35 protein-coding genes, 1 tRNA gene and 1 pseudogene (1 of these 37 cut by a window edge) are annotated in these 57671 nt (G+C 58.7%); 24 read left to right on the top strand and 13 right to left on the bottom strand.

Going from position 1 to position 57671, the window contains the following annotated elements:
- Positions 1-1609, top strand: the end of a protein-coding gene (locus tag Enr13x_RS23265) for a caspase family protein (protein WP_145389244.1). 3479 nt of this gene lie to the left of the window's left edge; the window shows 1609 of its 5088 coding nt (coding positions 3480-5088); the start codon falls outside the window, past its left edge; it ends in the stop codon at positions 1607-1609.
- Here the strand turns inward: Enr13x_RS23265 and Enr13x_RS23260 are convergent.
- Positions 1606-4206, bottom strand: coding sequence for a TonB-dependent receptor (locus Enr13x_RS23260; RefSeq protein ID WP_231743734.1), 2601 nt, complete (start codon positions 4204-4206; stop codon positions 1606-1608). The genes Enr13x_RS23265 and Enr13x_RS23260 overlap by 4 nt on opposite strands.
- A 466-nt stretch (positions 4207-4672) precedes the next feature.
- A complete protein-coding gene (locus Enr13x_RS23255; RefSeq protein WP_145389243.1) occupies positions 4673-9943 on the bottom strand; it encodes a protein kinase domain-containing protein in 5271 nt (1756 codons plus the stop codon).
- A gap of 365 nt (positions 9944-10308) precedes the next feature.
- Here Enr13x_RS23255 and Enr13x_RS23250 point away from each other — a divergent pair, with 365 nt between their 5' ends.
- The gene (locus tag Enr13x_RS23250; protein WP_145389242.1) at positions 10309-16944 is read left to right on the top strand and encodes a dockerin type I domain-containing protein; all 6636 of its coding nucleotides are present in this window, start codon (positions 10309-10311) and stop codon (positions 16942-16944) included.
- 148 nt (positions 16945-17092) lie between these two features.
- Positions 17093-17932 (top strand): hypothetical protein, encoded by an 840-nt coding sequence (locus tag Enr13x_RS23245; protein ID WP_145389241.1) that lies wholly within the window; start codon positions 17093-17095, stop codon positions 17930-17932.
- Positions 17933-17935: 3 nt separating this feature from the next.
- On the opposite strand, the gene Enr13x_RS23240 is transcribed toward Enr13x_RS23245, so the two are convergent.
- The 4 genes from Enr13x_RS23240 to Enr13x_RS23225 all read right to left on the bottom strand — a co-directional run bounded on the left by Enr13x_RS23240 (position 17936) and on the right by Enr13x_RS23225 (position 22879).
- On the bottom strand, positions 17936-19534 hold the full coding sequence (locus Enr13x_RS23240; RefSeq protein WP_231743733.1) for a Ppx/GppA phosphatase family protein: 1599 nt from the start codon (positions 19532-19534) through the stop codon (positions 17936-17938).
- A complete protein-coding gene (locus tag Enr13x_RS23235) occupies positions 19527-20540 on the bottom strand; it encodes an AAA family ATPase (RefSeq protein ID WP_145389239.1) in 1014 nt (337 codons plus the stop codon). The genes Enr13x_RS23240 and Enr13x_RS23235 overlap by 8 nt, the downstream gene beginning before the upstream one ends.
- 44 nt (positions 20541-20584) lie before the next feature.
- Complete coding sequence (locus Enr13x_RS23230) at positions 20585-21496, bottom strand: lipase family protein (RefSeq protein WP_231743732.1); 912 nt, start codon at positions 21494-21496, stop codon at positions 20585-20587.
- Between the two features lie 360 nt (positions 21497-21856).
- Complete coding sequence (locus Enr13x_RS23225) at positions 21857-22879, bottom strand: AAA family ATPase (protein ID WP_145389238.1); 1023 nt, start codon at positions 22877-22879, stop codon at positions 21857-21859.
- Positions 22880-23059: 180 nt separating this feature from the next.
- Between Enr13x_RS23225 and Enr13x_RS23220 the strand changes: the two genes are divergently transcribed.
- A complete protein-coding gene (locus Enr13x_RS23220) occupies positions 23060-24922 on the top strand; it encodes an ABC1 kinase family protein (protein WP_145389237.1) in 1863 nt (620 codons plus the stop codon).
- 583 nt (positions 24923-25505) lie between these two features.
- On the opposite strand, the gene fusA is transcribed toward Enr13x_RS23220, so the two are convergent.
- The 3 genes from fusA to rpsL form a co-directional block, all read right to left on the bottom strand.
- Positions 25506-27602 (bottom strand): elongation factor G, encoded by a 2097-nt coding sequence (gene fusA / locus Enr13x_RS23215; protein WP_145389236.1) that lies wholly within the window; start codon positions 27600-27602, stop codon positions 25506-25508.
- A gap of 266 nt (positions 27603-27868) precedes the next feature.
- Complete coding sequence (gene rpsG / locus Enr13x_RS23210) at positions 27869-28345, bottom strand: 30S ribosomal protein S7 (RefSeq protein ID WP_145389235.1); 477 nt, start codon at positions 28343-28345, stop codon at positions 27869-27871.
- A gap of 70 nt (positions 28346-28415) precedes the next feature.
- Positions 28416-28781, bottom strand: coding sequence for a 30S ribosomal protein S12 (gene rpsL / locus Enr13x_RS23205; RefSeq protein ID WP_095742113.1), 366 nt, complete (start codon positions 28779-28781; stop codon positions 28416-28418).
- Between the two features lie 106 nt (positions 28782-28887).
- On the opposite strand from rpsL, the gene tsaD reads away from it, so the two are divergent.
- Positions 28888-29910, top strand: coding sequence for a tRNA (adenosine(37)-N6)-threonylcarbamoyltransferase complex transferase subunit TsaD (gene tsaD, locus Enr13x_RS23200; protein WP_145389234.1), 1023 nt, complete (start codon positions 28888-28890; stop codon positions 29908-29910).
- A 79-nt stretch (positions 29911-29989) separates the two neighbouring features.
- On the opposite strand, the gene Enr13x_RS23195 is transcribed toward tsaD, so the two are convergent.
- Complete coding sequence (locus tag Enr13x_RS23195; protein WP_145389233.1) at positions 29990-30568, bottom strand: class I SAM-dependent methyltransferase; 579 nt, start codon at positions 30566-30568, stop codon at positions 29990-29992.
- Between the two features lie 572 nt (positions 30569-31140).
- Here Enr13x_RS23195 and Enr13x_RS23190 point away from each other — a divergent pair.
- The 5 genes from Enr13x_RS23190 to Enr13x_RS23170 all read left to right on the top strand — a co-directional run bounded on the left by Enr13x_RS23190 (position 31141) and on the right by Enr13x_RS23170 (position 40576).
- Entirely contained in the window at positions 31141-32586 is a 1446-nt protein-coding gene (locus tag Enr13x_RS23190) for an L-serine ammonia-lyase (protein WP_231743731.1), read from the top strand.
- A 626-nt stretch (positions 32587-33212) separates the two neighbouring features.
- Positions 33213-35768 (top strand): leucine-rich repeat domain-containing protein, encoded by a 2556-nt coding sequence (locus Enr13x_RS23185; RefSeq protein WP_145389232.1) that lies wholly within the window; start codon positions 33213-33215, stop codon positions 35766-35768.
- Positions 35719-37392, top strand: a complete 1674-nt coding sequence (locus Enr13x_RS23180) for a hypothetical protein (RefSeq protein ID WP_145389231.1) — start codon at positions 35719-35721, stop codon at positions 37390-37392. The genes Enr13x_RS23185 and Enr13x_RS23180 overlap by 50 nt, the downstream gene beginning before the upstream one ends.
- 294 nt (positions 37393-37686) lie before the next feature.
- Positions 37687-39882 (top strand): hypothetical protein, encoded by a 2196-nt coding sequence (locus tag Enr13x_RS23175; protein ID WP_145389230.1) that lies wholly within the window; start codon positions 37687-37689, stop codon positions 39880-39882.
- Positions 39883-40198: 316 nt separating this feature from the next.
- Positions 40199-40576: a hypothetical protein gene (locus Enr13x_RS23170; protein ID WP_145389229.1), complete on the top strand. Its 378-nt coding sequence runs from the start codon at positions 40199-40201 to the stop codon at positions 40574-40576.
- A gap of 110 nt (positions 40577-40686) precedes the next feature.
- Here Enr13x_RS23170 and Enr13x_RS23165 read toward each other — a convergent pair whose 3' ends face one another.
- Complete coding sequence (locus Enr13x_RS23165; protein ID WP_145389228.1) at positions 40687-41076, bottom strand: group II truncated hemoglobin; 390 nt, start codon at positions 41074-41076, stop codon at positions 40687-40689.
- Between the two features lie 40 nt (positions 41077-41116).
- On the opposite strand from Enr13x_RS23165, the gene Enr13x_RS23160 reads away from it, so the two are divergent.
- The 14 genes from Enr13x_RS23160 to Enr13x_RS23100 all read left to right on the top strand — a co-directional run bounded on the left by Enr13x_RS23160 (position 41117) and on the right by Enr13x_RS23100 (position 56302).
- On the top strand, positions 41117-41521 hold the full coding sequence (locus tag Enr13x_RS23160) for a M48 family metalloprotease (RefSeq protein WP_145389227.1): 405 nt from the start codon (positions 41117-41119) through the stop codon (positions 41519-41521).
- Between the two features lie 143 nt (positions 41522-41664).
- On the top strand, positions 41665-41892 hold the full coding sequence (locus tag Enr13x_RS23155) for a hypothetical protein (RefSeq protein WP_145389226.1): 228 nt from the start codon (positions 41665-41667) through the stop codon (positions 41890-41892).
- A 706-nt stretch (positions 41893-42598) separates the two neighbouring features.
- A complete protein-coding gene (locus tag Enr13x_RS23150) occupies positions 42599-43450 on the top strand; it encodes a hypothetical protein (RefSeq protein WP_145389225.1) in 852 nt (283 codons plus the stop codon).
- A complete protein-coding gene (locus Enr13x_RS39055; protein ID WP_231743730.1) occupies positions 43407-44381 on the top strand; it encodes a DUF421 domain-containing protein in 975 nt (324 codons plus the stop codon). Before Enr13x_RS23150 ends, Enr13x_RS39055 begins: the two co-directional genes overlap by 44 nt.
- 438 nt (positions 44382-44819) lie before the next feature.
- Positions 44820-45149 (top strand): IS66 family insertion sequence element accessory protein TnpA, encoded by a 330-nt coding sequence (tnpA, locus tag Enr13x_RS23140; protein WP_145389224.1) that lies wholly within the window; start codon positions 44820-44822, stop codon positions 45147-45149.
- Complete coding sequence (gene tnpB, locus Enr13x_RS23135; RefSeq protein WP_145389223.1) at positions 45146-45493, top strand: IS66 family insertion sequence element accessory protein TnpB; 348 nt, start codon at positions 45146-45148, stop codon at positions 45491-45493. Before tnpA ends, tnpB begins: the two co-directional genes overlap by 4 nt.
- Positions 45494-45625: 132 nt before the next feature.
- The gene (gene tnpC / locus Enr13x_RS23130; RefSeq protein WP_145389222.1) at positions 45626-47464 is read left to right on the top strand and encodes an IS66 family transposase; all 1839 of its coding nucleotides are present in this window, start codon (positions 45626-45628) and stop codon (positions 47462-47464) included.
- Between the two features lie 1187 nt (positions 47465-48651).
- Positions 48652-50853, top strand: a complete 2202-nt coding sequence (locus Enr13x_RS23125; protein WP_145389221.1) for a hypothetical protein — start codon at positions 48652-48654, stop codon at positions 50851-50853.
- A 186-nt stretch (positions 50854-51039) separates the two neighbouring features.
- Positions 51040-51264 (top strand): helix-turn-helix transcriptional regulator, encoded by a 225-nt coding sequence (locus tag Enr13x_RS23120; protein ID WP_145389220.1) that lies wholly within the window; start codon positions 51040-51042, stop codon positions 51262-51264.
- A 1-nt stretch (position 51265) separates the two neighbouring features.
- Entirely contained in the window at positions 51266-51553 is a 288-nt protein-coding gene (locus Enr13x_RS38200) for a hypothetical protein (protein ID WP_197455302.1), read from the top strand.
- A complete protein-coding gene (locus Enr13x_RS39860; RefSeq protein ID WP_390620993.1) occupies positions 51474-52619 on the top strand; it encodes a primase-helicase zinc-binding domain-containing protein in 1146 nt (381 codons plus the stop codon). The genes Enr13x_RS38200 and Enr13x_RS39860 overlap by 80 nt, the downstream gene beginning before the upstream one ends.
- Positions 52616-54457, top strand: coding sequence for a YfjI family protein (locus tag Enr13x_RS23110; RefSeq protein WP_145389218.1), 1842 nt, complete (start codon positions 52616-52618; stop codon positions 54455-54457). Before Enr13x_RS39860 ends, Enr13x_RS23110 begins: the two co-directional genes overlap by 4 nt.
- Entirely contained in the window at positions 54454-54849 is a 396-nt protein-coding gene (locus tag Enr13x_RS23105; RefSeq protein ID WP_145389217.1) for a TubC N-terminal docking domain-related protein, read from the top strand. Before Enr13x_RS23110 ends, Enr13x_RS23105 begins: the two co-directional genes overlap by 4 nt.
- A gap of 79 nt (positions 54850-54928) precedes the next feature.
- Complete coding sequence (locus Enr13x_RS23100; RefSeq protein ID WP_231743729.1) at positions 54929-56302, top strand: tyrosine-type recombinase/integrase; 1374 nt, start codon at positions 54929-54931, stop codon at positions 56300-56302.
- On the opposite strand, the gene Enr13x_RS23095 is transcribed toward Enr13x_RS23100, so the two are convergent.
- Positions 56284-56355, bottom strand: a tRNA-Gln gene (locus tag Enr13x_RS23095). The two genes, Enr13x_RS23100 and Enr13x_RS23095, sit on opposite strands and share 19 nt — an antisense overlap.
- Before the next feature lie 361 nt (positions 56356-56716).
- Positions 56717-57671 (bottom strand): annotated as a pseudogene (locus tag Enr13x_RS23090) (efflux RND transporter permease subunit); the annotation flags it as partial.

The raw sequence follows: 57671 nt of genomic DNA, 5'->3' as shown, positions 1-57671 counted from the left end.
GAACGGACTGACGCCGGAGGTGGAAGTCGGACTGATCGTCTTCGGTGATCAATTCGGTTTCAAGGAGACGTTGATCAATCCGTTGACCGGCAAGCGGAGTCGCGACGGCAAACCAAAAATCTGGCCGGTCGAAGTCAACGGGCAGTATAAATTTCGCGTCGAGCAACTCGTCCAGGGACAAGTCATCGACGCCGGCCATGTCGCCGGAAACGAACAGATCGCCAGCAACCCGAACTTTGACGTTCGCGTCGCCGCACCGATCAAGCCGCTCGACGCCCGCCAAGTCCGTGATCTGAGGAGCAAGATCTCAAACCTCGGCGCGATCGGCACCACGCCGACCTATCGAGCGATCGTCGAAGCCTACAAGCAACTCGGACGCCGCCGCGGTCACATCATCGTGCTGACCGATGGGTTGCCCGCGACGGTACACACCGAAGGCACCAACGTCGACGATTTGAGTGACCAGGCACAAGCCCTGTACGCCAAGAATCAGAAGACGATCAAATTGACCTTTGTCCGTTACTTGATCAGCGCCAAGAAACTCGAGGACGAATTCCGCGGGGCAAAGTTTCTCGATGCCGCCGACGGCAAGGCTCTGCTGCGGCACTTGCAAACCATCCGTTCCAAACCGGAAGTCTCTTGGGAGCGGAATCGCGAAACGGCGAGCATCAAGGCCGACTTCGATTCGGTGGTCTCCATTTCGCAGTGGCCGCCCAGCGGTGTCGCGACCCCGAGCGGGCATCCGGTCTTGCCTGCGGAGAATTATTCCATTCGGGCGACGCTGCCCGATGATGGCGACCCGGTCGACGAATCGACGGACGTCCGTGTCGAAGGCGGCGAGCAGTTTGAGTTGATCTTGGCGGACAAGCAGTTGTCGCACCAGCCGTTCAATTTCCGGTTCAGCCCGTTCAGCAAGATCGCGACGGAGTTAACCGATGCCAGCCGTTTCCAAGTGCGCGCCGGTGCGATGAGCAGACGCGTCGACCGCCAGTTGACGATTCAGGTGGCGATCGAAAGCGCCAGCGGTGACCAGGGGAATGGAAAATTTACGCCGCGGCCTTCAGATATCTGGGTCGAACTGACGGGGATCGACAGTCGTGCGGCAAGCGGCGGACGCCAAGAGACGTATTCGTTCAGTCTGCCCGAGTTTCTGGAGCGTCAACCGATTCCGATTCTGCTCTGCCGCATCGATGATTTTGATGCACGGTATGACCAAGTCGCCGTCAAAGCGTGGCTGCGGTTTGGCGATCAACGTCTGGCCGGCACCCCGATTCCGTTGGATCGGCCGGATCTGATCACGCTGGACGACTTGCCCGGCGTCTCGTTTCGAACCCAACGGGAACCCAATTCCGGAGGCGGGATTCGCGTCACGGTCACCGAGCAATACGCCGACGAACGCGAACCGAACAGCATTCGGGTCCTGCCCTCGCCGCTTCCCGACGAGGCCTCGACGGTCGTTTATCGTGACAAGCGGGTCGTCACACGCACCTTTGACTTTGCCGACGCCGAAGCATCGGTGTCGCTCAGTGCGATCGCCGCCAGCGAGATTCAGAAACAGAGCACGCTGGCGGCCAAGGGGGCCGTTCCGATCGACTTTGACAGCCGTTAGTAGTCGACTTCGACACCGAAGTACGGCGTGAACCCGGGCGACAGCACGGCGGTTTGGCCGTACGGTGACTGCGGAGCCGTTTGTGCCGGAAGTCGCAAGTTCAGGTGTTCGTAGTAATTGTTGTCGAACAAGTTCTCAACACCCATCGTGATGTTCACGTTATTGGCCGGGCGGCAATAAGCGCGAAAGTAGCTGGTGGTGAATCCTGGCGTTGCCGACTCCAACGTCACTACACCCGTCGCCGGAGGCACGGTGCGAAGTGTTGCCAGCCGGTCCTGATTGTCGACCATTCGAAGGCCCCATTCGACACCCCATGCGTTTTGCGGCCGCGTGTCGGTCAGTCGCAGACCCAGTCGTCCTTCGAGCGGATTGATGCCAGACAACGGCTGATTGATTTCTCGGTCTCGCCCGTCCAGGTAGGCCAGGCTTCCGAACACTTGCCAGCCGTCGACCAGATCGGCTTCGCAATAGTACTCGAACCCTGTCAGCGTCGCGTATTCGGTATTGATCGCACGCAGCAATTGGGCGCCGGTTGGATCACTGACCTCATTGGCTTGGTAGGTGACGTAGTCCACGATCCAGCTGTGAAATCCGCTCAGCCGGGCACGTAGATAGTCATATTCCATGTTGACGCGTGCATCGACTTGCCAGTTGCGTTCCTTGCTCAGCGTCGGGTCACCGATGATGCGGCTGAACCCGTTCTGGATGATCGCGAGAAACAGTCCGTCGCTGTAGCGTTGTTCCAAGTTCGGCAGGCGTTCGGCATAGCCGAAGCCGAGGCGAGCCTTCCACGCCGGCGCCAGGTCGATGTCGTTGGTGATGAAGAACGAGCTCAACACGTCGGAAACATCCAGGTCAGTGTTGATCGCACCTGTTCCCACGTCGCGGAAATTGGATCGGCCCAGATCCACGTCACGCGGATCGGCTTCGGTGTGTGCGAATGAAACCCGCGCTCCGACGGCGGTTTGCAAAAACGGTTTTGGTTTGAAGGAATACTCGGTGTAGAGTCCGGGTTCAAACACTTCAGCCGCCGGCAGCCCCGTGTTAAAGCCGAGCAGGGGATTACCGAACTGGTCATTGAAGTCGGACAGGTCGAAGGATTCGTCGATCTCTTGCCGAACGTATCGCACGTCAAACCCGGCACCCAGCGTCGAATCACGGTCGATCTCCTGCGTCACGCCCGCTCGCATCCCGGCGCTGATCAGGTCACCGTTGACGGTTCCGAAGAATTCGTCGCCGGGGGCTGCGATCACCGGAGTGGTCGGCGGCCCGGTGTTACCCGGCCGACCGATCGCAGCCAAGGCGTCGTCAACGCGCTGCAAGACCGGGAAATCAATGCGGCGTTTACTGCCGTTGCTCGTGTCACCGTTGAACTCCGTGTAGTTGACCCAGCTGTCAACGCGATAGGCAAACCCGGCGCGCTCGTCCCGGTGAATCAAGCTGTGTGTCAGCCCATCGCTCTTCAAGTCGTCAACGTCGAAGAATTGGCCGGCGTATTCGGTGTTGCCCTGATCAATGTGCGTGTAGCGAAGTTCGCTGCGGGTCTGGTCGTCGATGTCGTAGCCGATCCCGCTGAACAGGTTGAAGGCGTCGTAGCTGGACGGAACCAGCAGCCCGTCGCCGGCTTCGTAATCGCTACCCTTGCGATAGCCGACATTGGCAAAGTAGCCCAAGCTTTCGCCACCGCCGAACAAGGTCATCGTGTTGTAGGTCTGGCCGCCATTGGTGCGGACGTTGGTGCCCAAGCGGATGTGGTTTTCCCAACCGCACTGATAACGCGGTGCGGGAATCGTATCGACATTCAAGAACGAGAATCCGCTGCCGTAACGCACCGTGTACGGGCCGCTGTAGACCTGAACATTGCCGATCAGCGATTGATCGATCTTGGAAAACACGCCGTCCAAATCGCTGCGAACGGGAAACTGATAGGATCCGTCATGCGTGGTGTAGATCTGGCCGTTGTAGAAGCCACGGATCCGCGGATCAAAACCCACTTGGCTACGCTGTCGGGCGCGAACCGTTTGGGTCGTCGGGTTGTTGACCAGGGTTTCACCCATGTCGGGTGTGGCGGTCAAGTTAAAGGTTTGGGCGGTCACAATGTCGACGGCGGGCGCCTCGTTCAAGCCGACCTCGCTGGTCCCCTGAACCTGTTCCAGGTCGTCGATAAAGCTGGCCGAATCAACCAGGGACGACGTGTCGGTGCTGAGTGCCGGCCGGCTGATCAGACTCCAGTCGCCGAAACCGAAGTCTTCCGAAATTTCGCCGGTGTCGAACGATTCCAGTCCGCCCGAAGGCCCTGCGTCGATCGGCTGAATCCCCTGTTGTCCGACGGCCGCGTTGGGGCTACCGAACAGGTCCTCCTCCTCAAATTGAGCCGGCATCACGCCTGTGGCCACCATCTGCTCCAGATTCTCGGCGATGCGAAGCAGTCGGAATTCGGGCTCAACGGAGGTAGGCTCACTCGCTGCAGCGGCACTCGCTGCAGGCTCACTCGCTGCAGGGGCACTGAGCTCCGGATCCTCGGCCATCACCACGGGCATAGAGATCAACGCCACGATCGCCAGCGGTAGCAGGCTTCCTTGCCTTGTTCGAAACATTGCTTTCCCTGTCAACTATCAGTTTTGGTGGGAGACCGATCGCCCCTGACGCCTCATCCGTGAACCGTCCGCACTACCCGATATGATGGGTAGATCGACGGACACCCCCGAATGCCTAAAGCAAATGTTGGGCAAAGATGCGAAACTGCCCAAATTGCCTAAGCTTTCGTTTGTTCGGTTGTTCCCCAGTTTGGGAGGAGCGTGTCACTCTCGATGCCACTTTCCCTGGCGAGGTCGTGCAGTTTCAAAGTCACCCTCCTGGCAGGAGGGTCGAGCGAAGCGAGGGGAGGTCGATCGGTTATGCCGGAGTGATTTCGAGCCACAACGAACCCTCCCCGGCCGCTCGTACCCCGCGTCCGACCCTCCCAAGGGGAGGGTGACCTTGAACACTTCTCGACCTCGGAGGGACGCTTCAAATCCGCATGGCCTCCACCGGTGAGTGTTACACCGCAACACCGTGACGGGGTCAATTGGGCGGCGTCTTCAGTTCGTTGACCATTTTGATGGCATCGTCGACGACCGATTCCAACCGGCGATTGCCGGCGTTTTGGAAACTGATTTTCAGGAAGTCGAGGCACCGGATGACTTCCGCGTGTTTCCCGCCGGCCAATGCTTGACTGGCGCTGAGTTGGGTTTGTTGTTTCGCCAGGGGATCTTGTTTGGCGATTTCGGCGACCCAATAGTTGAGGGAATAGAGCACCATCAGACACAGGTTGTTGGTGATGTACGTTTGGTCGTCGACATATTCCGGCGGTTGGGGGATCGCGTCGCTGACCGCGGCGAGGTCGCACGCGAAGCGGAAGATGGCATCGGGATCTTTATTGCGTGCCGCGGCGTCGCCCTCCAGAAAGACTTTGGAAAGTTCCAAGTAGTCGCCGCCTCGATTGCGGTCGAGTTGCGACTCGAGTTCTTTGGGGCCGATCGATAGATCTTCGGGCTCGCTGGCGGTGATGCTTTGCACGGTGGAAATCAGATTGGCGAGTTGTTCGCGGACACAGCGCGTCGCGATTTTGGCCAATTCATAGGTCGCGTCATCATCCTCAGCGAGCTTCTGCAATTTCTCGGTTCGCTGCAGAATCCTAAGCGGAACGGTAAACAGCGTCTTGTCGGGGCAATTGCGGAAAAACGCGATATCCGACAGCAGCCCCATTCGCATGATCACGTCGAGGGTGTCGCCACGTCCATCCAAGATCCGCAAGCACTCGATCGCTTCGGACAATCGACCGCTCTTGGCCATCACCCAGGCACATTTGCGTGCCAGATCGCTTCGAATCGTCAGGTGCACCAGTTCGTCGGCGACCAATTGGACGGCGGTGATGGAAGCCTGCAGTGCGTCGTTTTGATTACCGCGTTCCCATTCGACGCTGATCTTCCAAACGTACCATTCGGCCGCCTTGTTCGCTTCCACTTCGTCCAGATTGGCGACGTCCGCGGGACGCGCGCCGAGCGATTTGGCTGCATCGGCCAGCGCGTTGTCTTTGGCACTGCCTTGCAACGTCAGCGCCCAACGGTATTCACAACGCCCGAGCGAGAAACGTGTCTTCAGATCTTGGTCGTTCTTGTTCTTGGCCTGGGCGAAGGCTTCGATTGCGAGCCGGAAATGGTCTTCGCGTCGTTGGACCGTTGCCTGGTCGTCAGCGATCGAGCAATAGTGGGCGATGTCTTCGCAAACATTTCCTTTGGTGATGTAGGCAGCCACGAGCGGACAGTGGACGTCTTCTTCCCATTGTTCGTCATACACGTCCAACGCCCGATCGGCCCGCGTCAACGAGGGCTGCAGCAGACGCAATTTGTCCGGGATCGCCTTTTGCAGGAACGCCAAGCGGACGCCCAGGTCGGCGCTTTTGGCCGAGACTTCATAAAGCAGTCGTCGCTGGTCCGGTCGGTTGACGTCGCCTTGCGAGGGAATCCCGCTGAGGACGGATTCGGCGGCATCGTAGGCTTGGCGGAGAAAGCCCCCAAGCTCGGCACGTGTCACGCTGGCGTTTGCCAACCGCTCATAGCCTTCGCTGCGGAGGAACTGGATCACATCCTGGGCCTTTCCCGTTCGGGACAAATTGTCGGCCAGCGTCTGCAACTGGTTGCTGTCGCAGTTGCGGAGATCCACCGCAGCCATGGCAACTTCGAACAGGTAGGGACGGGCTTCGACGTCGGACAGCGTTGCGTCTTGGGCTGCGATGGCGGAAATCGCGATCTGTTGACGACGATACAAATCGGCATCTTGAAACTCCGACCGCGTCATCGGATCGGTGTACGCGACCGCGGCGACTTGACAGAGTTTGCTGACCTCGTCGATCGGCCACTGAAATTCAGGTTGAAAACCGGACGGCAGCAACTGGTCTTTGTTGAATCGCAGCGCTTCGTCGACCACATCGGTGACCGTCGGCAGCAGCACCATACGAATCAACACACCCTTCGGATTCGATGCCAGGGTTCGCGGGCCGAATCGATCACGACCGAATCGTTCCAGCAGCGTTCGTGTGGGGCGAAGCAGCAGACGCAGCGCAACCTCGCTTTTGGCTTTGGCCTCCCGCGTCTGTTCCCATTGTTCCAGGCCGATCCGATGCACGGCCTTGAGCAATTGGGTGGACAGTTCCGCCGTCGTTGCGGGGCTGTCCAAACGGTCGTCGATCAGTCGTGGGATGACGATGGCGGTCGCGCCCGCACCGCCGCTAGCCACCGACTGAAGAAACAATTCGTTTTCCAGCACCGTCGGCAACCCTTGATCGGTCGATCGCACCAGGGTCTCGGCCAGCCCCAAGTACGAACGGGCACGACGGATGTCGGCGGCGTTTGCCGATCCATTGGAATAACGCAGTGAGGTGATTTCGTCATCGGCAATGCCCGAGGACGCGACGGATTGGCGGACAATCATCTCGGTGCCCTTGTACAGTCGCGTCGGCCCCAGGGCTGCAATCGATTCCCGCGCCGTGGTGGCCAACTGCTCGCCGAGTGGACCGAGGTCTTGGTTCTGCAAACAGGCGGCACAGGCTAACAAATAGTTGGCGTATCCGTTTGAGATTTGCTCCAAGTATCCGGGGGCCGACGACTTGAGAATTTGGCTCGCCGCTGCAACGACCGTCTGGTCGGCCGACGGGGCCGCGATTTGTTGTTCCATTCGGATCGCCGCCGCCAACACCGCCGACTGCGGCCGGTCATCGAGCAGACCCAACCATCCGTCCAGATCCAATTCGGATCGTCCCGCCGGATCGAAGATCAATTGGGGACTTTCACGAAGCAGGGAAATCGCCGCGGCCGACAAGAACTCTTCCGGCACCGGCGTGTCAAGTTCACGCTCAATCCAGCGGGCAGCACTGACTTGCGTATAAAAGCGTGTTGCCGATCGATCGGGATTGTCGAGGATGCGTTGGCCGATCGCACGCATGAAGCTGGCCAGCAAGGGTTCTGCGCGCATCTCACGCAACTGGATCGGGGAGATGTCGGCAGCGTTGATCGATGCCAACGTTTTCTCAGCTGCATGGTCGTCGGAGCGATGTTCCGCCATGGCACCGATGACGGCCAAAACCGCTTTCTGTTCGGCGTTGATCGAACTCGCCAGACGCAATTCCCCGAGCAAACGATCCACCTCGCTCCAGCCGGATTGTTGGACCGCGGTTCTCAGTTCGGCGAATCGCTTTTCGGTTTTTAAGTCTGGAAATCCGTCCAACACGCGTTGCTTGGTTGGCTGGCTGATCGTCGCATCGGTTGCGACGGTTTCGGTGACCGCGGGCTCGACCGCCAACGTGAACGTCTCGCGAATCTCCGACCAACGTTGCGAGTACAACGGGTGGGGGCCGAACTGGCGAACCACCGACTCGGCGCGGATCAGATCGTTTAAACGCGTCTCTTCCAGCCATTGCTCCGCCGTCCACGTCTTGATCTCTTGTGCCGGCATGGTCGCCAGCACCGGCAGCAGCGATGCCAGCGTCAAGTCGATCGACTGCTGCGAGAAATCACCGGGACGCTGATCGAGCGACTGACGCAGCGATTGCAGGTGCTGCGGCAACGCTTGGCGAAGTGCTTGCAATCGATCGGGCAACGGCCGGGCGCCGAGCAACAGGTCGAACCGAACGGCGGCGGCGTGATAGAGCGAAAGGTATTCGGCGCAGGCGTTGTTGAGAGACTCATTGCCGGACGTTTGCCAATGTTGTAACCCCTGCCAGATCACCGAGTCGGGCTTGTCGGGTTCCAGTTCCAGTTGGTCCAAACAGCTCGCCATGGAATTGACTTCCTTTTGCGCGATCGCAGAACCGGGCCGGTCTTCATACTGTTTTAATGCGGCGTGAATCTTGTTGATCAGCCGGGCCGCCGCATCCGCGAAAAGCGCATCGGCCTTTTCTTTCAATTCCCCTTCGGATTGCGCGCCGATTTCCGCCGACCGGCTCATCACCTCGGTCAACGTGACGTGCGATTCCTCAAACTGCAACGGGTCGGTGCGCTCATAGCTGGCTTTGACTTTTTGCAGATCTTTCGCGACTTCGATTTCGCTGCGACGGAAGATGGAATTGAAACTTTCCGGATGGACGACGCTCCAGACACCGATTCCTAATCCCGCGGTCACCAGCAACACGGCGACGGCGGTGATGATTCGACCGATCGTGATGCCGCCACTTTTCTCGACACCCGATGCGACGGCGATCGCGTTGATGAATTCGGTGCACGATCCGTATCGCTCGCTGGGCACCCGGCGCAGGGCTTTTTGCAACACCTTGCGCTCCGCCGGGGAAAGCGCGTCGAGATTGAGCTTGCCCGTCGACTTGGCCACCAGCATGCTGGCGTGCGTGGTGATGTCAAAGGGCAGCAGACCGGTTCGCAGCTCGTAATACGTCACCGCCAGCGAGTATTGATCGACTTGCCGACTGTACCCCTCGTTGTGCAGCACCTCCGGCGGTGCATATGCCGGTGTCGCAAAGGCTTGTTGCGTCTGACGCATGTCGCCTTCCATCTGCTTGGCCAGCCCGAAGTCACACACCTGGGCTTCACCACCGACCAGCAAGATATTCTGGGGTTTGATGTCACAGTGATAAATCTGGTGCTCTTGATTGAGCAGATCGATCGCGCTGGCCGACGCGCGGAGATAACGAATCGTTTCGGCGGCGTCCAATCCATAGGGTGTGTCGTGGGCATCGGGGGGCAGCCCGGCTTCCTGACGTACGAATTTCAGCCGATCGTAGAGGGTGCAATCACCGAGCCCCATGACGACGATCAACTGCTCGGCGGTGACCTTCGGTTTCGACGGCTGTTGCTGGGGACCGCGATTCTCCCCTTCCGGTCCGTCAGTGCCTGGCCCTGCAGTGGGGTCGGGGAAATGCATCCCGGTGCCGATCGCCATCGTGCCGCCCACTTCGCCGACCCGGCCGCTGTCGGCCGCCGAGGCTGGAGAGCCGGAGGCGGGGGGCGGAGGCATGCCGACTCCGGCGGCACTGACCGAATCAAAGGTCAGATCCTCCGTTTCACCATCGGCCAAGATTCGACCATCGGCGTCTTTCGTCCAAAACCCAAACAGGGGGCACAGATTCGGATGGTGCACATCGCGAATGGTCTTGAGTGCCTTGAGCTCCTTGCGACCGCCGAGGTCCTTCAAATTACGGACGACCTTCAGCGCCACCTTGATGCCACCGGCGGCCTGAGCCTGCCAAACATCCCCCGCCATCCCGCTTCCTAGGGGGCTGATCAGGGTGTAGCCCGGAACAACTTCCATACCGGGATGGAATTCGACGGGAGGGGCGTTACTCATTAGAGGGGGGTGTGTCCGGCGGGAAGATCGAATCGGGGGCCAACCCTGTCATACCAGCTTAGCGTGTGCTTTCAAGCGTTGTTTTGAGCCACCAAACGTGACAATTGATTTTAGGCGTTTGGATGGATGGAACCGCCGTGAAAGAGCGGAAACCAGGCAAGTTGGTCCTTTTGTGACTGTTGGCTTGTTTTTCGCAGCTGGGTGACTTTACTCGGGGGTGAGAGCATCGGTGATCCTAGGGGCTGGTTTTGCAGCAAACCCACCGAACTCTCGGTCAAAATCTGTCGACGAAAGTGAAAGTCAACCCGCTTCCGAGTGATCGACATTAATTCACCTACACGCCATCAGGGTATCCAGGTTCTGTTATGCCGCGAAACTGGCCACACCGTCTGCTCGGCTCGATCTCCAAACGCCAGCCCCGAAAGAACGCTCGAAAGCGGACCCAGCGGCGCCGCATTTTGGTCGAATCGCTCGAGAACCGCCGTCTTCTCGCCGTCATCACGTCGTCCGACACCGCGACGGTCGATGAAAACCAAGTGTTCGCGATCGATGTCCAGTCCACCGACGATCTCGATTCCGAAGGCAGCGGATTGACGTATTCGTTTGGGGGAGGCGCCGATCAGAGTCTGTTCAACATCGATCCCAACACGGGCGTATTGCAATTCAATTCCGCCCCTGATTTTGAACAGCCCGCCGACGACGGCCTCGACAATGTCTATGACGTCACCGTGGTGGTCACCGACAGCGACTCGAACTCCGACTCACAACCAATTCAAATCACCGTCGCCAACGTGAACGAAGCCCCGGTGGCGGATGCGGGTGGTCCCTATGCGATCGATGCCGGACTGACGATCACGGTCGACGCCAGCGGGACCACCGATGTCGATGCCGGCGACACGCTGACCTTCAACTGGGACCTGGACCAAGACAGCGTCCCCGATTTCATCACCAACGACGCCGTCGCCACGATTCCGTGGATGACCGTGATCGATCACATCGGCGTCGGCTCGCACACGATCGATTTGGTCGTCAGCGATGCCGATGGGCTGACCTCCAGCGCCCAGGCAAGCGTCGACATCAGTGATCTGTTTATCTTCCCCGCGGTTTCGGATAACGTCGCCGACCAATACACGATCGAAATCGCCGGCGCCGATCTCCAGGTCAATGACAGCAACAACGGCACGCTGCTGAGCCGTGTCCCGATCGGGACGATCACCAACATCGCGGTTCAAGGAAGCTCGGACCAGGATACCCTGACGATCGACTACTCCGGCGGAGTGATCGTGACGCCGATCTCCTTCGACGGCAACGATCCGTTGAATGACCCCAACAATCCCGGGATCCCCGGCGACGCGCTGCGGTTGGTCAACGGTAACGCGCTGGTGGTCGAGCATCAGTTTGCCCCGCCGGTCAATGATCAGATGGGCGGTACGATTTCGATCCAGTTCAACGCCCTCGATTCCGGGACGATTCAGTACACCGGTCTCGAACCGATCGTTGACAATTTAAGTGCCACGGACCGCGTGTTTACCTTCACCGGTGGCAGCGAAACGATCACGCTTTCGGACGATCCGGTCGGCGGTGATGACGTCAATCGAATCGATTCGACCCTGGGCGAACTGGTCGACTTCCTGAATCCCACGACTTCGCTGACCATCAACGCCGGAACGGGCGACGACCAAATTGATGTTCTCGATTTGGACTCCCTGACATCGTTCCCCACCCTGACGGTCAACGGTGACGACGCCAACGACACGATCAACATCGCCAGGGTTCCGGCGATGCGGACGGCTAATTTGAACGGCGGCGTCGGCAACGACACTTTCAACGTCGGTTTAACCTCGTTGGACGGAATTCTCGGTGCCGTCGTCGTCGGCGGTGACGCGCACGATGCTGCACCGACGACCAGCGACAGCGTCACGGCAAAGACCACCACGGTTGACCTGACCCTCCCGATCGGCGACCAACTCAATGTTTCCGACAGTTCCAGCGTGACGGCGGAAACCTACACGTTGACCGACTCCACCTTGGCCTCCACCGGATTGGCCGGCAGCCTGACTTACGCCGGTGTCGAATCGGTGTCGCTAGAAACGGGCAGCGACAACGACATCGTCGCCATCACCAGTACCCTCGCCGCAGGCTCCACGTCGGTGGATTCCGGCGACGGTGACGATACCGTGACGATCACCAGCACGGGCGCCGGAGGCATCGTTTCGATCAACACGCTCGGCGGTGCCGATTCCGTTTCCATCACCAACACGGGTGCCGGCAGCGTCACGCGAGTCGCCAGCGGCGATCAGGACGATGATCTGGTCGTTACGTCGACCGGTGCCGCAAGCGGTTTGGCGATCGATGCGGGCAGCGGCGACGACGTCGTCACGCTGATCAACACCGGTGCCGACTCGGCAACCGTCATCGACACCGACACGGGCTCCGACGTCATCAACGTACGCGGCACCGCGACGGGCAGCGCCACCGACATCTTTGCCGGTGCAGACGTCGACACGATCAACGTTTCCTCCGACGCCGCTGGCACACGCAGCGCCGATCGCGCCGTGATGCGGGGTAATCCGGCGGGCGTGCTGGACGGCATTTTGGGCGCGATTTGCGTCTACGGTGAAGACCCCGCCGTGGTCAGCCCCGGAGTCACCGAAACGGTGACTGCCAAAACGATCACGGTCGAGCAGAGTTACGATCTGGGTGACGAGCTGAACATCAGCAGCGAAGGCAGCGCCGCGGCCAACACCTACACCCTCGACGCAACGACGTTGACGTCGACTGCATTGGCCGCCCCGCTGATTTACGACACGATCGAAACGCTGAACCTGGAAACCGGTTCTGCGGCCGACGACGTCACGATCACCACGACCGGTGACCGGACTCGGACGACGGTCAACACCTACAGCGGCATCGACACGATTGACGTCACGACGACCGGCCTTGAGAGCGTGCTACTGATCGATTCGGGAATCGACAACGATAGCGTGACGATCGAAAACACGGGGACGACGGGAACACCGGGTGTCGTCGACGCCAGCGTCACACAGGTGACCACGGGGGACGGCGACGACGATGTGACGGTCACCACGACCGGTGCCGAAAGCGGATTGGCGATCGAAGCGGGCAGCGGCGACGACGTCGTCACGCTGATCAACACCGGTGCCGACTCGGCAACCGTCATCGACACCGACACGGGCTCTGACGTCATCAACGTACGTGCCACCGCGACGGGCAGCGCCACCGACATCTTCGCCGGTGCAGACGTCGACACGATCAACATTTCCTCCGACGCCGCGGGCACACGCAGCGCCGATCGCGCCGTGATGCGGGGCAATCCGGCGGGCGTGCTGGACGGGATTCTGGGGGACATTTGCGTCTACGGTGAAGATCCCGCCGCGGTCAGCCCCGGAGTCACTGAAACGGTGACTGCCAAAACGATCACGGTCGAGCAGAGTTACGACCTGGGTGACGAGCTGAACATCAGCAACGAAGGCAGCGCGGCGGCCAACACATACACCCTCGACGCAACGACGTTGACGTCGACTGCTTTCACCGCCCCGCTGATTTACGACACGATCGAAACGCTGAACCTGGAAACCGGTTCTGCAGCCGACGACGTCACAATCACCACGACCGGTGACCGAACGCGGACGACGGTCAACACCGACGGCGGCATCGACACGATTGACGTCATGACGACGGGCCTTGAAAGTGTGCTTTCTATCGATTCGGGAATCGACAACGATAGCGTGACGATCCAGAACACGGGAACGACGGGAACACCGGGTGTCGTCGACGCCAGTGTCACACGGGTGACCACGGGGGACGGCGACGACGACGTGACGGTCACCACCACCGGTGCCGAAAGCGGATTGGCGATCGATGCGGGCAGCGGTGCCGACGTGGTCACGTTGATCAACACCGGTGCCGACTCGGCAACCTTGATTGACACTGACACGGGCTCCGACGTCATCAACGTACGCGGCACCGCGACGGGCAGCGCCACCGACATCTTCGCCGGTGCAGACGTCGACACGATCAATATTTCCTCCGACGCCGCGGGCACACGCAGCGCCGATCGCGCCGTGATGCGGGGCAATCCGACGGGCGTGCTGGACGGGATCTTCGGGGACATTTGCGTCTACGGTGAAGATCCCGCCGCGGTCAGCCCCGGAGTCACTGAAACGGTGACTGCCAAAACGATCACGGTCGAGCAGAGTTACGACCTGGGTGACGAGCTGAACATCAGCAACGAAGGCAGCGCTGCGGCCAACACCTACACCCTCGACGCAACGACGTTGACGTCGACTGCTTTCACCGTGCCGCTGATTTACGACACGATCGAAACGCTGAACCTGGAAACCGGTTCTGCAGCCGACGACGTCACGATCACCACGACCGGTGACCGGACTCGGACGACGGTCAACACCGACGGCGGTGCGGACACGATCGACGTCATGACGACGGGCCTTGAAAGTGTGCTGCTGATCGATTCGGGAATCGACAACGACAGCGTGACCATTGATAGCACCGGAACGACGGGAACACCGGGTGTCGTCGATGCCAGCGTCACACGGGTGACGACCGGTGACGGCGATGACGAGGTGACGGTCACCACCACCGGTGCCGAAAGTGGATTGGCGATCGATGCGGGCAGCGGCGACGACACGGTGACACTGCTCGGCACCGGTGCCACTTCAGCGACCGCCATCTCGCTCGGTGCTGGCGACGACATCACCAACATCCGTGCAACTGCCGCCGACAGCGTGGTGGTCGTCAACGGGGGCAGTGACAACGACACCGTCAACATCACTTCCACCGCCGACGGTTCGCTCGGCACGCCGAATGGGAATTTGAACGGCGATTTGGATGGCATCTTGGGTGACATCTGCGTGTTTGGCGAAGGCCACGACGGGCCTTCGATCAGTGAGTCGGTGACGGGTCGGCAAACGATCGGATCGGACGTGACGCGAACCGCCACCGTCGACACCGGTGACACGCTGAACGTCTCTGACCAACTCTCCGCGGGGGCTCACAGCTACACGGTCACAGCGACTTCCGTCGAGCGATCCGGCGGTGGCAATGTCGCTTACGAAACGACCGAGACATTGAATCTGCGAACCACTCAGGGTGACGCCACCGTCGCCGTCGTCTCGACGGCCGATGCCACGTCATTCAATCTGACCAGCTATGTCGGCTCCGACACGGTGACGATCACAACGACCGGGGCGGGTTCGATCAGCCAGATTTCGACCGACGACAATGGTGATACCGTGAGTGTCGCTTCGACCGGCGACACAAGCGTCACGGTGGTCGATACCGCAGCGGGCTCCGATGCGGTTTCCATCGAATCGCTTGGTGACCAGGCCGGGTTGCAAGTGAATTCCGGGGACGACATCGACAGCGTCGACTTGTTGGTCGAAACCGCCGCGCCGGTTCGCACCGGATTCGCGGTCGTGAATGTTGCGGCCGGCAGCGGCGACGACACGCTCAACGTCAACGAAGTCTTCCTGAACACGATCGTTGACTTGAATGGAGACATGGGCGATGACACGATCAATCTGAACGCGTCCGGTGCCGATACGGCCGGCTACCTTGGGCGAATCAACAACGACCCGCTGGGCAGCGATGCGGTCGCAGCGACCCGTCAGTTGTTCCTGGACGGTGGAGACAACTCGCTGGGCGGCAGTACGGTGACCCAAGGCGTGACCAACGTCGGCGGATTCCCGGTGCAGGATAGCGAATCCGGCATCGCCACCGGTGACCGCGTCAACCTGCTGGCCGGCAGCGCCACCGAGTCTCTGGATTTGCGGTACGTCATCACCGCGGCCTCTCAAGGCGTCTTGGCAACCACGACGCCCGGCACACCCCGAGCCACCACGGGCAATGAAGTGTTCGAAACACTGGGCATCGAATCGGTCGATGTTGTCACCGGTACGCAAGATGACATTTTCACCGTCACCAGTGACATCCCGATCGAGATCACCGCGACCGCGCAGCTGTTGACCTTTGACGGCGGCAACGGAACCGACAAATTCGAAGTCATCGGTGGCAGCGATGCGGACTTGATCACCGTCGCTCCATCCGGCGACGCACAACTGGAACCGTTCGGAATCGCCAACGTCGAATTGGTCCGGATTGACGGAAACGGCGGCGATGACCAGATCTCAACTCAAACGTCGACGCTGGGAACACTCAACGGTGGCGCCGGCAACGACACGCTTTATGGCGGATTCAATCAAGACTTGCTGACCGGCGGTCCGGGGGTCGATTTCCTGTTCGGCAACTCCGGAAACGATGTGCTGATCAGTGACCAGGACTTCGGCAGCGACGCCGCGTTCATCACCGACGGCGAGCTGCTCAACGGGGGCAGCGAAGACAATCTCAGCCCCGGTGACATCTGTGTTCAGCTCGGTGTCGATACGTTTAGCAGCTGCGAGGCGTTTGAAGACGGCGGTGGCATCAAGGATGTCCTGACGTGGCTTCGCGGGGTGATCATCCCGCAGGGTTCGGTGAATTTCTCCGACCCCAACAACCCGTTCTTGTTGCCCTTTGTTCCCGTCCGAACCAATCCGGCCCCGTTGTTGCTGGTGACCGAACCCAGCCAGATTCCGTCGTTGGTCGCCACCACCAACATGACGCAGCCGCCACCCCAGCCCCAAACGTTTGCTGCTGCGGATGTCAATCAGGACGGCGTTGCCTCGGCCAGAGACGCCTTGATCATCATCAACCATATCGCCCGGACTCAAAACAGCACCGCATCGGGCGAGCAAGTCCTGAGCGAGGCCGACCGCAGCAAGGACGTCAACGGAAACGGTGTGATTGAACCGTCGGATGCGCTGATGGTGATCAACCAAATCGCCAAAAGCGATTATTCCAGCGGCGAAGGCGAGGCGGGTGCGGCGTCCGACTGGATCCCGGCCGTTGACAGTGTCTTTGCCGACGCCGACGATGAAGAGCGTTTCCTGGACGACCTGTTGTTGGGAATCGGCACGCTGTGACCAATCGCAACAATGTTGCCAAAAGTCAACATTGTTGATTTGACTCCCCCCACGGTCGACCTAGGTTTACTTCGAATCCGCACAATCCAACGTATCCGGGTGCGGCATTGAATCCACAAGATCGAAGACTCGGGGGAGTTCAACCGAAATGTTAGCCGCAAAATTCTGGGGCGGACTGGTCGCCGCAACCGCCTTACTGGTCGGAACCGCAAACGCCTGTGACGATTGTGCCAAATGCAAGGGGACCGGTGTCTGCACCAAAACGGTCCAAGTGCCCTGCACCGTGATGAAGACCGTCACGCAAACCTGTTATCGCGAAGAACAACGCGTCGAAACCGTGCTGGTTCCCAAGACGATCACGGTCGAAAAACAAGTGCCCTACGAGTACAACGCGCTGGTCTGTGTCGACAAAGTGGACGAGCAAGTCATCGAAGTCAAAACGCCCAAGTTCCGTTGGGTCGATCAAGAATACACGATCATGGTTCCCGGAAAGGACACCGTCACGAAGATTCGCAAGCGGACCGAGTGCGTGCCCGTGACCGAAACCCAAACCTGCATCGAAGACCAGGGGCATTGGGAAGTGCAAATGGTGGCCACCGATTCCTGCGGCGGATGCAAGTGCACCGAAAAGAAAGTCTGGTGCCCCAACCCGGTCGAAGTCAGCAAAGAAGTCACGGTGATGAAGGAAGTCTGTGTCGAAGAACCCTACACCTGCGAAGTCTGCATCTCTGTGCCGATCAAGAAAACGCGCAAGGTGAAAGAGTACTTCACCAAGACGGAAACCAAGACCATCAAGCATCCCTACAAGACGATGGAATATCGCAAGAAGACCAAGATGGTCACCGCTTGCGTGCCGGAAACCGTGAACGTCGAAGAAACCCGCACCTGCACCGTCAAGGTTCCCTACACGGTCGAAAAACAGGTCCCCTGCACCGTCATGAAGACGGTTCAGCAAACCTGTGCGTGCAGCTGCGGTTGCGGCAGCTGAGACTTACGTCTCTCCGGCCCGCAGCATGACGGACAAGCCGAACACGTCACGGAACAGACCGGCTTGTTGTTTCATCGCAATCTGTTCCAACGAAACGTCCCGAACGCCCGGGACGTGGATCATCAAGCGTTTCCCATCGGTCTGGCATTCGATCTCGCGAATGCGACTGGTCCGCGTGTCATCGAGGGCCGTTGCCAGCCGAAGGATCGAAGCCAGTTTGTTGACAATCACCCGCGTCTCGCGGTCCAGGGACATGTAATCGGTGTGTGACGGTTGCGGTGGGGCCCGACGATAGTAACGCGCGATCAACCCGACCTGTAACAGCTCGCTTCTGGAAAGTCCAAACAGTTCGCTGTATTTGATGATGTACAGGGAGTGCTTGTGGTGGCTGCGGACGTTGATCTGCATGCCGATTTCGTGCAGGAGCGCCGCGACGTGCAGGATCACCTCATGGCGGTTGTCCAGCATATGTTCCGATCGAAGCTGGTCGAACAGTTTTCGCGCCAATTCGGCGACGCTGCGGGCGTGCATCTCGTCGAAATGGAATCGCCGTCCCAGCGACAACGCCGACCGCACGATCTGGTTGCGAAACTCGGCCGTCCAGCTTCCGCCGACCGCGATGTCTTTGAGCAGTCCTTCGCGCAGATTGGTGTCGCTGACGTAGACGTGTTCCAGATGAAATTGTTTGGCCAACATCGAATAGGCCAGCAACGCGGGGCCCATCGTTTCGGCTTCGATGAACGAGGCGTCGAACCGTTTGACGATTTCGTCATCGCCCATCTTCAAGACGGTGTCGGTCAATTCGGCCAGCGATTTGGTCGGCAGGACGGCCAATTCACCGGGTTGCCAGTCATCGACGATCAGCCGCGTGGCCAATCGGATGTCGCCGCCGACGGCCACCAAATTCAATTGTGAATCGCCGCGGACAAATTCGTTCAACTGGTTCAGCGTCCGGTTGATGTGATTTTCCAGCAGGGCGCGGCGACGATCGACCCCGGCGCGGGCCAGATCGATCGCCTGCAACATCCGTAGCGACCCGAGTCGAAAGGAGTTGCTGGCCAGCACGTTGCCGCTCCGCACGATCAGGACTTCCGTGCTGCCGCCACCGACCTCCAACACCATCGCCTTGCCGTTGGAAAGCTCGGCGTTGGCCAGTAACTGGGGCGTGATGCCCATGTACGTGATCCGATTGACTTCCGCTTCGTCGATCGGTTCGACGTGCAGCCCGGTCGCGGTGTAGACGCGATCGGCGAAGGCGAGCCGGTTGGAGGCTTCGCGGACGGCGCTGGTCCCCACCACGCGAATGTCCGATGTTCCTTCGATGCCGTATTCACGCAGAACACGCTGGTATTGGGACAGGACGGAAACGACACGTTCGGTGCTTTTTCGCGACAGTCGACGCGTCTCAAACGCTTCCTTTCCCAATTGCACCGGCTGCACCAACTGGTCCAGCACGCGAACCTTGGCGCCGTCATGGATCTCCGCGACGGCCATTCGCATCGCGGTGGCTCCGATATCGATGACCGCAACGATCCGCTGCATCGTCGACGGCGAGGTTTCGATGCGTTCCGCAGCGGCTTCCTTGACAGGCGAACTAGACATTGAAATCTTCATCCTCTTCATCGTCTTCACGATCCGGGTGCATGGGATCGTCGGGGTCAAAGAACAGATCGGCCAGCCCCAACGGCACGGCGTCACCGCCCAGGGTTCGACTCTTCCGCTGCGACAGTTGCTCCAGATCAAACGCTTCATCGCCCAAGCAACTCTTGAGCGCTTCCTGCCAAGCGACATCTCGGCTGACCGGGTGATCCGGATTCTGCGAGATGCGTTTCAGGGCGTAACGAAGCAAATTGATTCCGTCGCGCGGTGAGAATTCCAGTTTCAATTGATGCGAGCGTTGCAGAAATTCCACCGTCATCGCCAACATCTCCGCTTCGGCAAAGGGCAGGTGGTATTGCAGGATCGCCATTTCGTCCTGCTTGTTGGGAAATCCGACCGGCAACGTGGGCTGCAATCGGCTCATGATGTAATCGGGAATCTCGAACGTCGACTCGTCTTGGTTCATCGTCACCGCGGCGCGGAATTCGCTGTGCGCGTCGATCGTGATCCCCGCGACGATCGATTCGACGTAGCGTCGGTTGTCGAACAACGGTGCCAGGGATGCCCATGATTTTTCGTTCATCCGGTTGCCTTCGTCCAGCACGCACACGCCGCCACGGACCATCGCCGTGACCAACGGGGACGCGTGGTAGGCGATCTCGCCGTTTTGGCTGAGCACCGGGGTGACCAACAGATCTTCGGGGCGCGTGTCGGCGGTGCACTGATAGATGTACAGCGGCCGCCCTTGTGCTTTGGCCGCCGCGATCGCCAGTTGGGTCTTGCCCACGCCCGGCGCCCCGACCAACCGTGGCGTCAGCGGCAAATCGGCTTCGTCGAGGGAAATCCAGCACGCCAACAGTTGCTGCAAGATCTCCGCTTGGCCGATCCAGCGGCCGGGATCGACATAGGGCTTGGCCAGTTTTAATCGAACGCCTTCGATTTCAACGTGCGTCGATCGCAACGCGTCATTTTCGTCGGAGTTCGTCATCGCGTCTTTCGTGGGACTCATCTTTCGTGTTGGTGCCGTGCCAGGTTGGCCATTAGGAATCGTACTCATTCGTCCGTGTCGGCGTAGGCGGAGGCGGGTTTTGCCAGACCGCCCGATCGGAGCCGTTGTTCTTCGTCACGAACGGCCGCCACAATCGAATCGATGTATTGGTGGATCGAATGATCCGCGAAGTGATCGATTTTCCACCGTCGCAGCCCGCGGAGAAATCCGTGCCACTTGTCACGACGTTTGGAGACACGCCCGAGTTTGCGGATGCGGCCATTTCGATCAAAGTAGACTTCGCTGCCGCTGTGTCGGTAACCCAAAAACGAAGGCGGCACTCGCGTGACGATGTCGTTGTTGTGGACGAAGCGGTAGTGGTCCAGTTTAACGTAGTTGATGTAACGCTTGTCACCCACCCGTGGGCTACCGAACGTAAACAGCTCCATCGGGTTGCTGGGGATGTGCGACAGATGGCAGCGACCGGCACAGATGGTTGCCATCGCCCCGCCGAGCGAATGTCCACAGAAATAAAGCGAGTGCTCGTTGTCCAGTAGCGCCGTTTCGACCATCGGCCATAGATCGTCGACTTCGGTCTTGAATCCGCGGTGCACCCGTCCGACCGTCTCGGCAAGCACGCTGGCCGCGTTGGCATCGGCGCGGATGTCGTTCCATTCGTTCGGTTCGGTGCCCCGGCACGCGATCACGCAATCGTGGCCGTTGCGGAAACGATACGCTTGGGATCCATCCCGATCGAAAAAGGTCACGTCGTCAAACCCGGCGATTGCCGCCGCCGCCCGGGCCTCGGCGTCGTCGTTGTAGGAAATCATCGATAATTCCGCAAACAACAACGAACGACGCAGAAAACTCATTTCCGCGATCGGCCCCCGGACCGCCGAATGGATGACCAACGGGACTTCACCCGGATCCTGAACCCCGTTGATCGATTCGACGGATTTGACGACGTTTTCAAGCACCCTGTCTTCAAGCACCCTGCACCCCGCTGCCAGAGATGGCGATGTGGACGAAATCGGCCTACAGCCTAGGGTCCGCGGCCCCCTCCTGACCAGCCCACACGCCGCCCACCGGACGGCGTTGTCCCAATACCACGTTCGTTGGCACCAAAGGGGGTGTTCGTGTTAGCGGCGCACGGAAAATAAGTGTCGGATCTAGCAGTGGGATAGGCTTCCAGCCTGTCATTCCAGCGTCGACAGGCTGGAAGCCTATCTCACTTATTTTCCGAGCGTTGCTTAGCGGCAGGGCGCGAGCCCTCCGGTCTTTCACGCCGTTCCGCTCACACCTTCAGCCCCAGGCTAAGCGGCAATGGGCGTTGTCCGTTACGCCTGCACCGTCGGCACGGCGATTTCGCTGACGATCTCCTGCAGCACGCTTTCCGTGGTGACTTTGCGAAGCCGACTTTCCGGCCGCAGGATCAGGCGGTGATTCATCACCGGGGAGAGCACGCGTTTGATATCATCGGGCGTGACAAATCCACGCCCCCGAATCGCCGCCATCGCCTGGCCGCAACGAAACAACGCGATCGTCGCCCGCGGGCTGCCGCCGAGTGCCAAATCATTGTGACGGCGCGTCTGCTCGATGATCTGCAAAAAGTACTGCCGCACCCGCGGATCGACGTGGACCTTGCGAATCTCCGCTTGCGCCGCGATCAATTCTTTGGCCGTCGCGACGGCCGGCAAACGGTCGATCGGATGCGTGTGCTGCAGCAGTTCCAGCATCCGCATCTCTTCCTCCATCGACGGATAGCCCAAACTGAAACGCATCAGAAACCGATCCAGTTGTGCCTCGGGCAGCGGGAACGTGCCTTCGTGATCGACCGGGTTTTGGGTCGCGATCACCAGAAATGGTTTTTCCAGAACATGCGTGGTGCCGTCGACGGTGACACAACCCTCGGCCATCGCCTCCAGCAGCGAGGCCTGGGTTCGCGGCGTCGCGCGGTTGATTTCGTCGGCCAGCAAAATCTGGGTGAAGACCGGTCCGGCACGAAACTCAAACTCGGCTTCTTTCTGGTTGAAAATCGACGTCCCCGTCACGTCGGTCGGCAACAAGTCCGGCGTGCACTGGACCCGTTTGAACTTGCAGCCAATGCTTTTGGCCAACGCCCGTGCCAGCATCGTCTTGGCCACACCCGGCACGTCTTCGAGCAACAGGTGGCCGCCGCTGAACCAGGCGACCAGGGACAGCACCAGTTGCTTTCGCTTGCCGACGATCGCGTGCTCGACATTGGCGATCACCCGTTTGGCGAATTCGGAGACCGCCGCGACATTGGCGACTTCGCCGGCACTGCCGGCCGTGGCTCCTGCGTGGGCAGACGGGTCGACGACGGGTGGGGCTTCGGTCATAAGAAACAAATCGCGGGAAAGTCGAGCTGGAACTGGAGCGGCGGCGAAGGCTGACCACCAGTTTAACTGATCAATTCGTTTGGTTTCTTTGTCTAATTCTTTTTGCCACACCGGCCAACGGCTTGAATTTCTTCCCCCCAGCTACAATGGCCCGACGACCGCTCTCTTGATTCTTTTCGCATGAAAATCACCGCCATCCCCCAGCTTTACCGGAATCTGCGCCGCTGGCGCGAGATCCTGGCCGTGCTGCGCCGCTATGGCTTGGCCGATTGGCTCAGCCAGCACCGGCGGCTCCCCTTCCAGGGCTGGTTCAAGGACCATCGTGGCACACCGTTGGCTGAGTACACGCGGGAACAACGGGTGCGGATGGCGCTGACGGACCTCGGTCCCACGTTCATCAAACTCGGCCAAATCCTCGCCGCACGCCCCGATCTGGTCGGCATCGCCCTGAGTGAAGAATTGAAGGGGTTGCGGGCCAATGTCCGGCCCGACGACATCGCGAAGGTGCGGAAAACGCTCGCCGGCGAATTGGGCGACCATTACGAATCCCACTTCGCCAGCATCGATGCCCAGCCGCTGGCCAGTGCCTCGATCGGCCAGGTCCACCGCGCGGTGCTCAACGACGGGCGGCGGGTGGTTTTGAAGGTCCAGCGGGCGGGAATCGAAAAAACGGTCAAGCAGGACATCGAGGTCTTGAGCGGATTGGCGGTGCTGGCCGAACGGGTCGAAACCGTGGCGGCCTGGCGACCGGGCGATGTCGTTCGCCAGCTCGCCCCGATCATCACCCGCGAGCTGGATTTCAGCCGGGAGCGGCAATCGTTGGAGCACTTTTCCGCCTGGATCGCCAAACACAGCGCCGACGTCGTCGTGCCCAATCCGGTCGCCCCGCTGTGCACCCGCCGCGTCTTGGTCATGGACGAACTGATGGGGCGATCCCTGGCCGAATGCTTGCGTGATTCGGAACGCTCGCCCGCATCGACCGCACCGACTGGCGCCAATTCGACCGGCGCCACATCGAAGCGCACCACATCGAAGCGCACCGGGGAATCGACCTCCCAAGGCAACGGCGCCGCGACCAAGCCGTCGCGCGACAACGGTCGGCGCGAGCAGTTGTCCAAGATCACCCTGGACGCTGATCGCTGCGAAACGATCGGGCATGCGATCGCCGATGTCTATCTGGCGATGATCTTTGAAGAAGGCCTGTTTCACGCCGATCCCCACACCGACAACCTGTTTTTGCTCGAGGATGGCCGGCTGGGGATCTTGGATTTCGGGATGACCGGCCGGATCGATGAGCGGTTGCGAGAGAACATCGAAGACATGTTGGTCGCCATTTCAGGCGGCGATCAAAATCGCTTGACCCGGCTGATCCGCCGCGTCGGTGAAACGCCTCCCACCCTCGACGAGTCCGCGCTGTCGATCGACGTCGCCGATTTTATCGGCACTTATGGCCAGCAATCGATGGACGAATTCGATCTGGCCGGGGCGCTGACCGCGCTGACCGAACTGCTGCACAAGCATTCGATCAAGTTGCCCAACCAATCGGCCTTGCTGCTGAAGATGTTGATCTCGCTCGAAGGCACCCTGAGCGAATTGGGCGCCAGTTTTGACTCGCTGAAAGTGATTCGATCGCTTGCGCACAAGACGATGCTTCGCCGTCTAAGCCCCCAGCGTCGTTTCCGCCAGGCCCGTCGCATTTATTTGGAAGCGGAAAGCTTTCTCGAATCGGCGCCCGACGAACTGGTTTCGTTGATGCAGATGCTTCGCCGTGGCGAAACGCGGTTCACACTGGAGCATCAGCGATTGGGACCGTCCGTCAATCGACTGGTCCTCGGCGTGATGGCCAGCGCCGTGTTTCTCGGATCGTCGCTGTTGCTCGCGCAAAAGGTCTCGCCGCTGATCTCCATTCCGCTGTACGTCACCACGCTGGAACCGATCAGCCTGTTCGGGCTGGTCGGCATGGTCGGAAGCATCTCGGTGATGTTGTGGTTGCTGCTGGCGATCGCCCGCAGCGGCCACCTGACGCGTGACAACGACAATTGATTGCCGTTTTTGTGAGCCGCGACGCGTAAGCGGCCGGGCGTGAGCCCTCCGGCCCGTCAACGCGTTTCCAATCCTGAAACCGGACGACTCGCGCCGTGCCGTTATCACCTTCTGTGCCGATGCCGGTGGCATGACCCCGGACGGGGTCAAAGCCATTAGCCGGAGGTGAGCGCAGCGACACCTCCGGGCATTCGGCCACCAGCGTGTCGCGACCCCGAAGGGTGTCGAAGCAATTTGCGTACGAGCCCTCGCGCCCGGTCCGCCACCCGCGCACGCAACCGCCACGGTCTACTCTTTCAGAAACGCGGACTGCCCCTCCGCCCGCAGATTGATGCGCTGCGAACCCGTCCGGGGTCGAGGGGATTTGCGAGAGCATCCTTCCCGGAGGTGGCGCTGCGCTGACCTCCGGCTACTCGCAGGAATCCCTTCGGGATACCCGGCTCGCTGGCGCTCTCCGTCGGCACCATACGAATTGTGATTGTTAGCGGCAGGGCGCGAGCCCTCCGGTCTTTCAACGCGTTTCCAACCCTGAAACCGAACGGCGCGCGCCGTGCCGCTATCACCTTCAGAGATCCGGCCACCATCAAAACTGGAAACTGTGCGCGTCTTCTTTGGGGGCCGGTTGGTAGCCGAGCGGTTCCATGCTGCTTCCGGCGCGGCCTTGGCTGAGGCTGCGGACGGCGCTCGAATAGCCGAACAGCTCTTTCAGCGGCGCATGGGCGGTGATCACCGTCATCGCGCCGCGTGTTTCGGTGGCGGCGATCAAGGCGCGGCGTTGTTGCAAGTCGCCGACCAATTCGCCCATGTAGTCTTCCGGCGTCGTGACTTCCACCTTCATGATCGGTTCCAGCAGCACGGGGCCGGCTTTTTCAAGTGCCTTGTCAAAGGCGTCGCCGGCGGCGATTCGAAACGCCACCTCTTCGATGCCACCTTCTTCGCTGACTTCGGCGTCATAGGCTTCCAGCTTGATTCCCGACAGCGGAAAACCAGCCAGCACACCACCGCCCTCGGCGCGGTCGCGAAGCTCTTGAATCGCGGCGTGCCGCACATCGCCTTGCAGCAGCGTGTCCGGCGGCAAGCGATCGAACACGATCGGCGTCGCCGAGCTGTCTTCCAGTGGCGACACCCGGACACTCAATCGGGCAAACATCTGCGTCGCGCCCATCTGGCGGTTGCAGACGCCGATGACGTCGGCCGTGCCGCCGATCGTTTCGCGGTAGTTGACCCGCGGCTTGTAGAATTTGACGTTCAATCCGAAGTCGCGAGTCAGCCGGTGCTGGATCACTTCCAGGTGCAGCTCGCCCATGCCGCTGATGATCGTCTGCCCCAGTTCCTCGTTGTCGACCGCGCGAAACGTCGGGTCTTGGCGACGCAGCATGTCCAGGGTGTCATCCAGCTTCTTGCGGTCTCCCGTGTTTTCCGGTTCGATCGCCATCGACAACACCGTGTCGGCGAACGTGATGCTGGGCAATTCGATCTGGTTCTGGGTGTCGCACAGGGTGTCGCCCGTGATGGCAAACCGGGGGCCGATGACGCAGCAGATGTCGCCGGCGGCCAGCGTTTCGGTTTGCCCGTCGCGTTCTTTTTTGGACGCGTGGATCTGCCACAACTGGGCGACGTTTTCTTTCTTGTCACGGTTGGGGCAATAGACCCGTGAGTTCTGTTTCAGTTGTCCGCTGTAAATTCGAATCCAATAATTGTCGCCCGTCTTGGCCGGCAGAATTTTGAACACCAATGCGCTAAACGGCTCGGTCGGGTCCGGCTTTCGGATCAGTTGCTGGTCCGGCTTTTTCGGGTTGAAACCCTCGACCGGCGGGCGATCGAGCGGGCTGGGCAAATAGTGTCCGACGGCGGTCATCAGCGGTTGGACGCCGATGCCGTGCAGCGCCGACCCGCACAGCACGGGCTGGATCGTTTGCTCGATACAGCCCTTGCGCAACGCTTTGCGGATCACGTCGACGGGGACCTCTTGGTCCTCCATCACCAACGCCATCGCGTCTTCATCGATCTCGCAAACCGTTTCCAATAGCTGTTCGCGCCACAGCAATGCGTCGTCCATCAACTCGTCGGGGATATCCGTTTGCCTGACCTCCTTGCCTTCGGTCTCGGGGTCGAATTGCAGAAACTTCAGGTCGACCAGATCGATCACCCCGCGGAACGGGTTATTGACGTGCGTCGGCCCTTGGCCGACGGGCAGTTCGACCGCAACCGGTCGGCCTCCCAGCCGGGGGCCGATGTCGTTGAAGACGGAATCGAAATCGGCGCCTTCGCGATCCATCTTGTTGATGAACACGATTCGCGGCACGTTGTAGCGATCCGCTTGGCGCCACACCGTTTCACTTTGCGCCTCGACGCCTTCCCGAGCCGAAAACACGACGACCGCGCCGTCCAGCACGCGCAAGCATCGTTCCACTTCGGCGGTAAAGTCGACGTGCCCGGGCGTGTCGAGCAAGTTGATGTGGTACTTGTCCCAACGATACTTCACACAGGCGCTAAAGATCGTGATCCCGCGTTCCTGTTCTTCGGGGTCGTCATCGGTGTCGGTCGTCCCGTGGTCGACGCGCCCGACGCGGTGCTTTGCACCGCTGAGGTACAGCATGCGTTCGGTGACCGTCGTTTTACCGGCATCGATATGAGCGATGATTCCAATGTTGCGCAGTAAATTGATGTCGGCAGACATGATTGATCGGGGCGAGGGGAAGTGGTAGCGGACGTCCGCCAAGGGCAACGTCGATGCGAAGGATTTTCTAACGTCTTAACGATTTCCGCTAGACCGCACCGGGTCGGATCCGGAGCAGATGGCCGGATCGGAGGGCGCCGGGCTCGATCCGAGACGCTGGGCTGGATCCGTGGGGAACAAAAAACCGCGATCACGGCATGGTGGCCGTGTCGCGGTTTGAAAAATTTGATTGCGTTGTCGGTTTTGGGAAGTGATCGGAAAACCGATCACCACGCAAAGTGTGCGAACGCTTTGTTGGCGTCGGCCATGCGGTGCGTGTTTTCGCGTTTGGTGTACGCGACGCCTTCCTTTTTGTATCCGGCCATGATTTCGTCGGCCAGCTTCAGGTGCATCGGACGCCCCTTCTTGCTGCGGACCGCTTCAAGCAACCAGCGAATCGCCAAGCTTTGTTGACGGGCACGATTGACTTGCATCGGGACCTGGTAGCTGGCACCACCGACTCGCTTGCTGCGAACTTCGATGTACGGCTTGATGTTTTCCAGAGCGGCTTCGAAGACTTCGATCGGCTCTTCGCCTTCGGTCTCGCCACGTCGAGCGATTTCCGCCAACGCATCGTAGAAGACTTTCTGGGCGACGGTCTTCTTTCCGTCCAGCATCAAGCAATTGATGAACTTGCCAGCCAGCATCGAATTGTGGCGTGGGTCGCCCTTGAGCTGTTTCTTACTTGCGGTGATCCGTCCCATTTCAAACTTTCAAATGTCGAGTGATGTTCGTTCTGAATAATGCGTGTTACAAGCGGCCGAGCGGCCGATGCTATTTCTTGGCACCGTAACGGCTGCGAGATCGCTTACGGCCTTCGACGCCCAACGCGTCACGGCTGCCGCGAACGACCTGGTAGCGAACACCGGGCAAGTCACGGATCCGGCCACCGCGAACGAGCACGATCGAGTGCTCCTGCAGGTTGTGACCTTCGCCGGGAATGTAAACGGTGACTTCTTTGCCGTTGCTCAACTTGACCCGCGAAATCTTTCGAAGTGCCGAGTTCGGCTTCTTGGGGGTCATTGTACGAACCTGCAGACAAACGCCCTGCTTCTGCGGGCATTTCTCCAGGACGGGAGACTTACTTTGGCGTTTTTTCAGTTTGCGTCGCTTGCGGACGAGTTGATTGATGGTGGGCATAGAGTCGTCGTTCTGGCGTTTATCCGTTGTTTGCCGTATTTGGAAGCGTGCAAGTATCGTGCCCTACCGGTTGGTGTCAAGGGCTGATCAGCAGTAAGATTTGGCGATGCCCATTTTGACCATCGAATCGACCTGTGACGAGACCGCTGCGGCGGTGATTTCCGACGACGGCAACGTGCTCGGCGATTGCGTCGCCACCCAGGAAACCCTGCACGAACGGTTCGGCGGCGTGGTCCCCGAAGTCGCCGCCCGGGCCCACGTCGAGCGAATTTTGCCCGTGATCGACACCGCGCTGCAAAAAGCGGGGGTCCGAGGGGCCGATTTGGACGCGATCGCCGTCGCCGACCGACCCGGGTTGGCCGGATCGCTGCTGGTCGGGGTCGTCGCCGCGAAAACTCTGGCCGTGGCCTGGAAAAAGCCGTTGGTGGCGATCAATCACCTGCACGCCCACTTGTACGCCTGTCAAATGGCGTCCGATGTGTCCGTCTATCCCTGTATCGGGCTGGTCGTCAGTGGCGGACACACCAGCCTGTATCACTGCACCAGCCCGCTGGACCTGGAATACCTGGGCGGAACGATCGACGATGCGGCCGGGGAGGCGTTCGACAAAGTCGGCGCGATGCTCAATCTCGGCTTTCCCGGCGGCCCGGCGGTCTCGCGCCTGGCCGCCCAGGGGGATCCGAAGGCACACGCCTACCCGCGATCGATGCTCAAAGAACCCGGGTACCGCTTCAGTTTTAGCGGGCTAAAAACCGCGGTCCGCTACAGCATCGCCCCGCCCGGCGTGAAGGATTTTTCAAATATCCAGCTCAGCGATCAAGCCAAAGCCGATATCTGTGCCTCGTTTCAGGCCGCCGTCGTGGACGTGTTGGTCGCCAAATCCGTCCGCGCGGTCAAAGCGTACGACGCCGGGCACCTGATCGTCGGCGGCGGAGTCGCGGCGAATCCGGTCCTCCGCACGGGCCTGCAAACGGCCGCGGAAAAAAACGGATTCGATCTGGTGATCGCCCCGATGAACCTGTGCACCGACAACGCCGTGATGGGAGCGATCGCGCTGGAAAAAATCCGTCGCGGCCAGTTCGCCCCCCTCGACCTCGACATCACCGCCGGCCTCCAACGCGGCTTCTAGTGGGGTAAGCTTCCAGCTTGCCATCCGGTAAAAGCTTCAGCTTGCCGACGTGGGATAAGCTTCCAGCTTGCCACCCACCCTATTTCACACAGCGATAAACGAACGCCGGAGGCAGATTCCGCCAGACGGTGTGGCTCCGCCCGACTTCCGCAAAGCTGGCCTTCAACCGCCCAGAAAAACGCCGGCCGGCGGGCAGCACGACGCCCTGCCAGTACGCAAACGTCGCGAATCGGCCGCCCTGGCGCATCCGATCGATCATCGCCTCCATGATTTCCGCTTGCAGCGATTCGGGGAACGACGCCCACGGCAATCCACAGATCACCGCGTCGATTTGGCCCATTCCCTCGGCGTCACAGATCGCTCCCAAGTTGGTCGCACTGTCTTCGATCACCTTCGCCGCCGGGCATCGCGCCCGTGTCATCGCAGCCAATTCATCGCTGCGTTCGATCGCAAAAAACTTGGCGTCCGGATGCAATCGCTCAACAATCGCTTCGGTAAACACCCCCGTGCCGGGGCCGAATTCGACGACGTTGCGGATCGAATTCCAGTCAAACCAATCCACCATCGCCGAAACCAAGCCCGGACTGCTCGGGGCAATTGCGCCGACCTTAGTGGGATGCTTGGCGAATTCCTTCAAGAACGTGATTGATTCTCGCAAGCGTGCGTTTCTCTGTTGGGAGGTCGTGCAGTTTTCAAAGCAACCCTCCTGGCAGGAGGGTCGAGCGAAGCGAGGGGAGGTCGAACGGTGAATCGCGAGTTTTTCTTCACCTGCCAGGGTCGCGTCCCAAGCAGCAAAGAGAACCCTCGCCTCGCGACGCCCCCAGAGGGAGAGTGACGAAAACTCTTTGAAATCAACCGCTTCAAAACGGCACGACCTCTTGGTTGGGGGGAACTGGATCGAATCATCCCCGATCACCCAACGAGCGTAAACCCGTCACCCCAAACACCACCCTCCTGCCCCCATCGTCCTGCCACCCATCATTCTGCCACCCACTCCGGTCTCGGGTTTTAGCTTCCGGTACTGTCCTGCATCGCAGGTAAGAAAATGAGGGGGAGGAAAAAGGAGGCGGGCTTCAATCGACAGCCCGCTTACGGGGATGACGCGATCCTTGCGACCAAAGATGGGTCCCCTGGCACCAGCTCCCCTCCATCGGTACATCCGAGATCATGGCCTGATTCGAGATTGACGGTATGATTTCGGGCGAGCATGCACTCAAGGGTTGAGGCGGGATGGAACTGGGCCACGACGGTACCGAGATGATGAATCAGGAATCGCTGAGCGTTTTCGACATGTTCAAGATCGGGGTGGGGCCGTCGAGTTCGCACACGATGGGGCCGTGGCGTGCGGCTCGTCAGTTCGTCGATGAACTGGGCTCGAAAACGGGCTCTGTCAAACGGATCGCCGTCGACCTTTACGGCTCGTTGGCCAAGACCGGTAAAGGGCATGGAACCGATGTCGCGGTGCAATTGGGCTTGTCTGGCCATGACCCAACGACCATCGACGTGGATTTGATCACCCCGTCTATCCGAGAGATCGCATCCCGCCAGACGATCCGCCTGGGCGTTGACGACGTTGCGTTTGATCCCGCAACCGACATTCGATTTCACTCTGCCGAACAGCTTCCCGAACACCCCAACGGGATGCGTTTCACGGCGGTGCTGGCTGATGGCGAACGCCAGCAGGCTGTTTTCTATTCGATCGGTGGTGGATTCATCGTCAAGGCGGACGACGAAGCGTCGACGAATCGCTCGGTGAGCCTACCGTTTCCCATCGGCTCGGCATGTGACCTGATTGGACACTGTGATCGTCAATCGCTTCGCATCAGCGAGGTCGTGATGCAGAACGAGCGGGCATGGCGAGATGACACTTCGATTCAAGACGGCCTGGTCGCGATTCGAAACACGATGCTGGACTGCATCCATCGCGGATGTTTGACCGGTGGCATCCTTCCCGGCGGCATCCGTGTTCACCGACGCGCCGCAGCGACGGTCCGCCGTCTACTCGGTCGCGAGTGCCCACCAGATCGAAACGAGTTTCTCGCCGCTGTTCACCAACAGCCGCGAGACTTCCAGCGCGTCATGGCCTGGGTCAGTTGTTTCGCCTTGGCGGTGAACGAAGAGAACGCGGCCTTCGGGCGAGTCGTCACGGCGCCGACCAATGGTGCCGCGGGCGTCATCCCTGCCGTGTTGCTGTATTTCGAATGTTTCTGTGACACGCCATCCGACGCCTTCGTCGACTTTCTGCTGACGGCGGCGGAAATCGGTTGCATCTTCAAAAAGGGGGCAACGATCTCGGCAGCCATGGGGGGTTGCCAAGCCGAAATCGGAGTCTCCTCGGCAATGGCCGCCGCCGCGCTCACCGAAGGACTCGGCGGATCACCGCGTCAAGCAACGATGGCTGCCGAAATTGCCATGGAACACCACCTCGGCATGACCTGTGATCCGATCGGCGGGCTGGTTCAAATCCCCTGCATTGAACGGAACGCCTTCGGCGCGATCAAAGCCATCACCGCGTCGCAAATCGCACTGGATCGCAACCCCGATGATGCCCGCGTCTCACTCGACGACGTGGTCCACACGATGTGGGAGACCGCCCAGGACATGAATTCCAAGTACAAGGAAACATCCGAAGGCGGCTTGGCCAGTCAGATTCCCGTCAACCTAAGCGAGTGCTGATTAGGTCGCACCGTGAGACCGGACACAGAGAAAAAGGGGAAGGGGGGCAAAAACATGGGGTGGTCAAAAAATGCAGCCACCACGCAGCAACGACTCTTCCGTCGTCAACATTTTTCGACCACCCGATCTTTTGACCATTCTCGGAACCCAAAACGGACTCGAGGCCGAAAGACGGGAGAAGGCTAGGCGACCGCGGTTGGAAGAGAGAAGGCAGAATGATACGGGGCAGAACAATCGGGTACCGGCCGATCGCTGGCGTGCGTGTTACCCCAGACTTGTACCCCGTTCCGTTCCTTTCGCGCTGGACATGATGCTGCCACCCATCATTCTGCCGACACCGCCGGACTAGCCTTAGGATCGAACCGAAAATAAGTGTCGGATCCTGTGAGTGGGATAGGCTTCCAGCCTGTCATTCCAGCATCGACAGGCTGGAAGCCTCTCCCACTTATTTCGCGTGCGTTGCGAAGTCGGCAGGCCGACGGGGCGGGCAACAATTCGCGTCGGATACGTGCAGTCCCCTCGCTGGCAAGCGTGTTCGGTACACTAGGGCTTGTTGTCCGTTCCGCACCACGGTTCCCAGCGATCCTTCTGCCCGCGTGCCAATTGCGAAACCAAGAGAGTGTCGTATGCGTTTTCGATCCTTCCTCCTGGGGCTGTTGTTTTTGATCGGGTGCCAGCCATCATCCTGGACGGCGGAACCCGATGTCGGTTCATTGCCCTGGCCGCCTCGTGATCAGCGGACCGTCTCCATCGACAATCCTGCCGCTGCGGTGCTGTTGTCCAGCAACAGAGAGGCGTCAGATTCTGGGTGGATCTCGCGTTCGGTACGCGTTCCCGCGGGGCAGCCATTGCCGATCAAGGCATCTTGGACTGACGACGGCAGATTGCTCGCCGAACTCGGGGATCGAACCCAGGTGATCGCAGTCCGGGTCAACTGGACCGGCAGCGGTGACCAAGCCAAACTTCAGAATCCCCTTTCGTCGATGTCAGCGCAGGAGATCGCAGGGTTGTGGGGTGTCCTGCTGGACGCCTGGTCCGAGGAGATTGAACAACAACTGACGGCAATCGACTGTGAAAAAGCGTTGCTCACCGTCGCCCAGGATTGGCGCCGAGGAACAACAAATCCGCTACCACCGCTTCCCCGGCATCTCCGCTATTTACGTGTCCTCTTCAATTCTTCGGAAGGTCAGATCACCGAGATGGGGCGATTGAAGTCACTCACGGACCTACGCTATTTCGAACTCAACGGCTATCCGAAGCTGACCTTCGATTTCAACTTGGTCTCCAATTGCCAGAAACTGGAATCCCTGACCGTCCGCGGCCACCAGCTTGCGAACACAGGATCGCTGTCCTCCCTCAGTGCGTTGCGGCACCTGGATCTTTCCGACCAGCGCGAACACCTTCGTGACGTGGGGTTCGTCGCAAACTTAGACCGCCTGGAGACGCTCGATGTTTCAATGAGTGCCGTTGCGAATTTGGATTCGCTTGCCGGTTTGGAACACCTGAAATGGGTCAATGCCGATGCGACGTGGGTCGAACGACTGCCGGAGAAACTTGCACTGCGAGTGCTTCGCGTTCAGTCGACCCGACTTTCAGATCAACAGGTTTCCGAATTCGCCAAGGCAAACCCGCAGTGCTTGATCATGCATCGTTGGGGTGATTCTCTGCGCAACATGGTCGGGGACGCGACGCGGCTGGTCATCCGCACCCATCACTTTGCGGCTGACAGCAACACGAGTTCTCCAAAAATTCTGTTCGAATCCCACGATCCCGCTGAGATTCGAGAGTTGGTCGAAGGGATCAGGATCGACGAATCGCAGAGCGGATTCCATTGCATGTGCGGGGGAGATCCCTTTCTGGACTTCTCTTTAAATGACGAAAAGTTGACGACGGTGGGTTTTCACCATGGCCGAAGCCTGCGTTGGCGTCAGGGATGGTGGGGCGACGGCATGCTGACCGATCGCAGTGGGCAATTCTTGGTGGAATGGTTGGACGACCACGGCGTCAGCGGGCCGGCAGATGAGATCCGGCAAGCACAGCAACAGCAACGGGCGGCGAACCGCAAGATCGAACGTGCGGTGTCGGGTTTGCCAGAGGACTTGGCCCAGGCATTTGCAGAGCGGAGTGAAAACTTCGGGGAACGGTTGCGAACGAATTTCCCCTCCACCGCGGACCAGATCAACGCCTTGCTGCGGATCTTGGGGACGGACAACAACAGCTGGACTCAGCTGGATTGGATCGAGCAATTCGCGGACGCCGAACTCAATCAGTATGACAAGGACGAGTTGGCCCTGGCGGTCGAGTCGGCTCTGCGGGGAGAGGATCGGCGGGCGAGACGTGGTGCGGCACGCTACTGGCGATCATGGAGATCAGCGTTAGAGACTTGGACCCCCGAAAACGCGAACGATCTGCGTCACGCCGTCGTTGATGTGATGCAGGATTCGCACTACTACCCGCTGCGACAAGACGCACAACGGTACGTTCAATCTTTTCGCAACGATTTCAGTGACGGGGCATGCTTGGAAATCGTCAAACGGGGACTCGTTGATCAACATCCGAGTGTGCGAAGATCGGCAATGTTGACGGCAGGTGCACTGGGGCTGGACAGTGTCGCCGATCACCTCATGCGCGTGCTGCGCGGTGAAGCGACTGCACGAGAGGGCCTGCCCAATGTTCCCGATGACGAAACAGTTGACGTGAATGAAGGCTTTGACAATGTGGCGGGAAAGCGATCGGAGCCGGAGGTTGCCGCGTTGGCGCTGGGTTACCTGCACCACACTCCGGCAGCACGGGTCATTTCGCAGAAGACGGAAACCTCGCCGATGTATGAAGTGGCGCTCGCGATGTTGGGCGACCACCAGAAACTCAAGCCGAGCCATTTCCGCCTCAAGGAAACCAACGTGGCCCTTCAGTTGGCCGCCGTTCGCGTGGTCATGGATACGCGTGGGGCACACGGTTTGAAGTGGGCGACGGAGTATCAGCAGAGCGAATACTGGTGGGAAGAGGAAACGGTCGCTGCGTGGCTCTCACAAATGCTGGTCGCCGAGCAGGCACCGGGAGCCGACATGCTGATCAATTGCAGCGATTTGGAAACGGTGGCCCAGTGGTATCAGCAACACGGCACCGACTTCCTTGACCAATTTTCCTTGTCGCATGGTGGAGCGAACGGTGGACCAGAGTGACGAACCGGTGACGATCATCGTCATCGACGCATCCAGCTGCCTGATGGCATTGGACATCGATGTTGACACGGCAACGACGTTGATCGCGTTGGCATCCGAAGATCCGTCCAATTGGGACGAAGCAATGACTGCCTGGCCGCGCTATCGCACGCCAGCTGTTTGCGAATTCGTCAGTAGTCTACCGCTCGAAGAAACCGGGAGAGGCGACGCGATGAACGCCCTCTCGTCGTCGGACGCATGGGTGGCGATTGACTTTCGTGACAAACGCATTTTCACAGGCGGTCAGTTTGATCCGGTTGGCCGCAATGCCGCCTTCGCGATGGTGGTCGACGAATCGGGCAACCAGCATTGCCCGCTCAGCGTCCACTTGCCGCCATGGTGGGAGCTACACGAAGGTGTCGCAGCCCGCGAGGTCAGCGGGCGTCGTCTGTCACCCATCGACAAACCTCACGTGGATCGAGAGGTGCTTTACGGCGATGCATTCCTGACGGACATCGCAACGCGGGCTTTGACGGCGGTCGCCAGCGGTGCCTGGCAGGAAAGCGACGCGGCCGACGACCAGACGGCTCGCGATCCGCTGACGATTGCGGTCCATCGCGATTGGTTGATGACGCCGCGAGACGACTTGAACGGTCGCATGCCGCGGCAGTTGTTGCACGGCGCCATCGGGTGGAGTGACCATGTCACGTGGGGACAACGGCTCCGTTTTGAGGACGGCGGCCCCATGGTTGCAGCTCCCTGCGACTGGGCCGGATTTGAGACGGCCCCGATGGGCAGCCAAGAGATGTGTCTGTATTTCGATTTGTGCCGAGAAGTGATTGGTGCAACCTGGCATTTCTTAGCGGAGCAACGCGAGACGTCGTGTGAGATTGAAGAACTGATTGAGTTTTTGCGCGACGTCAAAGACGATTGGCTTCATCGACCCTTCGAAGGCGGCTCGCCACCGAGTTTCATCCTCGAGTGTGATCGCCGGCGCGTCCCTCGGGGAGCGGGGGTTGCGATCGAAGGAATCGACGCAGTGCAATCCGAACAACATCTCGCTGATTGCGACTGTCCGATTTGCGAGATGATGGCCGAGGGAATGTTCGGCGTCAGTTTCACCAGTATTGACGGCCATCACTTGGAACTCGACGACGAGTTTGCTTTTTCCATGATCGAAAGCCGTCAAGCCTGGGAAACGCAACAGCGAGAAAACGCCGAGTTCCATGCGGAGATGGATCGTCAATGGGCGGAACGGAAATCCAGTGGCGAAACGGACGATCCCTTCGCCTCCGTCTGGTCGGGTATCAACGAAGACAATCTCAATCCCGAAAACTCGCCGTTCTCGGGAAAGCTGGGCGGCCAACTGAAGATGGCGTTCATGGTGGGTGAAATCGTCTCGGACCTTGAAACCGATCAAACGACTCGCGATGAAATTCGAAACCTGAACCAGGCCTTTGCCGATTACCGCAACAGCAAAGACGAACAATTGGCGCTGCGGGCAAGCGAACTGAAGGCGGTTCTGGAGTCACTCGCCGATCGTTATCCGATACTTGTTTCAAAATCTGCCGACCTTCAAAGCCGGATTGACGAAGCGATGCGTGGCGAACAAACGAACAAAGGCGATCGCGATCTTCCGTTTTGAAGCACAGCCAAATTGGGTCCACCTCGCAGCGACGACTCATCCGTCACCAACATTTTTTGACCAACCAATCTTTTGACCATTCCTCGAAGCAAGAACGGACTGCCCACGAATCCGGTCGCTGGCTTCCGGCACCATCCGTTGTAAACGCTAGCAAACAGCGTGGCGTTGGCGATGATCGTCCATGCATCCCAATGATGCGAAGCGGAATTCAAATGATTGAAGTTCCTCTCCCGTGCTGACCGATACCCCTCACTGACGTGGTGGTGCCAATCTAGTTCGCAAGGAGGGAGTCGAATGAAGACCAGAGCCCGTGTGTTGTCTCTCGTACTGGGGTGTTGCGCTTCGCTAGGCCTGGTGTCCGTTGCCCCAGGCCAGGAAACCTTGTTCTCATTGCCTTCGCCGGAGGCGTCGCTGCAGCCGCTGACGGACCCTTTCATGATCGATGCCGCCATTGCGAATGCGGCTGTTGTCGCCGACGGCACTCCCTCGCTTCTAACGCTGCCCACTGCGCCGGTGATTCCCAATGCGGTGAGTCGTTTTTCGCCTCAACGACGAGTCGCTCAACTGCGACGGGGCGACACCACGATCGAGATCTCCAATGAAGCCTTTCGCGCATCCGGAGTGTTGGATCACGCGGTCCGGAAAACGCCGGAGTTGGCGCGGTCCTATCAGATCTTCGAAGCCCGCACGCTGCAACGCCAACAAGTGGAATTCCAACAGCAGACCGCTCCATCACCACAAAAAGCCGATGCGATGGGCCTAGCCGTCAGCGAAGCGCAAGTGGCTCAACAGTCGGCCGCACAGGCATTTGAAGACACACTCTGGAATTACGGATTCAATGGGGCGAAGGTGGCGTCGGTCACGTCGACCGGATCGAACCGGCGCCAGTCGACGCACTACGTACTCCTGGACGCGATTGGGACCTCCAACACTGACAATCTCGGTTATGCGATCACCAGCATTTCGCAGACCGGAGGATTTGGATGGACCTATGTCCCGTCGGAGTATCTGCTTCAGCTGCCGGTCGACCCGAACGATGTTTTTTACAGCCCGCTGTTCAGCGCCGGCTCGCAGCGGACACCGGACGGGGTGATGATCATGCTGAGCGACGACAAGGCATCGAACCCGGTCGTCCAGATGCTCGGGGCTCCCCGATTCGGCTACCAATACGACACAGGCATCGTGGCCGATGGAACGACAAGTTTTGCCGAGCGTGTTGATTTGAATAGCCGTCGCGCGCCTGGGGCAGGGCAGACATCGTTTGTTCAAGAAGGCGACTTGACGCTTCCCGTCGACTTGGGGCTGAACGCCCAGATCCTCGATCTAGGCGGTGGCACGACGGGACAGTTCTTTATCACGGCTAACAACGATCGAGATCTAAGCGTCCTGGACGTCGAGACGCTCGGCGTTCGTGCTTACAACCGTCGCCGCGGATCATTTTTCGAGGGGTGGTCACTGGTCGCCGGTGCGAAGCAGACTCTTTTCGGCGCGGTCGAACTAGCTCCTCAGGGTTTGGAAAACAATCGGGTGCTCGCGGGAACCGTGGACGGCCGAAACGGTCAACGTCAGCGTGCACAGGTCGCGATCCACGCGCCCTTGACGAACAACTGGATGTTGAAAATGGCGGTCGAGGATCCCGATCAACAGGACTTGAAATTTGTCAGCGGCCCGACCTTTACCAAGTTGGAGCGTTGGCCAACGCTGGCGTCCAATCTCACTTGGAAAGCCCCTGAAACCGACGACCAGTTCGTTCTTGGCGGCTTGGTGCGCAACCTCGGCTACCAAGTCAATGCGACCGGCCGCGAAGAATTTGAAACCGGATGGGGGCTGTCGGCAATCCTCAAGGTGAATAGCGGAACGGGATCCAATTTCATCGGAGTCGCAGGCGGAAACGGCGTCGGCGACTACATCCGTGGCGTCTCCGCCTCTGCGGTGGGCGATACCAATTCGATTGACGTGCTCAACGGTATCGGTGCCTTCGTCGGTCGGCACCATGTCTTTATGGATCAGTGCAACAACCCCATCTCCGAATTGAATTTCGCTTATGGCTATGGGTACATGGAGACACCCGCAACACTTGCGGCGACCACCGACGGCAAGCTTCACCACTGTTGGGCCAACTACGTTCACTTCCTCGGCGATCGAATCGGAGTGGGTGTGGAGTATCAATATGGATATCGCCAAGTGGCTTCCGGTGACGTCGGCGAAAACCATCGCATGCTGTTCATGCTGGCGATGCGAACCGGAAAGGTACAGAAATCGACCCGCGTCAACGAGATGCTGGTCGGTACGCCGCTGCCACCGGAGTTGCCGCCGGAGCTCCCCGACTCCGACGGGACCGAATCGCAACCGCTTCCGGCGCCGATGTCCAGCGAGCGAGGGACAGTGTATCAAACCTCTCCGATCGGCGCGACACTCGGCGACCAAGGCCTCCAAAGCGTGGTTCGGCAGTCACAGCTGGGTGGACCGGCATTCCGTCAAAGCCTATGAACAAGCATTCGTAATCCGCCTAAAATGGCAACGTGGTGCACCCTCCAAACCAAGAACGGACTCGACGCCTAAAGACGGAAACACACCAGCTGTCCGCGGTTGAAAGACGGGAGGCAGAGAACGACGTGACTCACGTGACTTCAGGTTCAAATTGGTGCCATCCACCAAATGTTCGAAACAGTATTCCGATCGAGTAGATTGGGCGTCAGCACCGCAATGCAGATACTCGTCTACGTGAATCTCGAGAATGCCGTCTCGGGGCAATCCGGCGTATTCAGGGTGAGGATCGAAGTCGTTTGGAGCACGGGCGAAGTCCATGGGAATCACAATTCACTATCGCGGAACCATCGACGATCTCCGACAAGTCGAAACGATGGAAGACCGCATCCTTGACCTGGCCCTTTCGCTTGGCGGACGGGCCGCGATCTGGCGTTCGTTTGCCGATCACGATTGCCAGCGAGTGGTGCGCGGCGTGACGATCGAGATGGGACCAGGCCAAGAGACGTTTACCCATCGTGCCCTCGCGATCACCCAACTCAAACGCGCCCTCACCGGCCATGCCTACGCACGAGGCGCGGTTTTCGGACTGCGGAGCGATGAAACCATTACCGGAGAGCAGTCGAGTCAATTTCACGACCAGCTCGACACTCTTCTGACGACGATCCATCACTTGGCCGAATACGCCTGGATCTGAACTATCCCAAGCTTCCAATTGGAGACGGGGTCCACGGACAAATTGGTGCACTCAGCAAAGATTCCCTGCAATAGCAGGGCGGCATGCCTGCTAGGAATTTGGTAGATGGGTCATCTTTTGGGGCGATTTCGCATATGATCCGCCGTCCGAAAGAAGGTCATCTTGAGTTGCGAAACGAGCAGGGGGTCGCCAACCAGTTCGTCGATCGCTCGATTCATGCACAACAACCACTGGTCTCGTTCGGCTTCACCGATCGGAAACGGCAAGTGCCGCGCCCGCAACCTCGGATGACCATATTCCTCGATATAAAGCGACGGCCCGCCGAAAAACCCCGACAAAAACTTGAACAGTTTGTTTCTCGATTCGGTCAAGTCGTCGCCGTGGAGTGCGCGAATGGTTTTCGTCTCGGGCAATTCCGACATCAGGTCGTAAAACCGATCGACGATGCGGCGCAAACCTTCTTCGCCATCGAGCTGCTCGTAAAATGTAGGGGGATTCATGGCAATAAAAATACTCCAATGCGTTACTACCGGATACCTGATGACTGCTGATGTTTTTTGCGAGTTCCTCGTTCCATTTGAGCGATTGACCGTGCTGCGCGACCGCGTGCGGGCAGTGCTGGAGCGGTTGCCCACGCCTGTTGTGGAGGATTTTTTGCAGGACGAACGCTTTCGCGTCACGCTTGAAAATTTCGTTCCCGGCCAAGGTTGGTCACTGTGGATGGCGATGCCGGGGCCGAATCGAAGCGGCAGTCGCGTCGTCGTGCTTCGCAGACGGCTCAACGACTGTGACGAAGACTTTGCCCACTACGTCATCGCACATGAATTCGCCCACGCCCATCTTCACAACGGCGGTTGGGGGGACCATACCGATCCAGAGCAAGCGGCTGACGCCCTGGCCGATTCCTGGGGATTTCCAAAAGTCACGCGATCCCCGCAAGACTAGCGTCTGCCACCCGTTATTCCCTGTTTCCTGTGCGACCAACGTTTGACATCATTTGTCGGATGTGTCGAACACGTTTTTGATCTGAGCCAATGAAATTCACCACGCACGATCAGGCGAGAGCCGAGACGAAGGAATATTGAACGATGGCAATGGCGTTGACAGAAGATTGGAAAGAGGTCTTAAGATTAATCGGATCCCACAGCGTTGAAGACATGATTGTCGGCGGGATTGCGGTGGCGTTCCATGAGAGGCAAGACACTCGACATTCTCAGTTCGATGTCGATCGCGTCACTTCCGCGCTGAACATCATTCTGCCAGCCATCATTCTGCCAGCCACTCCGGTCGCTGGCTTCCGGCACAATCCGTTGTGAGAGGTAGCAAAATGATGAGTAGGAAAGGGACGGCCGCAGTCACGAGCGTGACTCCGCCATATTGCACAGGGCTTCTTTTCCTACCCACAATTTTCCTACCTCTTCCTTCCCCCTATTCCAAGCGGGCATCGTGGAGAGAGAGGAGGCAGAATGATTCGGGGCAGAATGATTGAGAAGACTTGCTCAAGACCGTCGCCATCGCCACTCCCCAACGAAAAAGGCCTTCTGCTCAATGGGAAAGGCCATTCGGGCTCCCCCACAAAGACCCTCACGATGACTTAGTCATTTCGCACAAGCGGCGAACGCACCTCGATACAGCCATGCGGTGTAGACGATGACGCCTGCGATGGACGTACCAACAATCGCAAACACGCTCCCCTGCAGAAGTGGGAACTCGTAGCCTCCCTCCACCCACTGGAATCGGCTGAGAAGCCAAGCGACCACAAGCGTGAATCCGACGAGTGTCGAATATCTCGTCCACCAAGAAAGGTTCGACAAGCCAGCCCAGACAGCAAGCTCGGCTAGTAGGGCGAGTGCGAGGCCGGAGCCCATCGCCCACGCAAATGAAGATGGCTCCTGATTGAAGGCGTCGAAGTTCGCGAAAACGCAAAGAAGAACAGCAACCGGAAGGATTAGCACCTGTTATGATAGACGCGGCGTCTTGTTTGTGAACAGTGAATGTCCATGACAAATCGTGTGCGACCCAATGAAACGAATCTCCCAATCCATTGCCCTCGCCCATGCGGCATCGATCGCGGTGTTTCTTCTGAGTTTTGGGACCTGTCTTGCGCAAGGGGCCGAACGCGAGAAAACCGATTCGAATTTTGAATACCTGCGACAACTGGCTGACGCCATCAAGATCCGTCCTGCCGGAGGCGCCGCCGACGTCACCGAATTCGCCGAAACGACACCGGTCCTCCGTTTTGGCGACGCGACGCGAGAGACCTCTGACGGCGTGATCTGGAAGATCGGCCGCAACCGACCACTTGCGGTTGTGGCGATGGAAATCGTTCACAAAGCGGATCACAAAGACGTAAACTATGAGTTCCTCTGTCTGACCGAGCAGAAGTTTGAGATGGTTGCCAGACCCGGTTGGAGTTGGAAACCGAGCGCGTCGGCGCTGACGATGAAACCTCTCAATGGCGTGCCGGCGCCCTCCCTTTCGAAACAAACCCGTCTTCGGCAACTGAAACAGCTCGCCAGACGTTTCGAAGCTTCAGAGGTCTATGTTGGACAGAACTATCGATTGCGCCTCATGCCCCAGCCGATTGATCAATACGTGGTTGACGGCCGAGCGGGGTTGGATGGGGCGGTTTTTGCGTTTGCTCACGGAACGAATCCAGAGGTTTTGTTGCTGTTGGAAGCGACGGACAACGGCTGGCAATTCGGATTCGCTCGGCTGTGTGGTGCCGCTCCCCAGGCGACCTTTGACGGCCGAATCGTCTGGACGAAACCGGCGATGGATGAAATCGTGAGCTCATGGACATCGCCGTACATGGGAGATGCCTACACGATTGACGATCAGCGAAGCAATCTGTCGGCGCCGCAAGCGAAATAGCAATCACCATGGTCCAATCCAATCAAAGCCCCAGTGCCCCCCGCCCCGTATCGCGCGGGCCGCAACGCTGCTGTGCAGGCTTTCGGCTCCCTCTGTCGCCGCGAGGGGCGTCGGTTTTGCTTCTGTACTGAACGCCTTCGATCCAGGGGGGCATCGAGCAGCTGCGGATGATTCGGTACGCGCTTTGCTCTTGACCCCATCACCAAAACATTTCCGACCATCGATCCAAGATCGATCTCAAAACCTCGCGTTTTTCGCGCATCGAACGTCTTCTAGCCGACGCTCAACCGGTGTCGAAATCGAGATGTTCTTTGAGCTGGTCGTTGGCTACCGCAAAGCTCATCCTCCCGGCATGATTGCAACTACTTTGATAGACAAATGGATTTTCGTTTCGCTCAGCGAGCTCGCGATGATCCTGATTTCCGCGGTCGTCGTTTACATCGCGATATTGATTTATACGCGCACCGTCGGGCTCCGCAGCTTTTCAAAGATGTCCGCTGCCGACTTCGCAATGACGATCGCGACCGGATCGCTGTTCGGCGCAACCATCTCATCGCCATCACCGTCTCTGTTCATGGGGCTATTCGCAATTTTCTGTGTCTTCGTTGCCCAGTGGGCGGTCGCCAAGCTGCGAGTTCAGTCCAGAACGCTCGCCAATGTGGTCGATAATCAACCACTCTTACTGATGGCCGGCTCTGAGATCTTGCATGAGAATATGCGAATGGCCAACATCACCGAAGAGGATCTGTTCGGGAAATTGCGCGAATCGAACGCCATGAACTTTGACCAGGTCAAAGCCGTTGTGTTCGAGATCACCGGTGACGTCTCGGTGATCCATGCGTCGGATGCTGATGCCCAACTCGATCAGCGGATCTTCCGCGACGTCATCGACCATGAGCGTCTTTTTGATCAGTGCGGCCACGGCGGTTAAAGACAGGAGACAGAATGATTTGGAGAGCCTGCTCAAGACGGCTGCCATTGACGATCGGAGTTCGATGTCGACCTCGGTGCGTCCACGCAGAACATCATTCTGCCAGCCATCATTCTGCCAACCGCTCCGGTCTCGGGTTCTGGCTTCCGGGACGGTCCGTGATGAAAGGTAAGAAAACTTAGGGTAAGAGAAAGCAGCCGTACACACGGCGCGGCTCCGCCATTGAGCACGGGGCTTCTTTTTTCCTGCCCACACTGTCTTACCTCTTCATTCCCCGTTCCAAGCGGGCATCATGGAGAGAGAAGGCAGAATCATACGGGGCAGAACGATTGGAAGGAATTGCTCAAGACCGTGCGTCTCCGGTAAGCGCCCGAGGAAACCATTCTTGGCGCGTGGCGTAGGCTGGTGGGTTTTCACTCACGTAACCAGGAGGTTTCCATGGTTCGCTTGCCAGACCCCGCCGTTCGCCAACGTTGGTCGCGGCTGATCCAACTTCACGAACAGTCCGATCTTGCGGTCTCCGACTTTTGCGATTTGCACGGAGTCTCCACCGCATCGTTTTATCGATGGCGACAAAGGCTGCAGGGCGACGCAGATCAGAGCGACGCGTTTCTTGCCGTGCAAATCGAACAGCCGCGCCCCCAAATTGGCGGCACCACTGTCCGCTTTCCCTGTGGCACGCAGATCGAGCTTGATTGCTGCGACGCCAACAGCTTGATGATCATCGTCGACCGGTTGGCACCACAACCAAGCGAGTTGCAGCAATGATCGCACTACCAACCACTGGCGGCATTTTTCTCTACGCCAAGCCGACCGACATGCGAAAGAGTTTTTCGGGCCTGGCCGGCATCGTGCGAAACGAGCTAGGCAAAACGCCAAACGACGGAAGCTTGTTCCTGTTTATCAATCGACGCCAGGACAAACTCAAAGCTCTCTATTGGGACCGCGATGGAATGGCGGTGTGGTACAAAAGTCTGGAGCAAGGCACCTTTGAAAGAATCAGGCAAGATGGCGAGGCGAGCGTCAAGCTCGACGCAGCCGACTTGGCGATGCTGCTTGGTGGAATCTCAATCGAAAATGCCAAGAGACGTAAACGGCTCAAGGCAGCGTAAGCTGCCGCGGAAGCAGTGACGACGGACCACACTTGGGAGCAAGTTTTCTTCGGCGAAGAAAACTTGCTTTTTTTCTTGCCCAGACGGTGATTTGCTATTGCGCGATTTCGAGAAGCTTTTAGTCTTCTGTACATGGACAAGCTCAAGCAACTTCAACGCGAAATCGAAGCCCTGCGTGCGAAAAACAGCACGCTTGAGTCCGTCAATGAATCGCTTGCTGCCACCAATGCGTCACTCACCAACAAAGTCGATTCACTCGCTGTAAACAACCAATCGCTTGCTACCACCAACGAGTCTCTCGTCCAAGACGCCAAGTCACTCGCTGCGGCCAAAGAGGACCTTGAATCGAAGAACGAGGACTTACGAAAGCAACTCTCCAAAAAGCAAGACGAACTCGACGCTTTGATCCGTCGCATCTTTGGCCGCCAGAGCGAACGCTTTGAAGACGACGACCAGCTGAAGTTCGAATTCGCCAGTCAAGCAGAAATCGACGACGCTCGTGAAGGCATCAAGCAGGCGATCGAAGAAAATGATCGAGCCGGCAAACGCAACAAGCCGCCCAAGCGACGCAAGCGTGAAGAGCGTTTTCCCGACAGCCTGCCGCGCAAGGAAGTGATTGTCGACTTAAGCGACGAAGAAAAAGAAGGCTTGGTGCGGATCGGAGAAGACGTGGTCGAATCGGCACACTTCACCCGGGGTGCGGCCTATATCATTCGAAAGATCTTCCCCAAGTACGTTCACCCGGAGGATCCCCGCGCCGGTATTTTGCAGGCCCCACGCCCCGCGGCGCTGATTCAAGGCGATCGCTACGACACCTCATTCGCTGCCTCGGTCATTGCCAATCGACTTGGCTACCATCTGCCGATCTATCGTCAAGAGGACATGTTCGCCGAGTGCGGCCTTTACCTTTCACGCAGTACGCTACTAAACCTTCAAGAAGCTGCCGAACGCGTGCTCCGGCCGTTCGTGCAGTGGCTTGCTGACTTGGTTCGCACCGACAGCTGCATCGGAAGTGACGACACGTCGATCCGCTTACTGTTGCCGCAAGACATTCCCGAAGCACGCGAGGACGATCCGAAGGGTCGGCGTGCTGCGGAAGTTTTTGCAGCAGCCAAGTCGAAAGGGCTCAAAAGCATCACGGCAAAGATGTGGGCCTACCGAGGCGTTCAAATTCCAATCAACGTGTTTGACTTTACGGTCAGTCGTCACCGTGATGGGCCGGACCAATTTTTAGTCGATAGCGAGTATACGGGAACTCTATTGGGAGACTGCTACGGAGCGAACACGGGGATTTACATACGATCAAACGGATTGATCGTTCATGCCGCTTGCGCGGCCCATGCGCGTCGGAAGGTGGAAGCTGCGCTAGACAATCACGCGGAGCATGCAAAGCATTTACTTGGATTGTTTCGATTGATTTATGATGTCGAAGACGAAGCTCGAGAGTTGTCGCCAGCAGAACGCTTGACACTTCGCCGAAAGCAATCGGCTCCCCTTTGGGGCCAGATGCGCGAGTACCTCCAGATGAAGATGATGGACGTGCTGAGTAGTGACAAGATCAGCGATGCGCGAAGTTACATCTTGAATCAATGGCAAGGACTGACGGCTCACCTTGAAGACGGGGAAATCCCGATCGACAACAACTCATGCGAGCAGCTGATGAAGCAAGTAGCACTGGGTCGCAAGAACTGGCTTTTTCTTGGCAGTCTTGCATCGGGTTATCGTACGGCGACATTGATGACGGTCGTCAGCAGCGCGATACGAAACGACCTGGATGTGGCGGCGTACTTGGAAGACGTACTCGACCAGCTTCTCGCAGGCAGTCGCGACTATGCCGCGCTGCGTCCTGACGCATGGGGGACAGCGCATCCGGAGTCGATCCGGGCCCACCGGCAAAAGGAGCGTGAAGCTGACAACATCCGTCGAGAGCGAGATCGGCTTCGCCGCCGCCTCGCCCGCCTGGATCAGTAGCTGGCACTGCAAGGCAGTATTCAGGACTGTCTTTCGATAAAAGGAAAACCGACGCAGGACACACCTCGCGCGTCACGAGGGAGTCACGCGCCTGCTAAGCCCGCGTTGGGCCCCATGAGACAAGACGCTTGTCCCGGCGGATCGCGGATCATCTACGGCCAGTGGATCCAAGAATCGGGCGATAGCTCTTTCCCTGAAACATGGCCACGGCGTCGCCCCGCTGGCCCACCTAACCCATGGTGCTCCTGGGCGCTTACCGTCTCCGCCGAGACTGATCGGGACCGCCCTGCCAACAAAAAAAGCCTTCTGCTCAATGCAAAAGGCCTTTCAAGCTACCCCGCTAGGGTTTCCCCGGCTGCGGAAAACACGGGGCAGAATCGTGGTGGCGATGAAAACACCACCGAATCCACCACTCCCGCCGCGATGGTAAGCGAATGCATTCGCGAACACTTGGACGATGCCCAGCTAGATGATCTGCTGGAACAACTGAGAGTGCGATCGACATAGCCCTGCGGTCATCACGATCATGCGATGGATGGATGGTTGGATTTGTTGCGGCAATGACAGTTGGAAACCGCTGTCGCAAACAACGGAAAGGACCCGCAGTGTTTTGGGTCCTTCCAGTGGACGGGAGGGGGTCGCGGGGGTTTGTCTCCGAACGAATCTCGCCGAACTTACAACGCGGCATCATAGCCACCACCACCACGTAGGTATGGGGGGGCCGGTGTTTTCCTGGCGCGCGAGCAGTCACGACCACCGTTGCCCGGTTTAGTTAGTCTGTGCTGCAAAATCACTTTGCGGACATTGAGCGGGTCCTCGCGAAAGGGCCCCTGTGCCGGGCTTCGCCCAGTCATCGGAGCATTCTTACAAACACCCGCGATGTAAATCCGAGGTGGGTGGGTTGATTGTTGGCGAAAAATACGGCGAAGCATCTACAACGTCATCGTGAAGTCGGACAGGGTCCAAGCCAACCGAATAAGCAGGGTCTGTGTTATTGCCCTGTCGCGTTATGCCCCCGACAATACGTATGCCGGATTCACCTCCCGGCATTGAACCGGTCGCGGTTGGTCCCGCGATCATTGACGGGTAGGCGGTTTGCTACCGCTGCTGGACCCCGCCGTCGCCGTTTCCTATTCGACGCCGGCGGCTGGGTCCGCCCGATTCACTGATGAATAGGAGTCTCGCCAATGCCGGCAACGATTCGGATTCGAGCGATCAAGTATTTGCAAAGCGTTTTGCCGAAGACAACAGCGCGTCAATTTGAAACCCTACAACAAGATTTTGAGCAACTACGGAATGAGGGAGAAGTAGCGTTACGGTTGGTTGTTCAGCCTGACAAAATACGTCGCAGTGATGACGGACATTCCGACAGATATAATTGTGATGAATTGTGGCGACCGCTGGGTGGAGGCATCGCATCAATGACCAACATGCCCGAGTCGTTGAGCGTTATGTCGATCACGGGTACGCCCAACACAATCGTATCTTGCTATCTCAGTATTGAAAACTTACGGACCGAAAAAGAAACAAACCGACTACTCGAATCATCTGAAAGGCTGGTCGAAGTAAAAGGGAAGAATTGGGGGACCGACCTGCCGACAAACAATTGGTCGATTGTCGTGCCGGTTCCGGCGGTTAGCACATATCGCCCGCCCACCCAAGATGCATTGAGGTTTGGCGAAGTAGCCGGGAAATCGTGCGAGGGAATTCGTCTATCGAGTCTCGGCATTGGAGCCACTGAGGGCATTACCGGGTTGCGGCGCTGGCTGGGTGTTTTGCACTTGCTCGAAAGCTCAGGCATATTTCACGGAGTAGGGCGCGAATCTGCAATAGCCGACGATGCCGTGCATCGAATGCTTGTGCCAGACGCCGAACGATCGGAAGATGCGATCGACGGTGCACGTCATGCCCACTCGATTGGGAGCATCCACCATGCTGGATTCACCTGGACCGTTGATAAGTATTTGCGTTCCTCTTCAATCGCAGCTGGGATACTCGCTGACATCGTCAATGGCAAGTTAACCATTGATTCGTCAATCGATACCACGACCGAGGCAGTCAGTTCCGACGACCGTTCGTCTTACTTTTCCGACCATAGAGGGTCTGGCGCAAGCTATGCGGACCCTAACCCGACTGGCGAATATCGCGAAGTCGATCCTGTGAGCGCTTTCTTGGTCGAATGCGAAAAGTTTATCGATCTGCGCCAACAGGAAATTGCAAAAGACCGATCAACGAACTGGGAGATTCTTAGCGATGAAGCCTTTGAAATAGCAACAGATGTAGTGTCTGAATTTGGCCGGAGTCGCCGACGGGTTAGGAACTCACTTCAATCGCTGGCCGACGACGTCGCTGCAATTGTGGAGAGCGTTGGCAAGCCATCCGAGCCTATCTACGGAATCGTGATGGCAGCCGAACACGACGTGAATCAATTTTTTGAACGTTGGCGAGTCGTAAATCCGTTGCTGCGAGCGGTCAGGCGAAAACAGAGTTGTGGAGAGATCCACGGCTCACACGCCACGGCACTCGCTCGCGAGCAAGACATCTACCAAAGCGAGATTGAGCGACGAACCGGGCCGGTGAATACGATCACAAGCATTCAGCAACCGTTGCGACCAGAAGTCTGCGACGATGACCTATGGTTACAACTTGACGTTTGCATCCGGGCAATGGAAACCGTTAAGGGCGGGGCGTACGGGCTGATTTCTAAATGGAAGATCGGGACCAATTCGGACGCAAAGTATCTAAAAAACATCAATCAGCTGGCCGACGAAGCTGGCTGGACGCCGTTTGTGTTTTCCCATGAAGAAGGATTGAAGGTACTTCGGGTTGGCGGTGGCGAAGCGTTCTGTCGTCATCATCGCGATAGTTATTCCCGCGACGAAGTTGGTGGCGAAGAAGTACTAAGTGCGTTGCGAGCATGGCGAGAAAAGCGGGCAGACGAATTGCGGGCACGCGACTTGGAAGCGAGTTGCGCCGATTCCGTACCGACGCCCAACATCGGCACTGCTGATTCGGCTGCAACGCCGCACGCGGGCAATATTAAGAATACCGCAACGAAAGACAAAGCTGATCACGTGCCCGCACCGATCACCGACATAAAACGTTGGGACTTACCGCGATACATCCGCGACGCAAGGCTGTACGCGAAGTGGCGGGAAGGCGGAAAAGGCAAAACTGGCGATCGCTTACGCTGGTTTCTCGACGACATCGATTATTCGGGCACTGAGCGCGAATGGGAAAAACTCCGATCGACCGAACGGCAACGTCTTAAAAAGTTCGGGTTTAGCGATCGGACACACAACGATTGGGTCCGCAAACTCTTAGAATACGCAAAAAAGCTGGAAGTTGACATCGACGCCCCCGGCGACTGTGAAGATTCACAGTTTTGAAATTCGATTTCTGAAATTTTCTTTTGGTGTTTTCGCTTGTCTGTTAGCGTCCGGTTTGGCCGTCTGGTCGGTTGGTTGTGATTACTCACAGCCATCACAGAAACCGTCTGGATAAAGACCCTCGTCGCACCCGACTGCGTTTGTCGACGTGCGAGTCATTCGTGACTTTTTACGAGGATTTGCCACATGGCCGCATCAGCATCGATGCCCCAAGCGTATCCGCCGCTGTTGACCAAAAAACAGACGGCAGAATTTTATGCGACCACGACGCGGACGATTGACCGCTGGTTGCTCGAAGGAACCCTTCCGGCCGACGCCAAAGTCGTCATCGGGGGCAGTGTTCGATTCCGAACCGCCGTTTTGATGGATCACATCAACGGCAGCACCACCGAATCATCGGAGGGCTGCTGAGATGAGCGATTCAAACGATGCAAATGCGATCCGGCAATTCTTGGCCGTGTTTCGCCGGATGCTTTCGACCGGCAGGAAAGTCGCCGCCGAAGATGCGGCGAAAGCAGTCAAGACGTCCGAGGGATTCGACCGTCGGGGATTTGGCCCCTATGTCGCGCAAATGCGGCGCGACGGCGAAATTGAGTACGCGGGTTTTCGAGAAAGCGGGAATGCCAAGCACCACTCGAATCCGAAACGGCTTTGGGTTCTCGCTGGCACCAACAAAAACGGGGGTGCCGGTCATGAGTAACCGACGCCCCCCGAGTTTTGGTGACAGTGCGACCCGTCGCCAACATTCTAACCGAGGACCTTCAATCGATGAACTCAAAACGGCTTCGATGGGCCAATGGTCGAGCGTTCTTCACGATGCCGGCCTGTCGGCTGATTTGCTGGACGGACGTGGGCACCCTTGTCCCCGCTGCGGTGGTCGCGATCGATTTTCCGCCTTTCCCGACATTGCCCAGCGTGGCAGTGTGCACTGCCGGTCTTGTTTTCATTCTGGCACTGAGCCGCGACCGGGTGACGGTCTCGCGACCCTTCGATGGTTGATGGCGTGTGATACCGCCACGGCCTGTCGGTGGCTCGCTGGCTGGCTGGGACTAGACGATGCGGTTGACCGACCGGCCCCGCCACCGATGCGTCGTACGGTGCCGCTGAGGGCATCGAGTAGGCGCGATGGCGATATGGATCGCTTGGCCATTGACTGTCATCATGCGATGCGCTCGACGTGGTGGACACGGCTTGCTAATCACTTGGCGTTGCCGGCAACGGAGTTGAAGCGTTTACATGTTGGCTGGTCCTGGCAGTACAACGCGACGACGTGGCCAATGAGGGATCACGACGACGACGTGGTGGGCGTGCGGTTGCGGTGTATGAACACTGGACGCAAGTGGAGTGTTTCCGGTGGCAAGGCTGGTTTGTTCGTGCCGTCGCAATTGCCCGTGGACATCGAACGGCTTTTTATCACCGAAGGACCTACGGACTGCGCGGCGATCTTATCAATCGGCTTTGACTGCGTTGGTCGCCCCAGTTGCAACGGTGCGGTCGCGTTCACGACGAAGTTGATAAAGCGGTTGCACCCGAGCGAGTGCGTTATCGTCGCTGATGACGACACCAACAAAGCAGGAAAACGAGGTGCGGAGTCATTGGCCGCGTCACTGGTTACAGTTTGCCCATCGGTGCGGATTATCTATCCGCCCGACGGTCACAACGATGCCCGTGATTGGGTTCGGTCTGGCGCTTCCGCCGATGACGTGCTGTCGATCGTCAACGCCACTGTTGCTCGATCCCTGACATTGAAGGGGGACGCACGATGAACGAATCAGAATTGACTTTGACCGTCCCGTCGATCGGATATGACGGATGCCACATCGTTGTTGTTACCCTTGACGAAAAGGAAATCCACCGCGATGGACTCTTCGTCGACCGTGCCGACGACCGCCGTCGTTTCATCGACGCGGTGGTCACGAAGTTGCCCGCGATCACCGAGGGTGCCGAAGTATCACCCGAGTCGATTGAGCAAGAGTTGTTGGCACTGGCAGCGAAAGCACCACCGCCGAGGGATTGGCCCGAATTGGAACCGATCGGACTCCCACCGCTACCGGTGTTCCCGGTCGATGCGTTACCGCCTGTGCTGGCGAACTGGGTAGCCGAAGAATCCGAAGCGACCCAAACGCCGGCGGATATGGCTGCGCTCTTAGCGTTGGCTGTTTGTTCGGCTTGTCTGGCGAAGCGTATCGAGGTGCAGGCGTGGCCCGGCTGGTCTGAACCGTGCAATCTGTACGTCGCTGCGATCCTGGACCCCGCAAACCGCAAGAGTGCAGTTTTTGCAGACGCGACCAAACCACTGCGCGGAGTGGAATCGAAGCTGCAAGCCGACTTGGCCGAAACGGTGGCAGAGGAACTGAGCGACCGTCGCCAAGCTGAAAAGCGTTTGGCGAAGTTGGAGAAGACGGCAGCTGAAAATGCGGACGCGACCAAACGGGAAAATGCAAAGCAAGAAGCCCGTGAAATCGCCAAGCATCTGGCGACGTGGGGCGTGCCCCAACTGCCGACGATGATTGTCGACGATGCCACATCGGAACGGTTGGCGGTTCTGTTGGAAGCCAACGGGGAACGGCTTGCGAGTATGTCCGCCGAGGGTGGCGTTTTCGATTTGATGGCAGGCAAGTATTCAAAAAGCGGAGCCACCGACATCAACGTCTATTTGATGGGACATAGCGGCGACGCGGTCTCCGTCCAACGGATGGGGCGTCCACCGGTCAAGCTTGAATCGCCCGCACTGACCATGGCGTTGGCGATTCAACCCGAGGTGATTCGAGGCATTGCTGACACCCCTGCGTTTCGTGGCCGTGGATTGCTTGGCCGATTCCTGTACGCGATTCCGAAATCGTGGATTGGTCGCCGCAAGATCGCAACGCCACCGGTCTCCGACGTGGTGGCGCTGGCCTACTCGCACGCAGTCAAGATGCTAGCGATGATCGAGCCGGATGAAGATGGATGCCCCCATCGGTTGAAACTCTCGCCGGACGCAGTGGTCGCGTTCAAAGCGTTCTGCGAGTCGATCGAAGTGGAGTTGGGGTCGGGGTCATTGGAACCGATGAAAGATTGGGGCGGAAAGCTGGCCGGGGCAACCCTGCGCATCGCTGCGGTTCTTCATTGTGCCCAGCATCATGGTGACGCCGGTTTGTCGCTCGACATCGACGTTGCAACGATCGAGTCGGCTGAACGAATCGCGCGGTGGGCCATCCCGCACGCCGCCGTCGCATTGGATCTGCTCGCAGCATCACCAGACGAAGCTCGTGACGATGCGGAGTACCTCCTTCGATGGTTGCGAAACGATCGAGCGAATGAACGCACATTTGACCGTCGCGACGCCTACAAACACGGTCATCGTCGATTCACTGGCGAGCCCGAGCGATTGGATGCTGTATTGGGATTGCTCGAAGAAACCCATCACATCGCCAAGCTGGACCGACCGAAGGTTGGCGGACGCATCACCTACGAGGTGTCACCCCACCTAAAAAGCGAATCGGTGGGCAGTGGTGCCAATGGTGACAGTCGGGCACCCAAGCCACCGACCACCCCGCCATTGGCACCATTGGCACCGGGTTCTACGGAATCCGAAACCGAAAGGGTAAAGGTGACGCTATGACGCTCCTGGCCCTGCTGACGGATTTGTCGGCCCGTGGCGTTATCGTCACGGTCGCCGGCGATGCGATCGAACTGGACGCCCCTGCGGACGCCCTAACCGACGATGACGTGGTGGCCCTGCGGGAATCTAAACCGGACATCATCCGGCTATTGAGACTCGCTGACGGCTTGCCTGTGGATGATGACGCCGCCGCGACGCTGGCGTTGGACGAAGTGGACCCGGCCGGGGTGCCGACCTGTAAGTCATGCGGCGGATTGTGCGACGTGCAAACGCTCGATGACCGCTGGCATTGTTCGCACTGCGATCCGCTCGCAGAGCATCGACGACGACGAACCGAAAGATTGCTGCGGAGTGCCGCCGCGATCCGTTACACTGGCAACCGCAACGGCTAGGGTCGCTCCCGAAAGCCGGCTTCATCACCGGCCCGCCGTTGCTCCTTCAATCCTTTGATGAATCGTGGAGATGAACACGATGGCAACGATCATTCAGAAACCAAACAAGAGCATCGAAATCCGTTACGTCGATGCCGATGGCGAGAAACGAAGTCTGTATCCCGGCAAGATCGCGAAACGTACCGCCGAATCCATCGGCAGCAAGATCGACCACATTGTTGGCCGGCAAATAGTTGGTGCCGATCCCGACCGCGACATTGCTCAATGGCTCGCTGACCTTCCCGCCAAGCTTCACAACAAACTGGTCGCAAAGGGGCTTGCCGCGCCGCGACGACCCGATGAGCCTGAGCCCACGCCCGAGCCGGAACTGGCACCGACGTTGAAGGAGTGGACCGACCGTTACATCGAAGAGCACCCCGGTAAGGCGGGCACAATTGAGCAATTGGAGATCACGGCCAGAAGCCTGCGAAAGAAGTTTGGCGACGATCGACGCATCGACGACATCAACGCCGGCGATGCTGAGGTTTACCGGAAGTGGCTTCAATCCAGGGGCAACGAGCGGAAGAAGTTTAAGACCGGCTTGGCCGAAGGGACTGTCCGCCGGCGGATCGGTCGCAGCAAGCAGTTTTTCAACGCGGCGATCAAGCACGAGATCATCACCCGCAATCCGTTTGCCGGTGAAGCATCCGCGACGACCGGTAATTCCGACCGTCTGGTCATGGTCCCGGCCGATTGGATCGAAGCGTGCATCCGCAAAGCTCCCTGCGAAGATTGGCGGATCATCTTGGCGTTTGCCCGCTACGCTGGAATGCGAAGCCACGAAACCCGAATCCAAAAGTGGGCCGACATCGACCTGGCAAACAACGTGATGATGGTGCGAAGCCACAAGACCCCGCCCGTCCGCCGCTGTCCGATTTTCCCCGAACTGCGTCCCCACCTTCTCCGCGCCCGCGAAATGGCCCCCGAGGGTGCCGTGTACGTCCAGACGCGATACGGTCACAGCGACAACATCTTGACCACCCTGGAAAAGATCATCACCCGCGCCAAGTTGGTCCCGTGGGAAAAGCCGATGCAGAATCTTCGCGCCACACGCGAAACCGAATTGCTCGCCCACTATCCGGCAAAGGACGTGACCAGCTGGCTGGGGAATTCGCCGGACGTGGCCAACAAGCACTACGCGATGACGATGCAGGCAAGTTTCGACCGTGCCGTCACCGACGGTGCCAAGATCGTGGGCGTGACGACCACGCCGCCGGACGCGAAGCCCAAAACGGGCACCGACGCGGAAGTGGTGGATTCAAAAAACACCACCGAATCCACCACCGACGGTGCAGGAAATCCGCCGCTAAATCGAGACACAAAAAAAGCCGATGCTAAAAAACCCGTAAATAACTGGGTTTGTCTCGCATCGGCTATCAGTGTCTTGCCGTTAAGCTACCCCGCTAGGACTTGAACCTAGAATGGCTGGACCAAAACCAGCTGTGTTGCCAATTACACCACGGGGTAGTGACTTGCGTCTGAGGCGGAAGTTTAGCAACTGATTTCCATCTGATGAATAGGAGTCGGCAAGATCTTTGCAGGTTCGCGACGGAAAATTTGTCGCAGTTTCGACTCCGGGGCCTCCACTGGCATGAAATTGTTCCGCGCGCGGGCAATTTGGGCTGGCCGTCCACTAACCGACGGGTTTCTCAAGCACTGGGGCGTCGGCGGGAGCCCCCAGGAAAGGTGGCGGGATACGGCCTCAGGTGGAGGCAGAACCGGGGATGGCAAGCAGGATGCTTACCCCACAGGGATTGGCAAGCAGGATGCTTACCCCACGGGGATGGCAAGCAGGATGCTTGCTCCACGGGGATGGCAAGCAGGATGCTTACCCCACGGTGGGGCTTGATTCGGCGGGGAAATCGAGGGGATCGGGGTTCTTTTCTCGGGTGATGTGCAGGTGATGCAGGAGCGCCGCCGCGGAGTTGTAGCCTCGCAAGTACAGGGCGTAGAACACCGGGACGAGGAACAACACCAAGAACGTCGCCAGGCTCAGTCCGAACGCCAGCGACGCGGCCATCGGGATCAGCAGTTGGGCCTGGAACGAGCGTTCGAGCATCAAGGGGATCAACCCCGCGATCGTCGTCAGACTGGTCAGCAAAATCGGCCGAAAGCGACGTTGCCCCGCATCGGCGAGCGCCTCCATCGGCGGATGGCCTTCGCGCACCCGAACGTTGATGAAATCGATCAGCACGATCGAGTCGTTGATCACGACCCCCGACAGCGCGACCAGGCCAAACATACTGAACAGCGTCAGCGGAAGCCCCAAAATCGCGTGCCCCCAGACCGCACCGATCATCCCGAAGGGCACGATCATCAGGATCAAAATCGGCTGAACATAGGAGCGGAATTGCAAAACGAGCAACACGTACATCGCGATGATGGCGATTCCAAAACCCACCATCAGGCTGCCGACCGACTCGCGACTCTGTTCCGCCTGGCCTTCCCAACGCACTTCAACCCCAGGAAACTGCTTCGTCATCTCGGGCAAATAATTCGCTTGCAAGTCCGCGATGATCAGCGACGAGTTGGCGGTTTTCCAATCCAAATCCGCGCTGACGGTGACCGAACGCATCTGGTCGACTCGGTTGATCTCCGAAAAGCCTCGTTTCAGCGTGACTTCGGCAAGTTCTTCGATCGGGTGCTCGTTTCCGGCAGGGTCGCGGACACGAATCTCGCGAAAATTCACCAACGAGCGACGTTCCTCTTGCGGGTACCGGACCATCAATTTGACTTCGTGTCGCCCACGTTGCAGCCGCATCGCTTCGGGCGCCGAAATACGT

It is taken from the genome of Stieleria neptunia (assembly GCF_007754155.1).
In the GTDB taxonomy this organism is placed as follows: domain Bacteria; phylum Planctomycetota; class Planctomycetia; order Pirellulales; family Pirellulaceae; genus Stieleria; species Stieleria neptunia.
The sequence above is the reverse complement of the archived record's forward strand: the minus strand, read 5'-3'. Positions and strand labels throughout refer to the sequence as shown.

What these genes read in the sequence shown, in the direction of transcription:
- Enr13x_RS23165 (WP_145389228.1), bottom strand. Translation starts at nt 41,076, where the DNA reads ATGAATCCCCCTACATTTTACGAGCAGCTCGATGGCGAAGAAGGTTTG.
- Enr13x_RS23245 (WP_145389241.1), top strand. Translation starts at nt 17,093, where the DNA reads ATGTTAGCCGCAAAATTCTGGGGCGGACTGGTCGCCGCAACCGCCTTA.
- tnpC (WP_145389222.1), top strand. Translation starts at nt 45,626, where the DNA reads ATGGACAAGCTCAAGCAACTTCAACGCGAAATCGAAGCCCTGCGTGCG.
- Enr13x_RS38200 (WP_197455302.1), top strand. Translation starts at nt 51,266, where the DNA reads ATGAGCGATTCAAACGATGCAAATGCGATCCGGCAATTCTTGGCCGTG.
- Enr13x_RS23250 (WP_145389242.1), top strand. Translation starts at nt 10,309, where the DNA reads ATGCCGCGAAACTGGCCACACCGTCTGCTCGGCTCGATCTCCAAACGC.
- Enr13x_RS23190 (WP_231743731.1), top strand. Translation starts at nt 31,141, where the DNA reads ATGGAACTGGGCCACGACGGTACCGAGATGATGAATCAGGAATCGCTG.
- Enr13x_RS23100 (WP_231743729.1), top strand. Translation starts at nt 54,929, where the DNA reads ATGGCAACGATCATTCAGAAACCAAACAAGAGCATCGAAATCCGTTAC.
- Enr13x_RS23235 (WP_145389239.1), bottom strand. Translation starts at nt 20,540, where the DNA reads ATGAGTCCCACGAAAGACGCGATGACGAACTCCGACGAAAATGACGCG.
- Enr13x_RS23175 (WP_145389230.1), top strand. Translation starts at nt 37,687, where the DNA reads ATGAAGACCAGAGCCCGTGTGTTGTCTCTCGTACTGGGGTGTTGCGCT.
- Enr13x_RS23120 (WP_145389220.1), top strand. Translation starts at nt 51,040, where the DNA reads ATGGCCGCATCAGCATCGATGCCCCAAGCGTATCCGCCGCTGTTGACC.
- Enr13x_RS23125 (WP_145389221.1), top strand. Translation starts at nt 48,652, where the DNA reads ATGCCGGCAACGATTCGGATTCGAGCGATCAAGTATTTGCAAAGCGTT.
- fusA (WP_145389236.1), bottom strand. Translation starts at nt 27,602, where the DNA reads ATGTCTGCCGACATCAATTTACTGCGCAACATTGGAATCATCGCTCAT.
- Enr13x_RS23255 (WP_145389243.1), bottom strand. Translation starts at nt 9,943, where the DNA reads ATGAGTAACGCCCCTCCCGTCGAATTCCATCCCGGTATGGAAGTTGTT.
- Enr13x_RS23150 (WP_145389225.1), top strand. Translation starts at nt 42,599, where the DNA reads ATGAAACGAATCTCCCAATCCATTGCCCTCGCCCATGCGGCATCGATC.
- Enr13x_RS23105 (WP_145389217.1), top strand. Translation starts at nt 54,454, where the DNA reads ATGACGCTCCTGGCCCTGCTGACGGATTTGTCGGCCCGTGGCGTTATC.
- tnpA (WP_145389224.1), top strand. Translation starts at nt 44,820, where the DNA reads ATGGTTCGCTTGCCAGACCCCGCCGTTCGCCAACGTTGGTCGCGGCTG.
- rpsG (WP_145389235.1), bottom strand. Translation starts at nt 28,345, where the DNA reads ATGGGACGGATCACCGCAAGTAAGAAACAGCTCAAGGGCGACCCACGC.
- tsaD (WP_145389234.1), top strand. Translation starts at nt 28,888, where the DNA reads ATGCCCATTTTGACCATCGAATCGACCTGTGACGAGACCGCTGCGGCG.
- tnpB (WP_145389223.1), top strand. Translation starts at nt 45,146, where the DNA reads ATGATCGCACTACCAACCACTGGCGGCATTTTTCTCTACGCCAAGCCG.
- Enr13x_RS23170 (WP_145389229.1), top strand. Translation starts at nt 40,199, where the DNA reads ATGGGAATCACAATTCACTATCGCGGAACCATCGACGATCTCCGACAA.
- Enr13x_RS39860 (WP_390620993.1), top strand. Translation starts at nt 51,474, where the DNA reads ATGCCAAGCACCACTCGAATCCGAAACGGCTTTGGGTTCTCGCTGGCA.
- Enr13x_RS23260 (WP_231743734.1), bottom strand. Translation starts at nt 4,206, where the DNA reads ATGTTTCGAACAAGGCAAGGAAGCCTGCTACCGCTGGCGATCGTGGCG.
- Enr13x_RS23160 (WP_145389227.1), top strand. Translation starts at nt 41,117, where the DNA reads ATGACTGCTGATGTTTTTTGCGAGTTCCTCGTTCCATTTGAGCGATTG.
- Enr13x_RS23155 (WP_145389226.1), top strand. Translation starts at nt 41,665, where the DNA reads ATGGCAATGGCGTTGACAGAAGATTGGAAAGAGGTCTTAAGATTAATC.
- Enr13x_RS23220 (WP_145389237.1), top strand. Translation starts at nt 23,060, where the DNA reads ATGAAAATCACCGCCATCCCCCAGCTTTACCGGAATCTGCGCCGCTGG.
- Enr13x_RS23240 (WP_231743733.1), bottom strand. Translation starts at nt 19,534, where the DNA reads ATGTCTAGTTCGCCTGTCAAGGAAGCCGCTGCGGAACGCATCGAAACC.
- rpsL (WP_095742113.1), bottom strand. Translation starts at nt 28,781, where the DNA reads ATGCCCACCATCAATCAACTCGTCCGCAAGCGACGCAAACTGAAAAAA.
- Enr13x_RS23185 (WP_145389232.1), top strand. Translation starts at nt 33,213, where the DNA reads ATGCGTTTTCGATCCTTCCTCCTGGGGCTGTTGTTTTTGATCGGGTGC.
- Enr13x_RS23225 (WP_145389238.1), bottom strand. Translation starts at nt 22,879, where the DNA reads ATGACCGAAGCCCCACCCGTCGTCGACCCGTCTGCCCACGCAGGAGCC.
- Enr13x_RS23110 (WP_145389218.1), top strand. Translation starts at nt 52,616, where the DNA reads ATGAACGAATCAGAATTGACTTTGACCGTCCCGTCGATCGGATATGAC.